The sequence below is a fragment of the Clostridium sp. AF27-2AA genome (genome assembly GCF_003478505.1).
Lineage (GTDB): Bacteria > Bacillota > Clostridia > Lachnospirales > Lachnospiraceae > Brotaphodocola.
Genome location: NZ_QUFI01000003.1, coordinates 1 through 57,671 on the forward strand (window position 1 = coordinate 1; position 57,671 = coordinate 57,671).

General features: G+C 48.4%; 51 protein-coding genes and 3 pseudogenes (1 of these 54 running past the window's edge). 45 read left to right on the forward strand and 9 right to left on the reverse strand.

Going from position 1 to position 57,671, the window contains the following annotated elements:
* The 8 genes from citF to tsf all read left to right on the forward strand — a co-directional run.
* Nucleotides 1-1,361: citrate lyase subunit alpha (gene citF, locus DWY84_RS02585; RefSeq protein ID WP_118530604.1), on the forward strand; the 1,361-nt coding region annotated here is incomplete at its 5' end.
* A gap of 105 nt (nucleotides 1,362-1,466) precedes the next feature.
* Complete coding sequence (locus DWY84_RS02590) at nucleotides 1,467-2,771, forward strand: 2-hydroxycarboxylate transporter family protein (RefSeq protein WP_118530606.1); 1,305 nt, start codon at nucleotides 1,467-1,469, stop codon at nucleotides 2,769-2,771.
* A 219-nt stretch (nucleotides 2,772-2,990) separates the two neighbouring features.
* Nucleotides 2,991-4,541, forward strand: a complete 1,551-nt coding sequence (locus tag DWY84_RS02595) for a YifB family Mg chelatase-like AAA ATPase (RefSeq protein WP_118530608.1) — start codon at nucleotides 2,991-2,993, stop codon at nucleotides 4,539-4,541.
* Nucleotides 4,525-5,682 (forward strand): DNA-processing protein DprA, encoded by a 1,158-nt coding sequence (gene dprA / locus DWY84_RS02600; RefSeq protein ID WP_118530610.1) that lies wholly within the window; start codon nucleotides 4,525-4,527, stop codon nucleotides 5,680-5,682. The genes DWY84_RS02595 and dprA overlap by 17 nt, the downstream gene beginning before the upstream one ends.
* Nucleotides 5,683-5,727: 45 nt before the next feature.
* Nucleotides 5,728-7,818 (forward strand): type I DNA topoisomerase, encoded by a 2,091-nt coding sequence (gene topA / locus DWY84_RS02605; RefSeq protein ID WP_118530612.1) that lies wholly within the window; start codon nucleotides 5,728-5,730, stop codon nucleotides 7,816-7,818.
* Nucleotides 7,819-7,930: 112 nt separating this feature from the next.
* Complete coding sequence (gene codY, locus DWY84_RS02610) at nucleotides 7,931-8,707, forward strand: GTP-sensing pleiotropic transcriptional regulator CodY (RefSeq protein ID WP_118530614.1); 777 nt, start codon at nucleotides 7,931-7,933, stop codon at nucleotides 8,705-8,707.
* A 224-nt stretch (nucleotides 8,708-8,931) separates the two neighbouring features.
* Nucleotides 8,932-9,660 carry a 30S ribosomal protein S2 gene (gene rpsB, locus DWY84_RS02615; protein WP_147522587.1) on the forward strand — a complete coding sequence of 243 codons (729 nt, stop codon included), beginning with the start codon at nucleotides 8,932-8,934 and terminating at the stop codon, nucleotides 9,658-9,660.
* Nucleotides 9,661-9,762: 102 nt separating this feature from the next.
* Nucleotides 9,763-10,701 (forward strand): translation elongation factor Ts, encoded by a 939-nt coding sequence (gene tsf, locus DWY84_RS02620; RefSeq protein WP_118530618.1) that lies wholly within the window; start codon nucleotides 9,763-9,765, stop codon nucleotides 10,699-10,701.
* 232 nt (nucleotides 10,702-10,933) lie between these two features.
* Here tsf and DWY84_RS02625 read toward each other — a convergent pair whose 3' ends face one another.
* Together DWY84_RS02625 and DWY84_RS02630 are read right to left on the reverse strand one after the other, a co-directional pair.
* Nucleotides 10,934-11,314, reverse strand: a complete 381-nt coding sequence (locus DWY84_RS02625; protein ID WP_118530620.1) for a VOC family protein — start codon at nucleotides 11,312-11,314, stop codon at nucleotides 10,934-10,936.
* Between the two features lie 247 nt (nucleotides 11,315-11,561).
* Nucleotides 11,562-12,542 carry a hypothetical protein gene (locus DWY84_RS02630; protein WP_118530622.1) on the reverse strand — a complete coding sequence of 327 codons (981 nt, stop codon included), beginning with the start codon at nucleotides 12,540-12,542 and terminating at the stop codon, nucleotides 11,562-11,564.
* Between the two features lie 177 nt (nucleotides 12,543-12,719).
* On the opposite strand from DWY84_RS02630, the gene DWY84_RS02635 reads away from it, so the two are divergent.
* The 10 genes and pseudogenes from DWY84_RS02635 to DWY84_RS17665 all read left to right on the forward strand — a co-directional run bounded on the left by DWY84_RS02635 (nucleotide 12,720) and on the right by DWY84_RS17665 (nucleotide 19,429).
* The gene (locus DWY84_RS02635) at nucleotides 12,720-13,982 is read left to right on the forward strand and encodes a DNA polymerase IV (protein ID WP_118530624.1); all 1,263 of its coding nucleotides are present in this window, start codon (nucleotides 12,720-12,722) and stop codon (nucleotides 13,980-13,982) included.
* 22 nt (nucleotides 13,983-14,004) lie between these two features.
* The gene (locus DWY84_RS02640; protein WP_118530801.1) at nucleotides 14,005-14,319 is read left to right on the forward strand and encodes a hypothetical protein; all 315 of its coding nucleotides are present in this window, start codon (nucleotides 14,005-14,007) and stop codon (nucleotides 14,317-14,319) included.
* Nucleotides 14,320-14,328: 9 nt separating this feature from the next.
* The gene (locus DWY84_RS02645; RefSeq protein WP_118530626.1) at nucleotides 14,329-14,913 is read left to right on the forward strand and encodes an SOS response-associated peptidase family protein; all 585 of its coding nucleotides are present in this window, start codon (nucleotides 14,329-14,331) and stop codon (nucleotides 14,911-14,913) included.
* Between the two features lie 445 nt (nucleotides 14,914-15,358).
* Nucleotides 15,359-15,892 (forward strand): hypothetical protein, encoded by a 534-nt coding sequence (locus tag DWY84_RS02650; protein ID WP_178716709.1) that lies wholly within the window; start codon nucleotides 15,359-15,361, stop codon nucleotides 15,890-15,892.
* A 29-nt stretch (nucleotides 15,893-15,921) separates the two neighbouring features.
* Nucleotides 15,922-16,446, forward strand: a complete 525-nt coding sequence (locus DWY84_RS02655) for a GNAT family N-acetyltransferase (protein ID WP_118530630.1) — start codon at nucleotides 15,922-15,924, stop codon at nucleotides 16,444-16,446.
* Between the two features lie 29 nt (nucleotides 16,447-16,475).
* The gene (locus DWY84_RS02660) at nucleotides 16,476-16,844 is read left to right on the forward strand and encodes a DUF4186 domain-containing protein (RefSeq protein ID WP_118530632.1); all 369 of its coding nucleotides are present in this window, start codon (nucleotides 16,476-16,478) and stop codon (nucleotides 16,842-16,844) included.
* Nucleotides 16,845-17,138: 294 nt separating this feature from the next.
* Complete coding sequence (locus tag DWY84_RS02665) at nucleotides 17,139-17,864, forward strand: hypothetical protein (RefSeq protein WP_118530634.1); 726 nt, start codon at nucleotides 17,139-17,141, stop codon at nucleotides 17,862-17,864.
* A 72-nt stretch (nucleotides 17,865-17,936) separates the two neighbouring features.
* Nucleotides 17,937-18,278, forward strand: a pseudogene (locus DWY84_RS17655) (type IIL restriction-modification enzyme MmeI); the annotation flags it as partial.
* A gap of 122 nt (nucleotides 18,279-18,400) precedes the next feature.
* Nucleotides 18,401-18,766: an MmcQ/YjbR family DNA-binding protein gene (locus tag DWY84_RS17660; RefSeq protein WP_243024718.1), complete on the forward strand. Its 366-nt coding sequence runs from the start codon at nucleotides 18,401-18,403 to the stop codon at nucleotides 18,764-18,766.
* Between the two features lie 108 nt (nucleotides 18,767-18,874).
* On the forward strand, nucleotides 18,875-19,429 hold the full coding sequence (locus tag DWY84_RS17665) for a PD-(D/E)XK nuclease domain-containing protein (protein ID WP_243024719.1): 555 nt from the start codon (nucleotides 18,875-18,877) through the stop codon (nucleotides 19,427-19,429).
* Between the two features lie 83 nt (nucleotides 19,430-19,512).
* Here the strand turns inward: DWY84_RS17665 and DWY84_RS02680 are convergent, their stop codons facing one another.
* Both DWY84_RS02680 and DWY84_RS02685 read right to left on the reverse strand, forming a co-directional pair.
* Nucleotides 19,513-19,734 (reverse strand): flavodoxin family protein, encoded by a 222-nt coding sequence (locus DWY84_RS02680; RefSeq protein WP_243024720.1) that lies wholly within the window; start codon nucleotides 19,732-19,734, stop codon nucleotides 19,513-19,515.
* 93 nt (nucleotides 19,735-19,827) lie between these two features.
* Nucleotides 19,828-20,235 (reverse strand): annotated as a pseudogene (locus DWY84_RS02685) (FKBP-type peptidyl-prolyl cis-trans isomerase); the annotation flags it as partial.
* 385 nt (nucleotides 20,236-20,620) lie between these two features.
* Here DWY84_RS02685 and DWY84_RS02695 point away from each other — a divergent pair.
* Nucleotides 20,621-23,488, forward strand: a complete 2,868-nt coding sequence (locus tag DWY84_RS02695) for a transporter substrate-binding domain-containing protein (protein WP_118530638.1) — start codon at nucleotides 20,621-20,623, stop codon at nucleotides 23,486-23,488.
* 50 nt (nucleotides 23,489-23,538) lie between these two features.
* Here the strand turns inward: DWY84_RS02695 and DWY84_RS02700 are convergent, their stop codons facing one another.
* Nucleotides 23,539-24,393 carry a YitT family protein gene (locus DWY84_RS02700; protein WP_118530640.1) on the reverse strand — a complete coding sequence of 285 codons (855 nt, stop codon included), beginning with the start codon at nucleotides 24,391-24,393 and terminating at the stop codon, nucleotides 23,539-23,541.
* A gap of 291 nt (nucleotides 24,394-24,684) precedes the next feature.
* Between DWY84_RS02700 and DWY84_RS02705 the strand changes: the two genes are divergently transcribed.
* The 20 genes from DWY84_RS02705 (at nucleotide 24,685) to DWY84_RS02800 (ending at nucleotide 48,213) form a co-directional block, all read left to right on the forward strand.
* Nucleotides 24,685-25,365 (forward strand): 4'-phosphopantetheinyl transferase superfamily protein, encoded by a 681-nt coding sequence (locus DWY84_RS02705; RefSeq protein ID WP_178716729.1) that lies wholly within the window; start codon nucleotides 24,685-24,687, stop codon nucleotides 25,363-25,365.
* Nucleotides 25,366-25,400: 35 nt separating this feature from the next.
* A complete protein-coding gene (gene pyrH, locus DWY84_RS02710) occupies nucleotides 25,401-26,105 on the forward strand; it encodes a UMP kinase (RefSeq protein WP_118530803.1) in 705 nt (234 codons plus the stop codon).
* 12 nt (nucleotides 26,106-26,117) lie between these two features.
* Nucleotides 26,118-26,672, forward strand: coding sequence for a ribosome recycling factor (gene frr / locus DWY84_RS02715; RefSeq protein ID WP_118530644.1), 555 nt, complete (start codon nucleotides 26,118-26,120; stop codon nucleotides 26,670-26,672).
* 154 nt (nucleotides 26,673-26,826) lie between these two features.
* Nucleotides 26,827-27,555: an isoprenyl transferase gene (locus tag DWY84_RS02720; RefSeq protein ID WP_118530646.1), complete on the forward strand. Its 729-nt coding sequence runs from the start codon at nucleotides 26,827-26,829 to the stop codon at nucleotides 27,553-27,555.
* Nucleotides 27,556-27,569: 14 nt separating this feature from the next.
* Nucleotides 27,570-28,370, forward strand: coding sequence for a phosphatidate cytidylyltransferase (locus DWY84_RS02725; RefSeq protein WP_118530648.1), 801 nt, complete (start codon nucleotides 27,570-27,572; stop codon nucleotides 28,368-28,370).
* Between the two features lie 20 nt (nucleotides 28,371-28,390).
* Nucleotides 28,391-29,533 carry a 1-deoxy-D-xylulose-5-phosphate reductoisomerase gene (locus tag DWY84_RS02730; RefSeq protein ID WP_118530650.1) on the forward strand — a complete coding sequence of 381 codons (1,143 nt, stop codon included), beginning with the start codon at nucleotides 28,391-28,393 and terminating at the stop codon, nucleotides 29,531-29,533.
* A gap of 1 nt (nucleotide 29,534) precedes the next feature.
* The gene (locus DWY84_RS02735; RefSeq protein ID WP_347560746.1) at nucleotides 29,535-30,602 is read left to right on the forward strand and encodes a site-2 protease family protein; all 1,068 of its coding nucleotides are present in this window, start codon (nucleotides 29,535-29,537) and stop codon (nucleotides 30,600-30,602) included.
* A gap of 57 nt (nucleotides 30,603-30,659) precedes the next feature.
* A complete protein-coding gene (gene ispG / locus DWY84_RS02740) occupies nucleotides 30,660-31,760 on the forward strand; it encodes a flavodoxin-dependent (E)-4-hydroxy-3-methylbut-2-enyl-diphosphate synthase (protein ID WP_279220299.1) in 1,101 nt (366 codons plus the stop codon).
* Nucleotides 31,761-31,763: 3 nt separating this feature from the next.
* The gene (locus DWY84_RS02745; RefSeq protein WP_118530654.1) at nucleotides 31,764-36,377 is read left to right on the forward strand and encodes a PolC-type DNA polymerase III; all 4,614 of its coding nucleotides are present in this window, start codon (nucleotides 31,764-31,766) and stop codon (nucleotides 36,375-36,377) included.
* 190 nt (nucleotides 36,378-36,567) lie between these two features.
* Nucleotides 36,568-37,497 carry a PfkB family carbohydrate kinase gene (locus DWY84_RS02750; RefSeq protein WP_118530656.1) on the forward strand — a complete coding sequence of 310 codons (930 nt, stop codon included), beginning with the start codon at nucleotides 36,568-36,570 and terminating at the stop codon, nucleotides 37,495-37,497.
* 62 nt (nucleotides 37,498-37,559) lie between these two features.
* Complete coding sequence (gene udk / locus DWY84_RS02755) at nucleotides 37,560-38,186, forward strand: uridine kinase (RefSeq protein WP_118530658.1); 627 nt, start codon at nucleotides 37,560-37,562, stop codon at nucleotides 38,184-38,186.
* A 129-nt stretch (nucleotides 38,187-38,315) separates the two neighbouring features.
* The gene (nhaC, locus tag DWY84_RS02760) at nucleotides 38,316-39,761 is read left to right on the forward strand and encodes a Na+/H+ antiporter NhaC (protein WP_118530659.1); all 1,446 of its coding nucleotides are present in this window, start codon (nucleotides 38,316-38,318) and stop codon (nucleotides 39,759-39,761) included.
* 82 nt (nucleotides 39,762-39,843) lie between these two features.
* A complete protein-coding gene (gene iadA / locus DWY84_RS02765; RefSeq protein ID WP_118530660.1) occupies nucleotides 39,844-41,004 on the forward strand; it encodes a beta-aspartyl-peptidase in 1,161 nt (386 codons plus the stop codon).
* Nucleotides 41,005-41,096: 92 nt separating this feature from the next.
* On the forward strand, nucleotides 41,097-42,191 hold the full coding sequence (locus DWY84_RS02770; protein WP_243024721.1) for a GGDEF domain-containing protein: 1,095 nt from the start codon (nucleotides 41,097-41,099) through the stop codon (nucleotides 42,189-42,191).
* A complete protein-coding gene (locus tag DWY84_RS02775; RefSeq protein WP_243024722.1) occupies nucleotides 42,188-42,442 on the forward strand; it encodes a Smr/MutS family protein in 255 nt (84 codons plus the stop codon). Before DWY84_RS02770 ends, DWY84_RS02775 begins: the two co-directional genes overlap by 4 nt.
* 645 nt (nucleotides 42,443-43,087) lie before the next feature.
* The gene (locus DWY84_RS02780; RefSeq protein ID WP_118530661.1) at nucleotides 43,088-44,224 is read left to right on the forward strand and encodes an acyl-CoA dehydrogenase family protein; all 1,137 of its coding nucleotides are present in this window, start codon (nucleotides 43,088-43,090) and stop codon (nucleotides 44,222-44,224) included.
* A gap of 73 nt (nucleotides 44,225-44,297) precedes the next feature.
* Nucleotides 44,298-45,083 (forward strand): electron transfer flavoprotein subunit beta/FixA family protein, encoded by a 786-nt coding sequence (locus DWY84_RS02785; protein ID WP_118530663.1) that lies wholly within the window; start codon nucleotides 44,298-44,300, stop codon nucleotides 45,081-45,083.
* Between the two features lie 14 nt (nucleotides 45,084-45,097).
* Nucleotides 45,098-46,030, forward strand: coding sequence for an electron transfer flavoprotein subunit alpha/FixB family protein (locus DWY84_RS02790; protein WP_118530664.1), 933 nt, complete (start codon nucleotides 45,098-45,100; stop codon nucleotides 46,028-46,030).
* Between the two features lie 47 nt (nucleotides 46,031-46,077).
* Nucleotides 46,078-47,496: an FAD-binding oxidoreductase gene (locus tag DWY84_RS02795; protein ID WP_118530665.1), complete on the forward strand. Its 1,419-nt coding sequence runs from the start codon at nucleotides 46,078-46,080 to the stop codon at nucleotides 47,494-47,496.
* 15 nt (nucleotides 47,497-47,511) lie between these two features.
* Nucleotides 47,512-48,213 (forward strand): FadR/GntR family transcriptional regulator, encoded by a 702-nt coding sequence (locus tag DWY84_RS02800; RefSeq protein ID WP_118530667.1) that lies wholly within the window; start codon nucleotides 47,512-47,514, stop codon nucleotides 48,211-48,213.
* Nucleotides 48,214-48,261: 48 nt separating this feature from the next.
* Here the strand turns inward: DWY84_RS02800 and DWY84_RS02805 are convergent, their stop codons facing one another.
* The 4 genes and pseudogenes from DWY84_RS02805 to DWY84_RS02820 all read right to left on the reverse strand — a co-directional run bounded on the left by DWY84_RS02805 (nucleotide 48,262) and on the right by DWY84_RS02820 (nucleotide 51,608).
* Nucleotides 48,262-48,594, reverse strand: coding sequence for a hypothetical protein (locus DWY84_RS02805; RefSeq protein WP_118530668.1), 333 nt, complete (start codon nucleotides 48,592-48,594; stop codon nucleotides 48,262-48,264).
* A 3-nt stretch (nucleotides 48,595-48,597) separates the two neighbouring features.
* Nucleotides 48,598-49,221 carry an SDR family NAD(P)-dependent oxidoreductase gene (locus DWY84_RS02810; protein WP_243024723.1) on the reverse strand — a complete coding sequence of 208 codons (624 nt, stop codon included), beginning with the start codon at nucleotides 49,219-49,221 and terminating at the stop codon, nucleotides 48,598-48,600.
* A 91-nt stretch (nucleotides 49,222-49,312) separates the two neighbouring features.
* Nucleotides 49,313-49,996 (reverse strand): annotated as a pseudogene (locus DWY84_RS02815) (iron-containing alcohol dehydrogenase); the annotation flags it as partial.
* Nucleotides 49,997-50,159: 163 nt separating this feature from the next.
* The gene (locus tag DWY84_RS02820; protein WP_118530670.1) at nucleotides 50,160-51,608 is read right to left on the reverse strand and encodes a PLP-dependent aminotransferase family protein; all 1,449 of its coding nucleotides are present in this window, start codon (nucleotides 51,606-51,608) and stop codon (nucleotides 50,160-50,162) included.
* A gap of 167 nt (nucleotides 51,609-51,775) precedes the next feature.
* Here DWY84_RS02820 and DWY84_RS02825 point away from each other — a divergent pair, with 167 nt between their 5' ends.
* From DWY84_RS02825 to DWY84_RS02850, 6 genes are all read left to right on the forward strand, one after another.
* Entirely contained in the window at nucleotides 51,776-52,816 is a 1,041-nt protein-coding gene (locus tag DWY84_RS02825; RefSeq protein WP_118530671.1) for a transglutaminase domain-containing protein, read from the forward strand.
* A gap of 2 nt (nucleotides 52,817-52,818) precedes the next feature.
* Nucleotides 52,819-53,808 (forward strand): DUF3878 family protein, encoded by a 990-nt coding sequence (locus DWY84_RS02830; protein WP_118530672.1) that lies wholly within the window; start codon nucleotides 52,819-52,821, stop codon nucleotides 53,806-53,808.
* A 476-nt stretch (nucleotides 53,809-54,284) separates the two neighbouring features.
* Nucleotides 54,285-55,130, forward strand: coding sequence for a MerR family transcriptional regulator (locus DWY84_RS02835; RefSeq protein WP_118530674.1), 846 nt, complete (start codon nucleotides 54,285-54,287; stop codon nucleotides 55,128-55,130).
* A gap of 171 nt (nucleotides 55,131-55,301) precedes the next feature.
* Nucleotides 55,302-56,333, forward strand: a complete 1,032-nt coding sequence (locus tag DWY84_RS02840) for a dihydrodipicolinate reductase (RefSeq protein WP_118530675.1) — start codon at nucleotides 55,302-55,304, stop codon at nucleotides 56,331-56,333.
* Between the two features lie 159 nt (nucleotides 56,334-56,492).
* Entirely contained in the window at nucleotides 56,493-57,125 is a 633-nt protein-coding gene (locus DWY84_RS02845) for a biotin transporter BioY (protein WP_118530677.1), read from the forward strand.
* Between the two features lie 88 nt (nucleotides 57,126-57,213).
* Nucleotides 57,214-57,671, forward strand: partial view of an oleate hydratase gene (locus tag DWY84_RS02850; RefSeq protein WP_118530678.1) — the beginning only. It continues 1,513 nt past the right edge of the window; 458 of the gene's 1,971 nt are visible here — the first part of the coding sequence; its start codon is at nucleotides 57,214-57,216; its stop codon lies beyond the right edge, outside the window.

The following is a 57,671-nucleotide window of genomic DNA, read 5'->3' on the forward strand; positions in this document are numbered from 1 at the left end:
TGACCATTTCCTTCCACCATCACTTCCGTGAGGGTGACTATGTAGTAAATATGGTTATGGACGAGATCCACAAGATGGGCATCAAGGGCATTACCATCTGCGCAAGCTCCCTTGGCAAGGCAAATGACCCGATCGTTCCGTACATCGAGGACGGCACCATCGTTGGCATCCAGTCTTCCGGTGTGCGCGGTAAGATCGGTGAGGCGATTTCCACTGGTAAATTAAGAGACATCGCGATCATGCGTTCCCACGGCGGCCGTGTAAGAGCCGTTGAGTCCGGTGAGGTTCATATCGACATCGCGTTCATCGGAGCACCGACCTGTGATGAGTACGGCAACATGAGAGCAAATGGCGGAAAGAGCGACTGCGGCGTATTATCCTATGCCATGGTAGACGCCCAGTACGCAGACAGAGTCGTAGCAATCACTGACTGCCTCGTACCGTTCCCGAACATCCCGGCAAGCATCTCCATGACCCAGGTGGATTTCGTCTGTGTCGTAGATGAGATCGGAAATCCGGCCAAGATTGCAACCGGCGCAGCAAAACCGACCACCGATGTCCGTAAGATCATGATGGCAGATTACTGCACCCAGTTCGTTATCAACACCCCGTACTTCAAGGATGGCTTCTCCTATCAGACCGGTGTCGGCGGTGCGTCCATCGCATCCACCATCTCTCTCGGAAAGATCATGGAGGAGCGCGGCATTAAGATGGGACTTGGCCTCGGTGGTATCACTACTCCGATGTGCAACCTGCTTGCGAAGGGTCTCATCGACAAGATCGTAGATACCCAGGATTTCGATATGGGTGCCATTGAGTCCATCAAGACCAATCCGAACCACATCGAGATCTCCGCATCCGAGTATGCAGATCCGTTCAACAAGGGTGCTTACGTCAACAAGCTTGACTTCGTGATCCTGGCATCCCTTGAGGTTGATGTAAACTTCAACTGTAATGTAGTCGTAGGTTCCGACGGCATGATCACCGGAGCCCAGGGCGGACATCCGGATACCGCAGCAGGAGCAAAGTGCACCATCGTCATTGCTCCGCTTCTGCAGGGAAGAATCCCGGCTATCTGTACCAATGTAACCACCGTAACCACTCCGGGTGAGACCGTAGATGTTGTCATCACCGATTACGGCATTGCGATCAACCCGCGCAGACAGGATCTGATCGAGTGTATGAAGGACGTTAAGCTTCCGTTCTGCACCATCGAGGAGCTGCGTGACAAGGCATATGCCATCGTAGGTGAGCCGGATCCGGTACAGTTTGGTGACCGCGTGGTTGGTATCATCGAGAGCCGTGACGGCACGGTGTTGGATGTTGTCCGTGAGATCAAGGACTACGAGTTCAAAGACTGATTATCAAATCAGGTATGGATTGTTATGATATGAACCCGGCGCCGGGAATCGCCGGGTTGATATAAAAGGGGAGACCCAATACACTTACATATGGAGGTATTTCAAATGGCTGAAAACAAAGGTTTTAGTCTGAAGACATTCGGTATGCCGTGGTGGCTTGCCGGAGCAATCGCTGTGATCGTAATCGCAGCAGCAGCAACCGGAGCTCTTTCTGCAGATCTTGCAGGATGCTTCGCATTAATGTTATCCATCGGTTTGATCTGTAATGAGGTTGGTGAGCGTATTCCGTTCTGGAACAGCTATATCGGCGGCGGTCTGGTAATGACCTTCCTGGTATCTGCATTCCTGTTCACCTACAACCTGATTCCGCAGAAGTATGCAGACGGCATGATCATGATCATGGATGATGCAGATTTCCTTTCCTTCTTCATTATCTTCCTGATCACCGGTTCCATCCTGGCACTGGACAGAAAGCTTCTGATCCGTTCCTTCGCAGGTTACATTCCGGCTATCTTCGGCGGTCTGTTCGGCGCAGCCATCTTAGGAATCGCAGCAGGTCTTGTATTTGGTATAAGCCCGGTTGATATTGTTCTGAAATATGTATGCCCGATTATGGGTGGTGGTAACGGCGCAGGTGCTGTTCCCTTAAGCCAGATTTATGAGACTGTAACAGGTGACGCAGCGGCAAACTATTATTCCTTTGCAATTACCATTCTGACCATTGCAAACATCTTCGCAATCCTCACCGCAGCAGTCTTAAAGAAGATTGGTGAGAAAAAGACCAGCTGGACGGGTGATGGCACCCAGCTGATCCGTAACGGCGGCGATTTCGCTACCGAGGATAAGGCCGTTAAAGTTAGCATGAAAGACCTTGGCGGCGCATTCTTCCTGGCAATCGGCTTCTACGCACTGGGCAGACTGTTTGCAAAGACCATCCTTCCGACCATCTTTGGTACCGCAATTCATCAGTTTGCTTACATGATTATCTTCGTTGCAGCAGTAGCAGCAGCTGGTATTGTTCCGGATAATGTTCGCGCAGCAGCAAAGAAACTGCAGTCCTTCTTCACCGCAAACCTGATCCTGATCATCATGGTAGGTGTAGGTGTAGATACCAACATCATCGAGCTGGCTAAGGCTATCACGCTTGGTAATGTAGTGATTGCTCTGGCTATCGTAATCGGTGCTATCATTGGTTCCGCCCTGGTTGGTTACCTGGTAGGCTTCTTCCCGATCGATTCCGCTATCACGGCAGGCCTTTGCATGGCTAACCGTGGTGGTTCCGGTGACCTGGCAGTACTTGGTGCCTGCGACAGAATGGGTCTGATCGCATACGCACAGTTATCTTCCCGTCTCGGCGGCGGTATCGTACTGATCATTGCAAGTATCCTGTTTGGCGCATTCCTGAAATAAGCGGCCCCATACAAAGGATAAAATAGAATATTGTATTCAGAGAGAGCAGGACTTTGGTTCTGCTCTTTCTGCTGTCTGATACGAAATGGTGTATGTTCCTGCATTGCCCTCGATTCTACCATTCCTGGCGAATTTTGCGGTAAAAAAATCTGGTTCTTTTCCTTTTCCATGGATATAGTGAAGTTACAAATACAGAAGAAAAGGAAGGAGCTTTTATTTTTGTTCAGCAAAGTATACAGTGGAGGACTGCGCGGCATTGACGGCTACGTAGTTCAGGTGGAGGCAGATGTCAGTGACGGCCTGCCTGGTTTTTATATGGTCGGTTCCCTGGCCTCCGAGGTAAGGGAGGCAGAGGAGCGGGTTCGCACAGCTATGCGGAATGCAGGATTTCATTTGTCTGCGAGGAAAATTACGGTAAATCTTTCGCCGGCCAATGTAAGAAAGGAGGGAACAGCCTGTGACCTTCCTGTGGCGATAGCGGTTCTGGCAGCATACGGTATTGTGATGCCTTCTGGTTTAAAGCAGACCGGCTTTCTCGGCGAACTTGGGCTGGACGGAAAAATCAAGCCTGTAAGAGGTGTTTTGTCCATGGTGCTTGCCATGGCGGAAAAGGGGCTGGAGCGTTGTTTTCTTCCAGAGGAAAATGTGGAAGAGGGAGTAGCCGCAGACTGTATGGAGATTGTAAAGATCCGAAACCTGCAGGAAGTTGTGGAGTTTTTAAATGAGCCGGATAGGATATGCTTTGAACGCGCATCGGACTTATCAGGCATACAGGCGGCTTACGGGGTGGATTTTTGTGAGGTGAATGGCCAGAAGCTTATGCGGCGTGCAACGGAGGTTGCGGTGGCAGGAGGCCATAATCTTCTTTATATTGGTCCTCCGGGAAGCGGAAAAAGCATGATGGCGAGGCGGATTCCTACGATCATGCCGGAACTGTCCCGGGAGGAACAGCTGGAGGTCTCTAAGGTGTACAGCATCTGCGGTATGCTGCCGGAGGGGCATGCACTGGTCGGAACAAGACCTTACCGGGCACCGCATCATACCATTAGTGCCCAGGCATTGACCGGCGGAGGCATATGGCCGAAGCCTGGAGAAATCTCGCTTGCGTCGAGAGGTGTCTTATTCCTGGATGAGCTGCCGGAGTTTGAGAAGAAGACCCTGGAAATATTACGCCAGCCTCTTGAGGAACATAGCGTTACTGTGGTACGGGTGAATGGAAGATTCACCTTTCCGGCGCATTTTATGCTGACAGCCGCTTTGAATCCGTGTCCCTGCGGTTACTATCCGGACCGGTCCAGGTGTAGCTGTACCAAACAGCAGGTACGCCGGTATCTGGGGCGCATTTCCAGACCACTGCTGGACCGGATTGATATCTGTGTGGAGGCGGCACCAGTCACCTACCGGGATATCCGGATAAACCAGAAAAACGAGTCCTCGGCAGCCATTCGTGCGCGAATTGAGCAGGCCCGTGCCATTCAGCGTGAGCGCTATGCGGGCAGCGGCATTTACACAAACAGTGAGATGGGAATCCGTGAAATCCGCCGTTTCTGCGGTCTGCAGGAGGAAGAAGAATGCTTCCTGCAGCAGATATTTGCCAGGCTGGGACTGAGCGCCAGAGGCTGTCACAAGATCTTGAAGGTGGCGCGAACGCTGGCAGATCTGGAGGGCAAGGAGCGGATTGAACGGACGCATCTGCAGGAGGCGGCCGGGTACCGGGACCTGCAGGAACGGTACTGGGGAAAGGAGGAAACGGATGGCGGTCAGGCATGAACAGAAAGCTGTGGAAGAGGGCCCATCGGCATCGGAAGCTGCAGCATTGGAGCAGGAGCGCCGAATGCTGTATTGTCTGAGTCAGGTTCCATCGCTTGGGGCGGTGTCCATTCAGGAACTGGGAGAGTTTTTCGGTGGATTTTCAAACCTATTTAATATAGAAGAAACAGCACTCAGAGAAAGCGGGATTTTGCGAGAAGGACAAATTCAGGCACTTTGTGGTGCAAAAAAGAATCTGACGAAGCATCTGGAGGATTATGAAAGACTGGCAGAGCGGGGAATCTGGTTCGTGACTCCGCTGGATAAAGAATATCCGGAGCGCCTCCGCCATATTCATGGATATCCGATGGGACTTTATGTGCGCGGGAAGCTTCCGGATCCGCACCTTCCGGCAGCAGCTGTCGTTGGGGCCCGCGGCTGTTCCGAATATGGGATCCAGCTTGCGGAAACCTTTGCGGAGCTTCTGGCGAAGGAGCAGGTGCAGATTATCAGCGGACTGGCGCTCGGAATTGACGGAGCAGCCCACCGCGGGGCATTAAGGGCCGGAGCAGATACCTACGGGGTTCTTGGCTGCGGTGTGAATATCTGTTATCCTTCGGCACATTATAAGCTGTACGGACAGATGCTCACCCGGGGTGGTATTATTTCTGAGTTCCCTCTGGATACGGGACCGCTTAAAATGAACTTCCCCATGCGCAATCGGATTATCAGCGGACTTTCCGATGCCATTCTGGTGGTAGAAGCCAAAGAAAAGAGTGGTTCCCTGATCACGGCCGAGCTGGGCCTGGATCAGGGAAAAGAGATTTTTGCCGTACCCGGGCGGATAACTGACCATCTGAGCGGGGGCTGCAACCGGTTAATCCAGCAGGGTGCCCATATGGCAATTTCACCAAATGATATCCTGGAATATCTTGGTGTAAAGTGCGGGAAAAGGTTAATTATTCATGAAAAAAATGTAAATGCACTTGCAAAGCCGGAAAAAATGGTGTATGCTTGCCTAGATTTCAAGGCGAAACATCTGGAAAAAATTTCAGACCAGTGCGGCATGAGCATCAGCGAATGTATGGGGATTTTGCTGGAGCTGGAGCTGCAGGGCTATGTGTTTCGTACAGCGAATCACTATTATGGAAAAAAGATCTGAAAGCTGCGAACAGGGCTTTCTGAGATCCGGTATTTAGGAGTAGTTATGGCAAATAATTTAGTGATTGTGGAGTCACCGGCTAAGGTTAAGACCATCAAGAAATTTCTTGGTTCGACTTATGAAGTGGATGCTTCCAACGGACATGTAAGAGATTTACCAAAGAGCAGCCTCGGATTTGATGCGGAGCATGATTATGAACCGAAGTATATTACAATCCGCGGAAAAGGAGATATCCTGGCAAAGCTTCGCAAAGAAGTGAAAAAAGCAGATAAGATCTATCTTGCAACGGACCCGGATCGTGAGGGAGAGGCTATTTCCTGGCATCTTATGAAAGCTCTGAAGCTGGATGAGGCGAAGGATAAAAAGGTTTACCGGATCAGCTTTAATGAGATTACGAAAAATGCGGTAAAGGCTTCCTTGAAGGCTCCGCGTGCTATCGATATGAACCTGGTGGATGCACAGCAGACCCGGCGTATGCTGGACCGTATGGTGGGTTACCGCATCAGCCCGCTGCTCTGGGCCAAGGTAAAGCGGGGCTTGAGCGCAGGACGTGTACAGTCCGTGGCACTTCGCATGATCTGTGACCGGGAAGAGGAGATTGAAGCATTTATTCCGGAGGAATACTGGAATCTGGAGGCGGATTTCTCCCAGAAGGGCAGCAAAAAGACCTTAAACGCGAAATTTTACGGTACCCGGGATGAAAAGATTGCCATTCATAAAAAAGAAGAGCTGGATCAGATCCTGGCTGCTCTGGAGGGCAAGGATTATGTAGTGGAAGATGTAAAGTACGGAGAACGCAGCAAGAAACCGCCGATTCCGTTTACCACCAGTACCCTGCAGCAGGAGGCTTCCAAGGTATTGAACTTTTCCACCCAGAAGACCATGCGTATCGCCCAGCAGCTTTATGAGGGCGTAGATGTCAAAGGGCATGGCACCATCGGTCTGATCACTTACCTGCGTACGGATTCTACCCGAATTGCGGACGAGGCCGATGCGGCAGCACGCGCATATGTGGAGCATACCTTTGGTACGGATTACGTGTTAAAGCAGGAACAGGCCAAGCACTCTGCAGGCAAGATCCAGGATGCGCATGAGGCCATCCGTCCGACTGATATCACCCTGACACCAACCATGGTGAAGGATTCCCTGCAGCGCGACCAGTTCCGTTTATACCAGCTTATCTGGAAACGGTTCACGGCAAGCCGTATGCAGCCGGCTGTCTACATGACCACTTCCGTGAAGGTGGCAGCAGGCAATTATCTCTTTACCCTGGCAGCGTCCAAACTGTCCTTCGATGGATTTATGTCTGTCTATGTGCAGGAGGATGACAAGGAGGCAGGAAACGCACTCCTTGGTAAGCTGGAGACCGGAGATGTGCTTCCTCTTTCTGAATTAAAGCAGAGCCAGCATTTTACCCAGCCGCCGGCTCATTACACAGAGGCATCCCTGGTCAAGGCCATGGAGGAGCAGGGTATTGGACGTCCGAGTACCTATGCGCCGACGATCACCACCATTCTGGCCAGACGTTACGTTACCAAAGAAAATAAGAACCTGTACATGACAGAGTTGGGCGAGGCAGTCAACGGCATTATGAAAAAGTGCTTCCCGAGTATCGTGGACTTAAGCTTTACCGCAAACATGGAGCTTCTTTTAGACAAGGTGGCAGACGGAACTGTAAAATGGAAAACGATCATCGAGAACTTCTATCCGGATTTGGATGAGGCGGTAGCCACTGCGGAGAAGACTCTGGAGTCTGTGAAAATCGCCGATGAAGTTTCTGGTGTGATCTGCGATGTCTGCGGACGCAACATGGTAGTCAAGTATGGCCCCCATGGCAAATTCCTTGCCTGCCCTGGATTCCCGGACTGCAAGAATACCAAGCCATATCTGGAAAAGACCGGAGTGGCCTGTCCGAAGTGCGGCAAGGATATTGTGATCAAAAAGACGAAAAAGGGCAGACGTTATTACGGCTGTGAGAATAATCCGGAATGTGATTTCATGTCCTGGCAGAAACCGTCCGCTGAGAAATGCCCGAAGTGCGGCAGCTATATGGTAGAGAAGGGCAGCAAGCTTCTCTGTTCCAATGAGCAGTGCGGTTACACTCAAAATATCAAAGAAAAACAGTCCAATGATTAAATAAATTGAAAATTTCAAAAAACTCTTGTTATTCGTTCAAAATCGTGCTAATATTTAGATATTAGAGAAGGTTATGAAAACGAATATCAATTAATTGAGGAGGTTTTTTGAAATGAGTGTACAGCTTCTTGATAAGACCAGAAAAATCAATAAGTTACTGCATAACAACAATTCCCATAAAGTGGTATTCAACGACATCTGTAAAGTTCTGAGCGAGATCCTGTTATCCAATATTTTGGTAATCAGTAAGAAGGGAAAGGTTCTTGGCGTAGGTCTTTGCCCTGGTGTGGATGAGATTGAGGAATTGATTGAGGATCAGGTAGGTGGTTTCGTGGACCGTATGCTGAATGAACGTCTGCTCAGCATCCTTTCCACAAAAGAAAACGTCAACCTTGCAACCCTCGGTTTTGCAGATGAAAACGTAAAGAAATATCAGGCGATCATCACCCCAATCGACATAGCAGGTGAGCGTCTTGGTACCTTGTTCATCTACAAGTGTGATGAGCAGTACGACATTGACGATATCATTTTAAGTGAGTACGGCACAACCGTAGTTGGTCTGGAAATGATGCGTTCCGTAAACGAAGAGAACGCGGAAGAAACCAGAAAAGTGCAGATTGTAAAATCAGCCATCAGTACCTTATCCTTCTCCGAACTGGAAGCTATTACCCACATCTTTGAGGAACTGGACGGCAACGAGGGTATTCTGGTAGCCAGCAAGATTGCAGACCGTGTTGGCATCACCCGGTCGGTCATCGTAAATGCACTGCGTAAGTTCGAGAGCGCAGGGGTTATTGAGTCAAGATCCTCCGGTATGAAGGGAACCTACATCAAGGTATTGAATGATGTGGTTTTTGATGAACTGAAAAACATCAAGGCATCCAAATAAAAAATCAAAACAATATAGAAAAGAAGAAGCAGGTGCGGAATCTGTTTCTTCTTTTTTCTGTTTTTTCTGTTTTGTGAAAAAAGACCTTGTCAAACCCTGGCAGTTATGGTATGCTAGGAAAGCTGACAAAAAACACGTCTGCTGATTCTGATGGTGGTGCCTTGTGGTCCCGGAGGAAGTACGAGACGCAGACGGAAGTAAAAAACCAAATGGAGGAAACAAACATGAGCGTTATTTCTATGAAGCAGCTGTTAGAAGCTGGTGTTCATTTCGGACATCAGACCAGAAGATGGAACCCGAAAATGGCTCCGTACATCTACACCGAGCGTAACGGTATCTACATCATCGACTTACAGAAATCTGTAGGTAAGGTAGACGAGGCTTACAACGCAGTATCTGATATCGCTGCAAACGGCGGCACCATCCTTTTCGTTGGTACCAAGAAGCAGGCACAGGATGCAATCAAGACTGAGGCTGAGCGTTGCGGTATGTTCTATGTAAACGAGAGATGGTTAGGTGGTATGCTGACCAACTTCAAAACCATTCAGAGCCGTATCGCAAGACTGAAAGCAATCGAGACCATGGCTGAGGACGGTACTTTCGATGTACTGCCGAAGAAGGAAGTTATCGAGATCAAGAAAGAATGGGAGAAGCTGGAGAAGAACCTTGGCGGTATCAAAGAAATGAAGAAACTGCCGGATGCTATCTTCATCGTAGATCCGAAGAAGGAGAGAATCTGCGTACAGGAGGCTCATACTCTGGGTATTCCGTTAATCGGTATCGCTGATACCAACTGTGATCCGGAAGAGCTTGACTATGTAATCCCGGGTAACGACGATGCAATCAGAGCCGTTAAATTAATCGTGGCTAAGATGGCAGATGCAGTAATCGAGGCAAACCAGGGTGAGGCTCAGGCTGACTTTGCTGAGGCAGAGGAGACCACCGAGGCTTAATCGAGAAATAAGGTGCTTCGACCTGCAGCTTATGCGGCAGGTTGGAGCATTTTTGTTTGTAAAAGAAAATAAAAACAAAATATAAAATGGAGGGAATTAACAATGGCAGTTACCGCAGCAATGGTAAAAGAGTTAAGAGAAATGACCGGTGCAGGTATGATGGATTGCAAGAAGGCTCTTGCAGCTACCGACGGTGATATGGACAAGGCAGTAGAGTTCTTAAGAGAGAAAGGACTTGCCGGCGCAGAGAAGAAGGCTGGCCGTATCGCAGCTGAGGGTATCGTAGCAACCGCTCTGACCGAGGACGAGAAGAAGGCAGTTGTTGTTGAGGTTAACGCTGAGACCGACTTCGTTGCAAAGAACGCTAAGTTCCAGGCTTACGTTGCACAGGTTGCAGCACAGGCTCTGACCACCACCGCAGCAGACATGGACGCTTTCATGGAAGAGAAGTGGGCAGCAGACGAGAGCCTGACTGTAAAAGAGGCTCTGTCTTCTCAGATCTCCATCATCGGTGAGAACATGAACATCCGTCGTTTCAAGCAGGTTGTAGAAGAGAACGGTGTTGTTGTTTCCTACATCCACGCTGGCGGCAGAATCGGTGTTCTGGTTGACGTTGAGACCAGCATTGTAAACGATGCTGTAAAAGAGATGGGCAAGAACATCGCTATGCAGATCGCAGCTCTGAATCCGAAATACACCAGCCGTGACGAGGTTAGCGCTGACTTCATCGAGCACGAGAAGAGCATCCTGATGGCTCAGATCCAGAACGATCCGAAGGAAGCTTCCAAACCGGAGAAGGTGATCCAGGGCATGATCCAGGGCCGTATCAACAAAGAGCTGAAAGAGATCTGCCTGTTAGACCAGACCTACGTAAAGGCAGAGGACGGAAAGCAGTCCGTAGCTCAGTACGTAGCTCAGGTCGCAAAAGAGACCGGTGCAAGCATCACTGTTAAGGGCTTCGTTCGTTTTGAGACCGGTGAGGGCCTTGAGAAGAAAGAAGAGAACTTTGCAGAGGAAGTTGCAAAGCAGATGGGTAACTAATGCGAATTTCGCATTTTCTTAACCTTTAAAATTGACAGCTTAGTAGAACTTGATAAGAAATGTTATAAGTCCGGGAATCCAGCATTTATGCGGGTTCCCGGGCTTTTTCTTTGTGAATTTCGCTGTGATAGATAGTATAGAATAGATGTCATAACTTAGTACGGAATCTTGCTCCAAACTGGAAATTATAAAATTACAGTCTAAAACAGGGCACATCTTTTACTGCAATACTTTATTCGTGAATTTCCAAGGGAAGATTGTCAGGATCATAAAAGAATGTCATTTTTTTGCCTGTGTAAATATCGAGTCTGATCGGCTCAGTTATGATGCCCCTTTTATTTAATTCTCTTACGGTATTATCGACCGAGTCTACAGCAAAGGCAAGATGCCGAAGACCGTAAGCCTCTGGATAACTGGGGCGTTTCGGACAATTTTTAATGATGAAAAGTTCTAATTCCATATCATCGAGTTGAAGGTCAATTTTGTAATCATCACGTTCTGGTCTGTAATTTTCTCGAACGATAGAAAAACCTAACAAATCCACATAAAAGTGCTTTGATTGCTCATAGTTGCTCCCAATAATGGCAATGTGATGAACCTTTTTTAAATTCATGGTGTGTTTACCTCTCTCCAACTTTCTGATTTGTTTCTCCCCAAATTATACCACAAAAACAATTTACTGGAAAGATGACGGAAAAGATGACATTACAACATTGTACAATGTTTCGGCAATGTCTGGCGTAATATGATGGCGGGTGAGATGATTAACGCCCGGAACGGGCAGCGACAGCAGAGCATCTGGTGAATATGGAATAAGGAGCCGAGGCAGATTGAAATTCCAACCTCGGCCTTTGTGATTTTTACAGATTAATATCAAAAGAGAGCGCCATAGTTTCTGTTTGTCCATCACATATACTATTAATCTGAAAATGAATCGTCAGCTTCTGACCGGTATAAGCGTTCGATATATCAACCGCCTCAAAACTTTCGCCGTTGATCATTTTTCCGGCTGCACTCGAAAATGCGTAGAAATCACCAATGAGGGATTTTACTTCCTCCTTGGGTTTTAGATGGTAATCAGTGCAATGGAGTTTAGAAAGAGTTGCCTGTTTTGTCATTCTCGCCTTTTGCCCTTCCAGAATGAAATCATTCCCAGATTGAGAAGAAAATTCAAAGGTAGCGTCTGTAGTGTTTTGGTTCAGCAATGAATATGCTACTTCCAGGCTGTATCCTTCTGGCTTGTATTCTCTATGAAGCGTTATGCTGTTTACAGTCAGCTGTATGCCATTAATTGTAAACATAGCATCATCAAAATAATATGTTTCATCTTCTATTAATTTGGAAGTGGTACTGTTATCTGTTTCTTCGTTTGCAGATTCAGTTTCAGGTAAAGATTCTGGAGCTGATGTATTTTCCTCATTTTTCATATCAGCAGATTCTGATAACGCTTCTGTCTGGTCATTTATGGTATCTATGGTCTTATTAGTATCGGTTTTGCTGGCATCTACCTTTTCCATAGCAAGTTTAAAATCTGGGCTGGTGGCGCTGTAGAACACTCCGAATGCAATGAATGAGACGATTACCAAAACTACCCAGAATATAATGTGCGGTCCGATATGATTACTCTTCACCAAAGGAATATTCTTTTTAGCATGGAAGACATCCAATTTAATGAGAAGACCAATCAGCCAAATCAAAAATAATGATGCGCCGCTCATTTTGTATAAGAATAGATCTATCCCAGAAGCATCAATACCAGACTTCATGAATAGTGATGTCAGCAAACACAATGCCAGTATTACAACAGCAATCCATAAAAAGACTTTCTTGCGCTTTTTCAATATGACAAGCCCCCTATCCCTGTAAATTCTTTCTTATGCTTTCATTCTATCATAAAATACAGGGCGTTGCACAAATACCATATAAAAACCGCATATTGCCTAAATTTCCCATCTTGACATCTGTAAGGTAAAAGCTTAGAATAAAACAGAACGGATGTTCGGCTGTGAGGAGCGGATATGAAGAGGGTCATTTTTCATGTAGATGTAAATTCAGCTTTTTTATCGTGGGAAGCCTGCTATCGGATTCATCATCTGGGCGGAAAACAGGATTTGAGAAAGATGGTAAGTGCTGTGGGCGGAGATCAGGAAAAACGGCACGGTATTATCCTTGCAAAATCCATCCCAGCAAAGAAATTTCACATCCAGACTGGAGAAACGGTTGTTTCTGCAAAAGAAAAATGTCCAGATTTAACATTGGTACCGCCAAATTATGATCTCTATAATAAATCCTCAAAAGCCCTCATAAAACTGCTCTCTGAATACACAGACAAGATTGAACAGTACAGCATTGATGAAGCGTTTCTGGACATGACCGGTTGCTGTGATGATTCGGAACGAACAGCTCATGAAATCAAGGACAGAGTGCACGCACAACTGGGTTTTACTGTTAACATCGGAGTTTCGGAGAATAAACTTTTGGCAAAGATGGCTTCTGATTTCATGAAACCAGATCGAGTTCATACACTTTGGAAATCAGAAATCCAAACGAAGATGTGGCCTCTTCCTGTGAGTGAATTGTTTTATGTTGGACATGCGTCGCTTAATAAACTTCGGAAGTTGGGAATCCATACAATAGGTGAATTAGCTGCAACAGATCCTGGCATTTTACAAGCTCACATGAAATCGCAAGGTCTGCTTATATGGCAGTATGCCAACGGAATAGATGAAACCGCAGTGATTGCTACACCACCGCCTGCCAAGGGCTATGGGAATTCCCTCACGACCCCGCAGGACATTACAGAGCCAGGCATCGCAAAGCAGTATCTCTTATCCCTCTCCGAAACCATTGCCGCCCGGCTGAGAGCAGACAGCGTAAAGATTTGCGTTGTTTCTATCAGTCTCCGAGACTGGGATTTGCGTTTTTATGGTCATCAGATTACACTCTCTGTGCCAACAGATCTTACCATGGAAATTTACCATGCCGCCTGTCAGTGCCTATCAGAACTATGGGACGGCACTCCTCTGCGGCACCTCGGAATCCACACCAGCAGCGTCACAACAGACCAATATCGTCAGATGCAGCTATTCGATACCGTGGACTATGAAAAAGCAAAAAGAATGGAAAAAACGGTGGATCGGATTAGGAAAAAGTATGGGATGGATAGCATAAAGAGGGCATGCTTTTTGCCGTCAGCAGGAAATATGGAAGTGGATCATATGGCTGGCGGTATCAGTAGAGAGAAACGAACGGTTGATTATACGAAGGAACGGATATTATAATAAAAGGAGGCAGTTGATGGGCATGCCTGGATTTGCAGATGCGACTAAATATGGAATTAAGGTGGACAGTGGGATACCACGGGGGACTATGTATCATATCGCCTGCTCAACCTGGTTCACAGCGACCGGTAAGGCCATGCCGCAGTATTTCAAATTTGAGGACGATAACGGAGACATCCAGACAGTTCGAGATATTCTGGTGAAGTATACAGAGGATAAGAATTATTCGGGAATTCCGAGCCGGGAGTACGGCTGCGAGGCTGTGATTGGCGGGCTGATCCGGGAATTCAAGCTGATTTTTTATTTAGAGGCCTGTAAGTGGGTGATGCTGGTGTGAGGTAATGATATGTGCGGAAGATATTTTGTAGACGATGAAATGTGGCGTGAAATCAAAAAGATTTGTAAGCAGATAGATGATTCCAAGCTGAAGGTGACGCGCGGCGATGTGCGCCCTACGGATATGGCGGTGGTACTGATGGGAATGAAGGAGGTGCGCACGGAACAGATGCAGTGGGGATTTACCCAGCAGTATCAGGAGGGGTTACTTATCAATGCAAGAGCAGAGACAGTTCTTTCTAAACCGTCTTTTCGGGATAGTATGCGGCATTGCAGATGCGTGATTCCTGCAGCAGGTTTTTACGAGTGGAACAAAGCGAAAGAGCAGGTCTCTTTTAGAATGCCCCAGTCAAAAATTCTCTACATGGCCGGGATCTGGCAGCCAACTGCGAAAGAAAAGCAGTTCACCATCCTGACAACATCTCCAAATGACTCTGTATCCCCTGTCCATGATCGGATGCCGTTGGTACTTACATCGGAAGAAATCATACCTTGGATTCAGAGTTTTGATGCAGCAGAAAAGCTTCTCACGAAAACACCTCCGTTTTTGGAGCACAAGCAGGAGTACGAGCAGTTGTCACTTTTTATCATATAGCGTTATTTGATCTGCAAAATAAATAGCCAATAAAATGCCATAATATCGGATGTTCTTCAATGACGGCAGCGTGGCAGATTTACTGCTTGGCTGCTTTGTAGAAGGCATGATCAAATAGATCATATGGAACTGAAAACGAATTCAGTATCTGGATAATTTTTTCCCCCTTTTCCATCCACATACAAAAATCCCAAAACGCATGCACAAAAAAGAATACCTTCTCTCACATACTTGCTACTGCCGGATGAATCTGTTATGATAAAGAACAGATGTTTGCGTGAACGGCCAACGCAAGGACCCATTTCCTTTTTCGTTTCTTTTATGGAATTTTTATGCTGACTTCGGGAAGATGGTTCTTTTGGGTTGGGATTTTATTTTGACAGCTGTTTCCCATATTCTTTTTGTAGAAAAGTGGAAAAGTTTAGAAGAAGAAGGAGCAGAGAATATGCAGAAAAAAGTGGGATTAAATGATATGCGGGTTTATTTTGACATGGACGGAACCAGTGCAAAATGGCGTGATGTTCCTGTTGAGGAAACCAGAAGGCCTGGATACTATGCAGATCTGGAACCAGAAGTGGAACTGCTTGATTTTATGCGTGATGCCATGAAGTGTGGAGAGAATATCTATATTCTGTCTTCATACTACACGGATACCAGAGCGCTGCTGGAAAAGAAAAAGTGGCTGGACAAGTATCTGCCGGAGATCGATTCCGCGCACTGCCTCTTTGTGCCATACGGAAAGAATAAGGCAGAGTTTATCGAGGCGATGCTGCATCGGAAACTTTGTGCTGCGGATATCCTGATTGATGACCATACGCCGAACCTGCACCGCTGGGAAGAGGCCGGCGGCATTGGTGTGAAATGGCTCAATGAGATCAATGGAAACAACGGCCGCTTTGAGGGTGCCCGGGTGGGCAGCGCAGCGGAGCTTAGAGCGGTGCTGGACAGTGCCGTGGAAAGAAAAGCAGTGGGGTTTTAGAGAATCATTAAGGAGCGTTAGATAAAGCTATGATTGAGATACGAAAGGCAAGAGACGGCGAGGAACACCAGGTTCTGGATTTTTACTATCAGCTGGTCGATACAATGAAAGGAACTCCTTATTGTCCAAAATGGGAAAAAGGCGTTTACCCGGTATTATCGGATATCGCTGGCGCAATAGGGGCAAACACTTTGTATGTTGCTACAGAAAATCATGAGATTATTGGGGCATTTATTTTAAATCATTCCCAGGGAAAAGGATATCAGTTTGTGAACTGGCAAACGAAGAATTCAGATGATAGAATTGCTGTGTTACATTTACTCGCAACAGCGCCTGCATGCCAGGGAAAAGGGGTAGGAAAAAAGCTGTTAGGGAAAGCAGTGGAAGTTTGTAAAAATCAGAAAGATATTGCAATCCGTCTGGACACATTACCATGGAATGTGCCAGGGAAAAGATTATATGAGAACTTTGGCTTCCAGTACAAAGGCGATGTAGAACTTAATTACCCGTCAACAGGAAAAATCGCTTTCAGTATGTATGAATATGTTTTATAAAAGCAATACCAAGAAAGATGGGAAGGCTAATGACAAAAGATGAATGGTATGCGCAACTGTTTGAACGGCTGGGAAATTCGAAGTTTCGCAGCAGCTTCCATCTAAAAGAAAAAGATAAAGAATATGTCCGGGAAAAAGGGCTGGAGACGATCCGGCAGCATGCTAGAGATTTTATTGCAAAGCGGGAAGCTCCGGCTGTGATTCCAAACGATGGGAAGCAGACTCCGATGCGGGGCCATCCTGTGTTTATTGCGCAGCATGCTACAGCAACCTGCTGTCGGGAATGTATCCGAAAGTGGCACAAGATGCAGCCGGGAAGAGAACTAAGCCAGATTCAGCAGGAGTATTTGGTGGATGTGATCATGACATGGATTCAGAAAGAGATGAATGAGCGGTAAGGAAAATCCTTGCCGCTTCTTTTGTCTTTCGGGAATGTGGTTTGTGTGATATGATAGAAGCCCATTCGTGACCTTGACTTGCTTACGATTGAGATAGTGAACGATATGTACGCAGAAAGCGGAAATGATGAGTATAAGGGATATTCGCAGATGGCCACGCAGAAGGATTTCGATAGGTTTTAATAACAAACACTTGCTTGATAGAGATTTGCGGTACATTGCTATTGACATGAGCTGAGTTAGGCTTTACAATTCCTATATAGAGATTTGCGGTACAAAAATGGAGGTGTTATTATGGCTAGACCAGGTTACATGTCAATCTATGCTGATGAGCGGACTCAAGGAATATTTGATGAATTTTGTAGAATCAAAGGAATAACGAAATCAACTGCACTAACAGAAATGCTAGATATTTATATGTTGAGCCAAGACGAAGAACTATATACGGAATTAAAAAAGAAGGCGCTTGGAATAGAATCGGCAAGACAGATGATTGCAGAAGCTTCTGATGTGAGGGAAGTTAATGATTATGTTTTCATGAAGTTGGCAACAGCCTATGATACAGAAGGAAATACACTTGATGGCAAAGAAACGATTGGAGTTTATATTAAGAATTGTGATAATAACGGTTTGGGATATACTTGGTTTTCTACACAATCGCTTCATTCTGGAATGCAGAAGAAAAAGGTTGAGTTTTATAATCGTATAATTAAAAAAGGTGAAATTGTAAAAATTCTTTTTGCAGTTAGTGGAGATGAGAATGATATAAAATACTCTGCAAGGATTCTTGAAATTGTTTCATCAAGAGATAATATTAGATGTCCAGGTGATAAAAAAGCTGTCCCAGAGGAGTTTGGAGAAAACGAGACCGGAAAGATATGGATAAAAATAACTGATATTAGTGAAGAAACAAAGTTAAGTGCTAATATGATGGTTGTTGGAAGTACGGGTAGTAATCTCAAGCAAGTTATAAGTAACTCACAGTTTCATTTTGGATATGTTAATATTCCAGAGGAGTGATTTAATGAAAAGCGAACAAGAAAAAGATAATGCAAGCTCAAAAAATGGGGTGGCTCCGTAGTCTCTTCTCAAAACCGCAGATATATTCCAATTAGTTTTCTCACGCCCGACGTAATTGCCAGCAATAAACTATATCTTATTCCAAACGCAACATTATATTTATTTGGTGTTTTAATGTCTAATGTTTATATGTCGTGGATGCGTGTGGTTTGTGGACGGTTAAAAAGTGACTATAGCTATTCTCCAGCTGTTTATAACAATTTCCCATGGCCAACGCCGACCGAACAGCAGAAGAAGAAAATTGAACAGACGGCTCACGGAATTTTAGATGCACGTTCTCTTTACCCTGACAGCAGCCTTGCGGATCTCTATGATGAACTGACAATGCTGCCAGAACTCCGCAAAGCGCATTAGCAGAATGATAAAGCAGTTATGCAGGCGTATGGTTTTGATATTCGGAGTACGACAGAGAGCAGCTGTGTTGCAGAGCTGATGAAAATGTATCAGGCATTAATGAAAAAGAAGGCATAAGAAAAATGACCAGGAAAGAAGTATTTGAGTACTGCCGTAAGCAGTATAAAACAGAGCCGGATTATCCGTGGCACGACTGGAATGCGGTGCTGCGTCATTCAGATAGTGGCAAATGGTATGGCCTTGTTATGGAAATTGACCGGAGTAAAATAGGTCTGCCAGGTGAGGGCGAAGTAGATATCCTGAACGTAAAGTGCGATCCAGTTTTTGCAAGCTATCTTCGCCAGCAACCAGGATTTTTCCCGGCCTATCATATGAACAAAACACAGTGGCTTTCGGCTTTGCTGGAAGAATCATTGAATGATGAGACGGTGAAGAGCCTTATAGACTGGAGCTTTCAAGCAACGGCGGTAAAGAAAAAAAGAGTATAACCGATCAGAAGGGACTCGTTATAATAAGAAACTGAAAACAGCAAGAAAGGCATAGAAAATCTTTGGAGCGTGCTCTTCACGACCGGATATTTGACGCAAGTCGGAAGAATGGGAGATGAATCTTACGGTCTGGTTATTCCGAATCGGGAGGTCCGTGAAGTTTTCCGGCTTCAAATAAACGAATGGTTTAAAAGGTCAATCTTCAGCAATGCAGAGCGGCTGACAACCTTCTGGAAAGCGCTTGAGGAAGGAAATGTCGAAAACATCGAACAGTATTTAAACCGAATCCTCAGTAATTCCATCAGTGTTTTTGATACAAAAAGGATAAATGGAGAAAAGGAAAACTCTTACCATAATCTCCTCGTTGGTATTCTCACTGGAAATGCAGAGTGGCTTGTGAAATCAAATATTGAGGCGGGAGAGGGCTTTGCGGATATCATTGTGGAAACGGATGATCCGGATGCTGGAATCGTTATCGAACTAAAGTATGTGAAAAGCTTTAACGAAATGGAGCAGGCGTGTCAGAAGGCACTTACCCAGATTCATGAGCGGCATTATCAGGAATATCTTTTAAATGATAACCGAAAAGATATTCGTTTATATGGCATCGCCTTCTGTAAAAAGCGCTGCAAGGCAATGACGGAAGTGTTGCCTGTCAAATAACTAGAATCACAAATATACGACGAACAATTTCATGGGAGCCATGCAATATGCGTGGCTCCATTTTTAGTATGCGCGCCATGGGCTCACATTTTGAGTATCTCAGCCATATCATCTTTTAAAACACAGGTGCCGCCATTTCTCATACAGCCATCGCAAGCTCTGCAAAACCCTATATTTTGCTCCATGATGCGGACGAGTTTCACCTGATGTCCCTTTTCTTCTGCTCCTTTTTTGAACTGCTCACACAAGAGTTGTGAATTCCCCTTTTTTCTTGGCGAGCTTGAAATAATCAATACATTTTTCATTGTTTTCCTTTCTCAACTTCCAATCTGTTTCTCTCCAAATTATATTACAAAAACAGCGGTGCATCTAAGCCCGCTGTTCTTGTATAGTTTCCGTTATTTTACTTCTACCAGCTCAATCTTGAAATTCAGTTCCTTTCCTGCCATTTCATGGTTGGCATCGAAGGTGATGGTGCTTTCAGTCTTAGCTGTAACCGTTACCGGGAAATGCTGGCCATTCTGATTCTGCAGGTAAATGTGCTGGCCCACCTGCAGCTCCTCAGAACCCGGAAGATCCGCAATTTCCACATCGAAGATAGCATCCGGGTTTGCCTGACCGTAAGCTTCCTCCGGCATCAGGTGGATTTCTTTTACCTCACCGACTTCCATGTCTGCCACGGCAGCATCAAAACCCTGGATCATCTGACCTGCGCCGCAGACAAACTCCAGCGGCTCGCCGCGGTCGTAAGAAGAGTCGAACTGGGTTCCGTCGTTAAAAGTTCCTTTGTAATGAGTGCGGCAGGTTTTGCCGACATTGCGTCCTGTAATAGCCATAATTGTGATATCCTCTCTTGTTTTTTGTGCAGCTTCCGTATCAGTATACTAAACTTTAGGAAAAAGGAAAAGGACTTTCTGGTAAAGCGGTGAGATGAGGTTTCCCTTGTGCAGAATGAAAGGTGGGAGTATAATAATATCATTATTTTTGCATAATTTAATAGGGTTGTCGACAAACTATTTGAAAAAATATTGCGAAAAATAGCGGGAGGTTATTGATAATTAATGAATGTAAAATTAAAATCTGCAAGCAAGCAAGCAAGCAAGCAAGCAAGCAAGCAAGCAAGCAAGCAAGCAAGCAAGCGAGCAAGCAAGCAGGCAGGCAGGTGACTGCAGCCTGGAGGATGGGAGAAAGATGAAGAAGTGCAAATTAGTACAGAATATAAGGAATTTCAAATGTTGTTACTTTATATTTTGCATAATGATATGTTTGATCCTTTTTCCTGTTTCCACATCTGCCAAAGAAAATTCTGATCATATTATCCGGGTAGGATCTTTTGAGGAAACTTATAATGTAGTCAATGAAAAGGGCGAAAGAAGCGGCTATGGTTATGAGTATCTTCAAGATATTGCAGGTTATGCAGGATGGACATATAAATACATAACAAGTGATTGGAAAAACTGCTTTACACAGTTGGAAAATGGAGAGATTGATATTCTTGGTGGCATTTCCTATACAGACGAACGTGCTGAAAATATGCTTTTTTCCGATATGCCTATGGGGGAAGAGAAATATTACATCTATACGGATGCATCAAATATGGATCTTACAGCAGGAAATCTGGATTCTTTTGAGGGAAAAAATATTGGTGTGTTGAAAGATCATATCCCGGAGGATATGCTTAACGAATGGGAGTTAAAGTATGGTCTGCATACGCAGCATGTCAATGCTTCTAATACCGCAGAAGTTATGGACAAACTGTCGAAACATGAAATTGACTGCTTCGTTTCAGTAGAAGAATCCCGTTGGGAAGAATCTGATATTTCGCCTGTTACAAGTATTGGAGAGACAGAAATCTATTTTGCCATAAATCCCAAACGTCCGGATATCAAAAAAGCACTGGATAGTGCTATGCGCAGAATCAAGGATGACAATCCATTTTACACTGATGATCTCTACAGGCGTTATCTTTCTGCACAGAGCAGCTCGTTTCTTTCAAAAGAAGAAAGGGAGTGGATCGGGCAGCATGGAGCAATCAGGATAGGGTATCTGAATCAGGATGGAGGTATCAGTAGTGTAGATCCATCAACAGGCAAATTGACAGGTGTTATCACAGATTATGTGGATCTTGCAGAAAATTGTCTGCAAGGTCAGACTCTGGAATTTGAATTAAATGGATATGATACAAGAAGTGAACTGCTTCAGGCATTGCAGGATGGAAAAATAGACCTGATTTTTCATGCAAACCAGAATCCATACTTTGCAGAAACAAATGGATTTGCTTTGTCGGATACGCTATTGACTCTCAATATGGCAGCAATTACGGCAAAGGATTCTTTTGATGAAAATAAAGAGAATCTAGTTGCCGTTGAAAAAGAATATTTTGCAATGAAAGCATATCTCTCATACAATTATCCTCAATGGAAGATCATGGAGTATGAAACATCAGATGCAGCAGAAGATGCAATGCAGAAGGGGGAGGTCGACTGTATTGTAAGAAATTCAAGCAGGGTTGCTGACTATTTGAAAAATAAGAAGCTTAGCAGTGTTTTCCTGACAAAAGAGGCAGATGTTTCATTTGCTGTTCAGCAGGGAGAACCGGTTCTGTTGTCTATTCTGAATAAAACACTGACATCTATGCCTACAACTCAATTTTCGGGTGCAGTAGTTTCGTATAATGCTTCCGCACGAAAAGTTACAGCGAAGGATTTTATTCAGGATAATTTACAGACAGTTTCACTTATAGTTGGAATTTCTTTTTTCGTTGTTCTGTGTATAATTCTTGATTCTTTGAAAAAATCAAAACGTGCGGAAGAAAGATCCAAGAAATCTGCTGAGCAGGCATTGAAGCTGAATCAGGAGCTTGAAGAAAAACAGCAGGAATTACAAAATGCACTTGTAGAAGCACAGAGTGCCAATAAGGCTAAGACTTCCTTTTTAAATAACATGTCTCATGACATCAGGACACCTATGAATGTTATTCTGGGCTATGCACAGCTTATGGAGGAGGAACTGAAAGAGAAGGAGCTACCGGAAACGAAGGAGCATCTGGAAAAACTGCAGCAGTCCGGAAAGCTCCTTCTGTCCATCATAAATAATGTACTTGATATGGCCAGGATCGAGAGCGGAAAAATGGAGCTTGATGAGAGCTATGGCCGGATTGAAGATTTCCGTCAGTCTGTGTTTGCCGTTTTTGACGCTGAAGCAAAGAAAAAGAAGATTGCATTTCAGTACACGATGAAGGTTGAGCATGAGCATGTGCTAACGGATGTTACCAAGGTAAAAGAGATATTTGTCAATATCCTGAGCAATGCCATGAAATATACTCCCTCCGGCGGTTCGGTTATGGTAAGCCTGGAGGAGCTGCCATGTGATGAGCCTGGATACATGATTGTGAGAACCAGGATAAGCGATACGGGAATCGGTATGAGTCAGGATTATCTGACAAGGATTTTTGAAGCCTTTACCCGTGAACAGAACACCACAAAGAGCAAAATCGCAGGAACCGGACTTGGAATGTCCATTGTAAAGAAATATGTGGATCTGCTTGGCGGAACGATACAGGTCGAGAGTGAGCTCGGAAAGGGCAGTACCTTTACCGTTACATTGAAACACAAAATAGCAGATGAAAGCTATTATGGGAAAGGGCAGATTGAAAATCCGGAAACAGGCACGGAAATCCTGAAAGGCAGGAATATCCTGATAGCAGAGGACAATGATCTGAATGCGGAGATTGCAGCGGCCATCCTGGAGCGTGCCGGTCTGAAAACAGAGCGTGTGGAGAATGGTGTTCAGTGTGTAAACCTGATAACAAAAATGCCGGCGGGCACCTATGATATGATCCTCATGGATATCCAGATGCCTGAAATGGACGGCTATGAAGCAGCACGGGTAATCCGGCAGCTGCCGGATCGGGATAAGGCATGTATCCCGATCATTGCAATGACGGCAAATGCATTTGAGGAAGATAGGAAAGATGCCATGGCAGCCGGAATGAACGGTCATATGGCAAAGCCGATTCAGGTGGATCAGCTGCTGTCGATGTTGGCGGAAATGATTTAGGTGGATCATTCCTTTTCTGTTTTTGCTGCTGCTTCCGTATCAAAAGAACGTTATCGCTTGGGCTGATAGCGCATGTCAGAGACATTGTAGATGGTGATGAAGGCCAGCGGGTCTTCCCGGCTGATGTAGTTCATCAGCTTCTGGTATTCGCTTTTGTCAACAATGGTGATGATTTCATTGTGTTTTTCCATATTATACGCGCCGATGGCCTCATAGATCGTGGCGCCGCTGTGCAGATCTTCCACAATAAAGCGGCGAAGCGCCTCTTCCTTTTTTGTGATGATGCAGACGCGTCGTTTTACATTATGGCTGAAGATGAAGTAATCCAGGATGATACCGTTAAAGTACGTGCCGAGAATGCTTAAAACGACCGTTTTTTTGTCGTAGACCAGGGCAGCGGAAAGAGCAACGCACATGCCGGAAAGTGACATGGCCCGGCCCAGATCCATGTGCAGGTATTTGTTCATGATCTTGGCAACGATATCCAGGCCGCCGGAAGAGGCATTGCGGTTAAACAGGATGCTTAAGCCGATGCTGACCACCAGAATATAGCAGAGCACATCCAGCTCCTGGCTGTCGGTCAGGGATCCGATATCCGGAAAGGTCTTTTCAAACAGGCCGAGAAACAGCGGCAGCATGACGCTGGTATATACGGTCTTTGCTCCGAATTCTCTGCCGCAGGTAAAAAATCCGATGATGAGGAGCACTACATTCAGGATCATGGTGATAGCGGAAAGCGGAAGAGGGATAAAGTTGGAAAGCACAATGCCGAGACCGGAAATGCTGCTGACAGAGGCATGGCTTGGCAGCAGGAAAAAATAGACGGCAGCGGCAATGATGGCAACTGCGGCGGTGAGGATGACGGTCTCTCGGATCAGGGAAGACCAGGAATGTTGTCTGTTCATAAGGAACCTCCGGAACGTTTCGAAATTTTCCTGCTCATTTTATCACAGGATGGGGCTGCTATCAATAGTCGGAATATCTTAATTAGACAGTTTGTACAAAAAAATATGACGAATTTTGTCAAGTTTATGCACACTTTTTGATTCGGGTATGATATTATAATGGACGTAAACCCCCCAATACATTATATAGTTTTTGCAACAAAACGAAATACCTTCTCCTGAAATGACCGGTTCCCCAACCGGTCATTTCGCATATATAGAAATATGGAACAGAAAGCGGCAGGGAATAACATGGAAGTATATGTATCTGTGATGCGGGTGGACGCAGCACTTACAGTAAAAGAAGAAACGGATCTAAAAGGACGTCTTTCCGCAGCAAGACAGGAAAAAATAGACAGGCTCCGCTATGCTGCGGACCGGCGGCTGTCCCTGGGGGCAGGGCTTCTTCTGGACCAGGGGCTGAAACGGTTTGGACTCCGGGAACGGACAGAAGCGTTCGCAACGGTGGAAAATGGAAAACCGTGTCTTTTGCATCACCCGGAAATCCAGTTCAATCTTTCCCATTCCGGTTCTATGGTCATGGCTGCATTTTCTTCCTGCCCGGTCGGCTGTGATGTGGAAAAAAAGCAGAAGGCACGCATGGACGTGGCAAAACGGTTCTTTGCGCCGGCTGAGCAGAGAACCCTTCTTGCGGCACGAACAGAGGAAGAACGGGATATCCTGTTCAGCCGTCTGTGGACCTTAAAGGAGAGCTATCTGAAAGTGGGAGGCCAGGGCATGGCTATGGCGCTTGGCAGCTTTGCGATCACACTTGGCGGGCAGCCGGTCCTGGATGGAACGAAAGAAAGCCAGTATTGTTTTCGGGAGTTTTCTCTACCGGGCTACTGCGCCTCCGTATGCGTGCAGCGCAGGGAAGCAGGGAAGGGGGAGACGTTTTTTTTCTCTTTTCAAAACCTGGAAGATATGGTATGATACCGATAGAGTTTAAAAAGGAGACGTATGACCATATGGACATGAAACGAGTGTTTTTGAAGTTAAGCGGTGAAGCACTTGCCGGACCGAAAAAAACCGGTTTTGACGAAGATACAGTCAAAGAGGTTGCTAGACAGGTGAAGATTTCCGTTGATGCAGGTGTACAGGTCGGCATCGTCATCGGAGGAGGCAACTTCTGGAGAGGACGCACCAGTGACGCGATCGAGCGTACCAAGGCCGACCAGATCGGTATGCTGGCTACCATCATGAACTGCATTTACGTTTCGGAGATTTTCCGCAACGCAGGCATGAAGACCGAGATCTTGACCCCGTTTGTATGCGGCGCGGTAACGGAGCTTTTCTCTAAAGATAAGGCCAACCGCTATTTTGAGGAAGGCAAGGTAGTCTTCTTTGCAGGCGGCACCGGACATCCGTATTTTTCTACCGATACCGGCATTACCCTGCGTGCGGTCGAGATGGACGCAGACTGTATCCTGCTTGCAAAATCCATCGACGGTGTCTACGACAGCGACCCGGCCAAGAATCCGGATGCAAAGCGTTACGATACCATCAGCATTCAGGAGGTCATCGACAGGAAACTTGCGGTAGTAGACCTGACGGCATCCATCATGTGCCTGGAGCACAAGATGCCAATGGCAGTATTTGATTTAAACGAAAAAGACAGCATTGCAAACGCAATGCAGGGAAAAATAAACGGCACGATCGTGACCGTTGACTAACAGGAGGAAACTATGCAGGAACACTTAAAGTTATACGAGGACAAAATGGAGAAATCCCTGGACGTGCTGCTTGACGAGTACGCATCCATCCGCGCAGGCCGTGCCAACCCGCATGTACTGGACCGCTTACGCATTGACTATTACGGAACCCCGACCCCGATCCAGCAGGTCGGCAACGTAACTGTTCCGGAAGCACGCATGATCGTGATCCAGCCGTGGGAGAAGAGCCTGTTAAAAGAGATTGAGAAAGCAATCCTGGTTTCCGATCTGGGCATCAACCCGACCAACGACGGCAACGTGATCCGCCTGGTATTCCCGGAGCTGACCGAGGAACGCCGTAAAGATCTTGCCAAGGATGTTAAGAAAAAAGGTGAGGGCGCTAAGGTTGCGATCCGCAACATCCGCCGCGATGCGATGGACAGCATCAAGAAAATGGAAAAAGCAGGAGACATCTCTGAGGACGATTTAAAGCAGGGTGAAGAGAAAATCCAGAAAATCACCGACAAGATGATCGAAAAAGTGGACAAGGCCATTGAGACAAAGACCAAGGAGATCATGACTGTCTAGTCCCTGGGATTGAATGAGTGTAAGGAGGGGAAGAGCGATCTTCCCCCTTTTCATTGTTTTACAGGAAACCGCGTCCCGTGAAACTTCTTTGCTATGCACATCGAACAGGCACCGGAGGCGCGCCTGACGATTCTGGAGATATGGAGGAATAGAAATGTCTGAACAATTAGATGGAATGGTCATCCCGAAGCATGTGGCCATGATTCTGGACGGCAACGGCCGCTGGGCAAAAAAACGCGGCCTGCCGCGTTCCATGGGCCATAGGGAGGGCTGCGTAACGGTAGAGAAGACCGTTGAAATTGCTGCCCGCCTGGGAATTGAATACTTAACCGTATATGGTTTTTCTACCGAGAACTGGAAGCGTTCCGCAGAAGAGGTGGGTGCGCTGATGCAGCTGTTCCGCTTCTATATGGTCCGTCTGCTGAAGGTGGCTTCCGCAAACAATGTCCGCGTGAAAATGATCGGAGACCGCACCCGCTTTGACCAGGATATCATTGACGGTATTAACCGTCTGGAATCTGAGACAAAAGACAATACCGGCCTGACCTTTGTCATTGCCGTAAACTACGGCGGCCGGGACGAGATTACCCGCGCCATGAAAAAACTGGCTGCGGACTGTGCGGCCGGAAAGCAGGATCCGGAGGAGATTACCGAGCAGGTTGTGGCCTCCTATCTTGATACTGCCGGTATGCCGGATCCGGATCTTCTGATCCGTACCAGCGGCGAGATCCGCCTGTCCAACTATCTCTTGTGGCAGCTTGCCTACACAGAAATTTATGTGACCGACTGCCTGTGGCCGGATTTTGATCAGGAAGAGCTGGAGAAGGCGATCATGGCCTACAACCGGCGTGACCGCCGCTATGGCGGAGTGAAGCAGGCATAAAAGGAGGGGACCGGATGTTTACAAAACGGCTGGTAAGCGGTATTATTCTCGTTATTCTTGCTATTATAATAGTGGGAAAGGGCGGAGCCCTGCTGTATGGTGTTACAGCGCTGATCTCCCTGATCGGCCTGTTTGAGCTGTACCGGGTGCTGAAAATCGAAAAAAACGCGATGGGTGTGGTGGGATATCTCACGGCGCTTTCCTATTATGGGCTGGTCTGGTTTGACGGCCATCACTATGTAACCCTGATGGCGATTGCGGCTCTCATGGTTATGATGGCAATCTATGTCTTTACCTTTCCGAAGTACCGGACAGAAGAGGTGGCAGAGTCCTTTTTTGGCGTGTTTTATGTGGCGGTGATGCTGTCCTATCTGTATCAGGTCCGCGCCATGGGCGACGGAAGGTATCTGGTATGGCTGATCTTCTTAAGCTCCTGGGGCTGCGACACCAGTGCCTACTGTGTTGGCATGCTGCTCGGGAAGCATAAGCTTGCGCCCGTATTAAGTCCGAAGAAATCCGTGGAAGGTGCTGTGGGAGGCGTAGCCGGTGCGGCGCTTCTGGGCTTTTTATTTGCAACGGTATTTGGCGGAAAGATGACGGAGCTTATGTATCCGCGTCTGGCCTGCACCCTGGCCTGTGCCATTGCGGCTGTCATCTCCCAGATCGGCGACCTGGCGGCATCCGCGATCAAGCGCAACCACGACATCAAGGATTACGGCAACCTGATCCCGGGACACGGAGGAATCCTGGACCGTTTCGACAGCATGCTGTTTACGGCTCCGGCAATCTTTTTTGCCCTGCTGTTTCTGCCGTAGTATAAACAAGGAGAGTACAAATGAAACGTATTGCGATTTTAGGTTCTACCGGCTCCATCGGCACGCAGACCCTGGAGGTTGTAGAAAATAATCAGGATATTCAGGTAACAGCCCTGGCAGCCGGAAGCAATATCAGACTGCTGGAAGAGCAGATCCGCAAATTCCATCCGGCCCTGGCCTGTGTCTGGGATGAAAAGAAGGCTGCGGAGCTGAGAACAAACATCGCGGATCTTTCCGTAAAGGTAGTGAGCGGCATGGACGGCCTGTTAGAGGTGGCTGTACAGCCGGAGGCAGAGATCCTGGTCACTGCCATTGTCGGCATGATCGGCATCCGTCCGACCATCGCGGCTATGAAGGCTGGAAAGAACATTGCATTGGCAAACAAGGAGACTCTGGTCACTGCCGGACACATCATCATGCCACTGGCAAAAGAGGTGGGGGTGAAGATCCTTCCGGTGGACAGTGAGCACAGTGCTATTTTCCAGAGCTTAAACGGTGAGGATAAAAGAACCATCGACAAGATCCTGTTAACGGCCTCCGGCGGTCCGTTCCGCGGCTGGACAAAAGAGCAGCTGGCCGGTGTGCGGCCGGAGGATGCGTTAAAGCATCCGAACTGGACAATGGGACGCAAGATCACCATCGATTCCTCCACCATGGTCAACAAGGGACTGGAGGTCATGGAAGCCCGCTGGCTCTTCGGTGTGGAGATGGATCAGATACAGGTTGTGGTACAGCCGCAGAGCGTGATCCATTCCATGGTGCAGTTTGCGGACGGCGCAGTCATTGCGCAGCTTGGCACTCCGGATATGAAGCTGCCGATCCAGTATGCGCTTTATTACCCGGAACGAAGATTTTTGCCGGGAGAGCGTCTGGATTTCGCGAAACTGGGAAGCATTACCTTTGAAGACCCGGATATGGAAGTATTCCGCGGCTTAAAGCTGGCTTACCGGGCCGGAAAGCGCGGAGGCTCCCTGCCGACAGTCTACAACGCGGCCAATGAGTACGCGGTAGGAAAGTTCTTAAACCGTGAGATTTCCTATCTGACCATCATCGATATGATCGAGGGTGCCATGGAGCATCACAAGGTTGTAGAAAACCCGAATGTAGACGAAATCCTTGCAGCTGAGCGGGGAACCTATGAATATATAGAAAGCAGGTGGTAGTGTGCTGAATATTCTTGCAGCAGTGCTGCTGTTTGGATTTATTGTACTGGTGCACGAATTCGGTCATTTTCTGCTGGCGAAATGCAGCGGAATCGGAGTTGTGGAATTTTCTGTGGGCATGGGTCCGCGCATTTTCAGCGTGGAAAAGGGTGAGACCCGCTACTCCATCAAGGCACTGCCTTTTGGCGGTTCCTGTATGATGGTGGGAGAAGATGCGGAAAACCCGGATCCGAAGGCCTTTAACAATAAGCCGGTGTTATCCCGCATTGCGGTCATTGCGGCAGGACCTGTATTCAACTTTATCCTGGCATTTCTGTTTGCCATGCTCATTGTGGCGCAGATCGGCCACGACGCGCCGGTACTGACCGGTGTCATGGAGAAAAGCCCGGCCGAGGAGGCAGGACTTCAGGCAGGAGACTGCATCACAAAAATCAACGGACGCCATATCACGGCATACCGGGATATCATGCTGTATACCTTTTCCCATCCGGGACAGGAGATGAAGGTGCAGTTTACGAGACCGGCGAAAGAGGGTACGGCAGAAAGCGATGGCGCGACCAGCGGATTTGTTACGCTGACCCCGCGCTTCAGTGAGGAATACCAGTCCTATATGATGGGCGTGCAGTTTGGCGGATACCAGAAGATTCATGGAATTGGGCAGCTGATTCATTATAGTGCCTATGAGGTGAAATACTGTGTCACTTCTACCATCGACAGCCTGGGCATGCTGTTCCGGCGCCAGATTCGTGCGGATGAGGCTGTGACCGGCCCGGTCGGCATCGTCAATATGGTTGGCGAGACCGTCCAGGAAAGCCGCCAGATCAGTGCCCGCGCGGTTGTGCTTACGCTGGCCAACTGGGTACTTCTCTTAAGCTCCAGCCTTGGCATCATGAATCTGCTGCCGATTCCGGCACTGGACGGCGGACGCCTGGTATTTCTGCTCATCGAGCTGGTGCGGGGAAAGCCGGTGGACCCGGAAAAAGAGGGCATGGTGCATATGGCCGGCATGGCGGTGCTGATGGCACTGATGGTACTGGTATTATTTAACGACATCCGCAATCTGATGTAAAACAGGAGCGGACTGGAAGGCTGCGGAATGTGTCGGTGACACGTTTCAGGCGGCAATATTGCTGATAAAAGAAGGGAAGAGCATATGGAACGGAGAATGACAAAGAAAATCCGGATCGGAAACCGCAAGATCGGCGGGGGAAACCCGATTCTCATTCAGTCGATGTGCAACACGAAAACCGAGGATGCGGCAGCAACTGTGGCCCAGATCTTAAAGCTGGAGCAGGCGGGCTGTGACATCATCCGGGTGGCGGTGCCGACCATGGAAGCGGCAGAAAGCCTGAAGGCGATCAAACGCCAGATCCACATTCCGCTGGTGGCAGATATTCATTTTGATTACCGACTGGCTATCGCGGCCATGGAATGCGGCGCAGACAAAATCCGCATTAACCCGGGCAACATTGGAAGCGCAGAGCGGGTGCAGGCTGTGGTGGACAAAGCAAAGAAATATGGTGTGCCGATCCGTGTTGGTGTCAACAGCGGCTCCCTGGAAAAGCCGCTCATTGAGAAGTACGGCGGCGTGACCGCAGAGGGCATTGTGGAGAGCGCACTGGAAAAGGTAAGCATGATCGAGCAGATGGGCTATGACAATCTGGTGATCAGCATCAAGTCCTCCGACGTTCTCATGTGTGTGAAAGCCCATGAACTTATCAGCAAAAAGACCGATTATCCGCTTCATGTGGGTATTACCGAGTCCGGAACCTTAACCTCCGGCAATATCAAATCGGCTGTAGGTCTGGGCATCATTCTGCATGAGGGCATCGGTGATACGATCCGGGTATCCTTGACCGGTGACCCGGTAGAGGAGATCAAGTCCGCAAAGCTGATCTTAAAGACTCTGGGGCTCAGAAGGGGCGGTGTGGAAGTGGTTTCCTGCCCGACCTGCGGAAGAACGAAGATCGATCTCATCGGCCTGGCAAACCAGGTCGAAAATATGGTAACAGAATTTGACCAGCTGGATGTGAAGGTAGCTGTGATGGGCTGTGTGGTCAACGGACCGGGTGAGGCAAAAGAAGCAGATCTTGGCATCGCGGGCGGCTGCGGAGAAGGCCTTCTGATCCGGAAGGGCGAGGTTATCCGCAAACTGCCGGAGGATGAGCTCCTTTCAGCCCTTCACGCAGAGCTTGTGGCACTTGCGAAGGAACAGGGGAAGTTGTAATACATGAAAGCATTTTTGGAAGTATTTCCGGGATTACATATGACAGACCAGATGCAGGAGCTTTTAACCCTGGTAAGCGTGGACCGTGTGTCCATGACCAGGGATAGAAGCTCTCTTCGTGTTTATATCATAAGTCCCCGTCTGATAGATAAACGCAACATCTGGTCGCTGGAAAAGGGAATCAGAGAGCAGCTATTTCCGGGAAAGCAGATCCAGATCCATATTTTTGAGAAATATACGCTGTCTGAGCAGTATACACCGGAAAAACTGCTGACTGCCTACCGGGACAGCTTACAGGCAGAATTAAAGGAATACAGCATTGTAGAGTATTCCATTTTCCGAAAAGGAACATGCACCTTTCCGAAGCCGGATCTTCTGCATATGACGGTGGAGGATACCATGGTGAACCGGGACAAGGCCGGGGAGTTAAAACGCGTGCTGGAGAAGGTTTTCCATGAGCGCTGCGGACTGCCGGTGGAGGTGGAGTATGAATATGTACCTCCGGTCCGTGCCAAAGCGTCCATTCAGAGAGAATTACAGGCACAGCAGGAAGCAGAGCGCATGACGGCGAGGGTGGCGGCAGTGCTGGGACTGAGCGAGGCCACCGGAACGGATGGTGCCTTCTCGGATGCCGGAGATGGAACTGGCTCGCAAAGCGGCGCTGATTTTGGCAATAAGCAAAATGACGTTCATGGCGGTGGTGCCGGGGCAGCTGCTTTGGCAGGCGGCCAGAAGAAGGGAAGTGGAAAGTCTGGCGGTGCCGAAAAAGCCGGTACTGCTGCGAAAACAGGCGGAAATGCTCAGAGTGGATTTACCGGCGGCGAGGCCAAACCTGGGCAGCTGCGTTCCGGAGGCAAAAAGGAGTTTAAGAAGAATGACTGGAGCTCCGGCGGCTACCGTAAGAAATCCGACAATCCGGATGTGCTGTTCGGACGTGACTTTGAGGATGACTTTACCACCATTGAAAAAATTGAAGGTGAGATGGGTGAGGTAACGGTACGCGGTAAAATTCTGGATAAAGACAGCCGGGAACTGCGCAGTGGAAAGACCATCATCATCTTCCATATTACTGATTTTACTGATACGATCACGGTCAAGGTCTTTGCGAATGAAGACACACTGGAGGACTTAAATGCTGCTATTAAGCCTGGAACCTTCATCCGGCTCTGCGGTATGACTACCATTGACCGGTTTGACGGTGAACTGACTATCGGTTCGGTGCGCGGCATCAAAAAGGCGGAGGATTTCACCAGCAAGCGTATGGATCACAGCCCGGTAAAGCGCGTGGAGCTCCACTGTCATACCAAGATGAGCGATATGGATGGCGTTTCTGATGTGGCGAGCATCATCAAGAAGGCTAAGGAATGGGGCATGGAGGCTCTGGCTGTCACGGATCATGGCTGTGTGCAGGCCTTCACGGAGGCAAGCCATGCTCTGGATAAGAATGATCCGTTCAAGATGCTCTATGGCGTGGAGGGATACCTGGTGGATGACATGAAGGATCTGGTAGAGAACCCGAAGGGCCAGACCTTCGCGGATTCCTTTGTGGTCTTTGATATTGAGACCACCGGTTTCAGTCCGGAAAAGAACAAGATCATTGAGATCGGTGCGGTCAAGGTGGAGAAGGGGGTCATTACTGACAAATTCAGTACCTTTGTCAACCCCGATGTACCGATTCCCTTTGAGATTGAGCAGCTGACGGGCATCAACGACAACATGGTGCTTCCGGCACCGAAGATTGACGTGATCCTGCCGCAGTTTCTTGAATTCTGTGAGGGCTGCAGCCTGGTGGCCCACAACGCCTCCTTTGACGTAAGCTTTATTTCTCAGAATGCGGCGCTTTTAGGGCTTCCCTTTGATCCAACGGTTCTGGATACGGTGGCACTGGCAAGACATCTGCTTCCGAACCTAAACCGTTTTAAGCTGGATACGGTGGCAAAGGCTCTGAATATTTCGCTGGAGAACCATCACCGGGCGGTGGATGACGCGGGCTGTACGGCAGAGATTTTTGTAAAATTCATTGAGATGTTAAAGGAGCGCGGCGTGGAAGATCTGGCGCAGCTCAACAGCATGAGTACGCTGAGCGCGGACATGATCAAAAAGCTGCCGACGAACCATATCATCATCATTGCAAAGAATGAGGTGGGGCGCATCAACCTGTACCGTCTGGTATCCTGGTCCCACATCAATTATTTTGCAAAGCGCCCGCGCATCCCGAAGAGCGTGTTAAACCAGTACCGGGAGGGATTGCTGATTGGTTCGGCCTGTGAGGCGGGGGAACTGTACCAGGCGCTGCTTCGGGGCCTGCCGGAGGCAGATATCATCAAGATTGCGAATTTCTATGATTTCCTGGAGATTCAGCCGCTGGGGAATAACGCATTCATGCTGCGGGATGAAAAGAGTCCGGTGAAAACGGAAGAAGATCTGAAGGATTTAAACCGCCGCATCGTGAAGCTGGGTGAGACACTGAATAAACCAGTCTGCGGAACCTGCGATGTACATTTTTTAAATCCGGAGGATGAGGTATACCGTCGTATCCTGATGGCTGGTCAGGGCTTCTCCGACGCGGACCAGCAGGCACCGCTGTACCTGCGTACCACGGAAGAAATGCTAAAAGAGTTTGACTATCTTGGCCCGGACAAGGCAGAGGAGGTTGTTATCACCAACACCCGCATGATCGCGGATATGTGCGAGAAAATCTCGCCGGTACGTCCGGATAAGTGTCCGCCGGTCATTGAAAATTCCGATGAGACTCTGCGTAAGATCTGTTACGATCAGGCCCATGAGATGTACGGTGAGGACCTGCCTGGAATCGTTTCTGCGCGTCTGGAGAAGGAGTTAAACTCCATTATTTCCAACGGATTCGCTGTAATGTATATCATTGCCCAGAAGCTGGTCTGGAAGTCCAATGAGGACGGTTACCTGGTAGGCTCCCGAGGTTCGGTAGGTTCCTCCTTCGTGGCCAATATGGCGGGTATTACGGAGGTAAACTCCTTAAGCCCGCATTATCTGTGCCCGAAATGCCACTACTCGGATTTTGATTCTGAAGACGTAAAGAAATTCTCCGGTATGGCGGGCTGCGATATGCCGGATCTGCGTTGCCCAAAGTGCGGCGCCATGATGACGAAGCAGGGATTTGATATCCCGTTTGAGACCTTCCTGGGATTTAAAGGAGATAAGGAGCCGGATATCGACTTAAACTTCTCTGGCGAGTACCAGAGCAAGGCCCACGATTACACGGAGGTTATCTTCGGAAAGGGGCAAACATTCCGTGCGGGAACCATTGGTACTCTGGCGGATAAAACCGCGTTTGGTTTTGTAAAGCGTTACTATGAGGAACGCGGCATTCACAAGAGAAACTGTGAGATTGACCGTATTGTGCAGGGCTGTGTAGGCGTGCGCCGTACCACCGGACAGCATCCGGGCGGTATTGTAGTGCTGCCGATCGGAGAGGAAATCTACTCCTTTACCCCGGTGCAGCGTCCGGCAAATGATATGACGACCTCCACGGTAACGACGCATTTCGATTACCACTCCATTGACCATAACCTGTTAAAGCTGGATATCCTGGGACATCAGGACCCGACCATGATCCGCATGCTGCAGGATCTGACCGGTCTGGATCCGGTAAAGGACATTCCGCTGGATTCACCGGAGGTGATGTCCCTGTTCCAGAACACCTCCGCCCTTGGCATTACGCCGGATGACATTGGCGGCTGCAAGCTGGGAGCCCTTGGCATTCCGGAGTTCGGTACCGATTTCGCGATGCAGATGTTAATTGACGCCCAGCCAAAATACTTTTCTGACCTGGTCCGCATTGCCGGACTGGCGCATGGTACGGATGTATGGCTTGGCAACGCAAAAGACCTCATCTTAAGCGGGCAGGCTACCATTCAGACCGCCATCTGCTGTCGAGACGATATCATGGTATATCTGATCCAGATGGGACTGGAGGAAGGCCTTTCCTTCACCATCATGGAGAGTGTGCGAAAGGGCAAGGGCTTAAAGCCGGACTGGATCGAGGAAATGAAGAAGCACGATGTGCCCCAGTGGTACATTGATTCCTGCTTAAAGATCAAGTACATGTTCCCGAAGGCCCACGCGGCAGCCTACGTTATGATGGCATGGCGTGTGGCGTACTGCAAGGTGTTCTATCCGCTGGCCTATTATGCGGCCTTCTTCAGTATCCGCGCCAACGGCTTTTCCTATGAACTGATGTGCCTGGGCCGGGACAAGCTGGAGTATCATCTGGCGGACTTTAAGAAACGTTCGGACTCCCTGTCCAAGGCAGAGCAGGATACCCTGCGCGATATGCGTATCGTACAGGAGATGTATGCCCGGGGCTATGATTTCATGCCAATTGATATTTACCGGGCCCAGGCAGACCGCTTCCAGGTAATTGACGGCAAGCTGATGCCGTCCTTAAGCAGTATTGCCGGACTGGGTCTGAACGCGGCAGAGGGCGTGGTATACGCGGCCAAGGACGGCCCATTCCTTTCCAGGGAAGACTTCCGTGCCCGCACTAAGGTCAGCAAGACCATCTGCGACCTGATGAGTGACCTGGGGCTTCTGGGGGATCTTCCAGAGAGCAACCAGCTGTCACTGTTTGATTTCTAAAGGATTGCCGGTCCTCTTTCAGGTACAGGTGTCTTGGATCCGGCAACATTTTTCGACAGAATACGCAAAAAGGATTTACAACGAGAGGACTCTCTGGTTATAATAAATCAGTTAATGTTTTGTGAGAATCAGAATTAAGAGGGATGTTTAGGTCCCGGAATATGAATAAAGGGAAAGTGAGAAACAAAAGATGGGAATTGCAGTGATCGGTGCTGTATTTATGGATTTGAAGGGATATTCCACATCCCCGTACATCCCCTCCGGGCGTAATGCCGGAATTATCGTACAGAATCACGGCGGAGTGTCCAGAAATGTAGCGGAGGATATCGCGAATGTGGAACTGAAGCCGACCTTTGTAAGTCTGGTAGATGACAACTCCATGGGCGAGGACATTATCCGTAAACTGGACCGCCATAAAGTCAATACGAAGTACATCCGCAGACTGCCGGATGGCATGGGTACCTGGCTGGCCGTATTTGATCATAAGGGTGATGTGGTGGCATCGGTATCCAAACGCCCGGATCTGGCACCTATCGGTGATATTTTGGACCAGCAGGGCGATGAAATCTTCAAGGATGCGGACAGCATTGCGGTGGAGATCGACATCGACAAGGAAATCATCAAAAAGATTTTCTACTATGCAGAGAAATACCAGAAAGATGTATATGCCCTGGTGTCCAATATGACCATTGCGGTGGAGCGCAGGGATTTCTTGAGAAAGACCTCCTGCTTTGTCTGCAATCAGCAGGAGGCAGGCATTCTGTTCTCCGAGGACTATGAAAACAAGACCCCGAAGGAGATGGCAGATATTCTGGCAGACCGCATCAAATCCGCGCGAATTTCCCGTATGGTGGTGACCATGGGTGAACACGGCGCGGTTTACGCGGATAGCGAAGGAAACTGCGGAGTGGTTCCGGCTCTGAAGGTCGATGTGGTGGACACCACCGGAGCAGGAGACGCTTTCTTTGCGGGAGTCTGCATGGGACTGACCTATGGAAAAACCATGGAGGAGGCCTGCAAGATCGGAACTCGTCTGTCCTCTACGGTTATTACAACGTCAGAGAACATCTGCCCACGGTTTATGCCGGAAGAGTTTGGACTGAAACCGGTTCAGGATTAAGCGAGAAAATTTACGCAGTGGAAGAGCATTCCACCGCAAAATGATACGGAAGGGAAAAGAACATGGAGAGCATCATAATCGGAATTGCCGGCGGATCCGGCTCAGGTAAGTCTACCTTTACAAACAGAATCAAAGCTTATTTTGGGGGTGACGTGGCGGTTTTATACCATGACAATTACTATCGCTGTCAGGATGGTGTCCCGTTCGAGCAAAGAGTGACGGTAAACTACGATCATCCGGATTCTCTGGAGACCGACCTTCTGATCGAGCATTTGAAGGAACTGAAAGCGGGAAGATCCATTGACAGTCCGGTCTATGACTACAGCCAGCACAATCGTTCCCACGAAACAGTCCGGATCGACCCGAAGCCGATCATCATTGTAGAGGGAATCCTGCTTCTGGCCGATGAACGCCTGCGCAGCCTGCTGGATATCAAGGTTTATGTGGAAGCAGACGCGGATGAACGAATTTTGCGCCGTATCTCCAGAGATGTATCGGAGCGCGGACGTGATCTGAATGGCATCATCGAACAGTATCTGACCACGGTAAAGCCGATGCATTATCTCTATGTAGAACCGACCCGTTCCAAGGCAGATGTGGTCATCAACAGTGGTAAGAATGATGTGGCGTTTGATCTGTTTGTGTCAAAAATCAGCCAGCTTCTGGAAGAACGAGAGAAAGAAAATTAAAAAATTAAAAAAGTATAAACTTTTAGTTGTGGCCCGTCTCCTTTTTTGATATAATAAGTCCGAATTTTAAGCTCCTGCCGTGATAAAATGTGAAACTGTCGCGAATGAGGATAAAAGGAGGAATTACAAATGAAAGAAAAGAAAGAACGGGCCAAACGTCTGCCTACCTTTGCGGAATCGATCACACCGATCATCGCAATGCTCCTGATCCTTACCATTGGAAAGGGCGTGTTCGGCTACAGCACGGAGCCGCTCCTGATCATGGTAGCAGCAATCGCGGCATTTATCGCGTTCCGTGTGGGTGTTACCTGGGATGAGATGATGGATGAGATCTGTACCAAGATCGCAAAAGGCATGCCGGCAATTCTGATTCTGGTATGCGTTGGCGCTATGGTTGGTACCTGGATGGCAGCTGGTACCATTCCGATGATGATTTACTATGGTGTTCAGATTGTAAACCCGAAATTCATGCTGGTTACCGCATTTCTGATCGAGGCTGTTGTATCGGTTGTTACCGGTACTTCCTGGGGTTCTGTCGCAACTATGGGTGTTGCCCTGATGGGAATTGCAAGTGCTCTGGGCGTGTCTCTTCCGGCTACCGCAGGTGCATGTATCGCCGGTTCCTACTTCGGTGATAAGATGTCTCCGCTGTCTGATACCACGAACCTGGCTCCGATCGCGGCAGGCAGCACACTGTATGAGCATATCGGACATATGTTTTACACTACCGTTCCGGCAACCATCGTTTCTCTGGTGGTATATGCCATTGTTGGTATGAACGCAGATGTAAGTGCAGATATTACCTCTGATACCGTTACTACCTTATTGAGCCAGCTTTCTTCCATGTACAGCTGGAACCTGCTGATCATCATTCCGGTGCTAATCGTGCTGGGAGGGTCCCTGCTTCAGAAGCCAACCATTCCGGTTATGCTTCTTTCCACCTTCGTAGCTGGCATAGAGGCTGTTTTCATTCAGCATGTAGCATTGGGTGATGTGTTAAAGGCAACGGTAAACGGCTTTAGTGTATCTATGATCCATCGCGCAGGCTTCGACACTGAGACCTGTTCCGAGGCGGTTACCAAGCTGTTAAACCGTGGTGGTATGAACGGCATTATGAGTACCACACTTCTGGTATTCTGCGCATTCTGTTTTGCAGGCATCATGAGCCGGGCAGGCTGTCTGGATGTTGTACTTCAGAAGATTTTAAGCGTGGCAAAGAGTACCGGCGCACTGATTACCGCAACGGTGGCAGCCTGCATTACCATGGCACTGACTACCGGTAACTCTTATCTTTCCATTCTGATTCCTGGAGAGATGTTCCGTGACGCTTATAAAGAGCGCGGACTTGCGGCAAAGAACCTGTCCAGAACCCTTGAGGATGCCGGTACTGTAGTGGTGCCGCTGATTCCGTGGTCCGCAGCAGGTGCCTATATGGCATCTACCCTTGGTGTAGAGACTCTGGATTACCTTCCGTGGGCAATCCTGTGCTACACTGGCTGGATCTTTGCAATCATCTGGGGCTTTACCGGATTCGGTATCGCAAAGCTTGCTGATGAGAAGAAAAAGGAGAACTAAATACGAAAGTTTTGTTCCACCGGGATTCCTGATTCCGGTGGAATTTTTGAAAAATAAAGAAAAAGGCAGGAGAAAAGACATTATGATCAAGTTACTGAAAAACGCGAATGTTTACGCACCAGAGAAATTGGGAAAGAAAGATATCCTCATTGAGGGAGAGAAAATCCTTCTGATGCAGGATTCTATCGAAGGCTATGAGGGACTCCCGGGGGTGGAGACTTATGACCTGGAGGGAAAAATCGTTGTTCCGGCTTACATTGACATGCATGTGCATATCACCGGAGGCGGTGGAGAGCAGGGACCGGCATCCCGTGTGCCGGAGTCTCAGCTCAGCGAATTCTTTAAAAATGGTATTACCACCGTGGTTGGCCTTCTGGGTACAGATGGCGTAACCCGCAGTGTAGAGAATCTGGTAGCAAAGGCCCGTGCCCTGACCGAGGAAGGCATGACTGTGTACACCCTGACCAGCTCCTATGGCTACCCGCCGACAACCCTGACCGGAAGCGTAGAGCGCGATATCATTCTGGTTCCGCCGATGATCGGTGTGAAGGTGGCTGTATCTGACCACAGAAGCTCCAATCCGGGCGGGGAAGAGCTGATCGCCCTGGCTACCGCAGCCCGCAGAGCCGGTCTGCTCAGCAACACGCCGGGGCTGGTGACCATGCATATGGGTGACGGAGAGGGAAGACTGGATCCGGTATTCTATGTTCTGGATCATTCCGATGTTCCGGCCAAGAACCTGCTGCCGACCCATATTTTACGTAATCCGGGACTGATTGATGCCGGTGCGGATCTGGTACGCCGTGGTGGTTACATTGACTGCACAGCCGGTGCTGATGATGTAGAAGTAGAATCTGATGCCATGAAGCTTTACGAGCTCCTACACCGCGAAGGCGTGAAACTGGATCATGTCACCATATCCAGTGACGCATTCGGAAGCCAGCCACGCTTCAATGAGGAGGGCGAGTGCATCGGCCTGACCTACGCATCTCCGAAGTATCTGCACCGCACCATTCAGATCCTGGTAAGAGAAGGCATGCCGCTGGAGGATGCCTTACAGCTTCTGACCAGCACTCCGGCAGTGCTCCTTGGTCAGGAAGGAGTCAAGGGCTGTGTAGCAGAGGGCGCAGACGCAGATCTTCTGGTACTGGATGAGAATCTCGAAATCAACAGCCTGTTTGCCCGTGGCCAGGTAGCTGTATGGGAGCAGGAAGTGAAGATGAAAGGCAGATTTGAGCAGTAATGTTTTTATGATATGAATGGAAAGATACAATAGAGCACATCAACCAAAATGCGATTGCATAAGACAAAAACAGAGAATACTGGAGAAGTGACATGACGGACTTATACTTTTTTATTCTGACGGCCATCAATCTTTTTGTTCTGCTTTTTATGTGCGTTCTGATTCATTTGAGCGAAAACCTGAAACCCAGACAGGCAAGGGGATTCCAGATTACGTTTATTCTGATTGGATGTATCTCGATTCTGGAGATGATTTCGGTATTGGTGAATGATGGTCCGGTCTGGCTGCGCTGGCTGAATATTCTTTCGAATTATCTTGGATTTGGCCTGACACCTGCAGTTCCAGTCTGCCTTATTTATACATTGCAATCTTCTGACCGCATTTCGGCAGGCTTGAAAGTTGCTGCAGTGATGGAAATTTTGTATTTTCTGCTCTTGACAGTATCCATATTTACCGGAGGCCTGGTATTTGCAGTAGATGAAGCAAATCATTATTCCAGGCAGAATGGATTTCAGATTTACATGGTTATGTACTATGCTGGAATCGCCTATTTGATGTTCTGTTCGCTGGAAATGGCTCGAAACTTTCAGAATCGTGGAAGAGAACTGATTTATGGGCTTGCCGGATTTCTCGCAGCAGGAACACTGGTTCAGATTTTGATTCCAGAGATACATATTACCTGGCTTTGCGTAACATTGATTGCAGTTCTGTATTTTCTGTACTGCAATGAGATGTGGAACCAGCTGGATGGACTGACAGGACTTCTCAGTCAAAAAAGCTATATCAACCGTACCTTGAATCTTCGCCCGGAGGATCGTATGCTGATCGTGCTGGATCTGGATGATTTTAAATACGTCAATGATACTTATGGTCATTTGGCAGGGGATCGGTGTCTGAAAGAGATTGCCAGATGTCTGAAGCAGGCATACAGCAGTTATGGAAACTGTTACCGCATTGGAGGTGACGAATTCTGTGTGCTTTTGCAGGAATTGGAAAAGGAAGAACTCTGTAAGGAAAAGCTTTTATGGCTGATGGAAAAACGCAGAAAAGTAGTGTCGATTCTGCCGTTTGTCTCTTATGGAAGCGCCGAACTTATGGAAAATGAATGCATTCGTGACACGAAGATCCGGGCTGACCAGAAAATGTACGAGGATAAAAAGGAACACAAGGAGAGAAAATGCAGATGATGAACAGCCCCATTATTGAGTTTGATGTGCATGGAATGCGCACAGAGGAGGCAGTTGCGGCTATCCAGAAACAAGTGGATCAGGCCGGCTCTGCGGTGTATAAGATTCGAGTCATTCACGGCTATAATGGTGGCACCCGTATTCGCTCGGCTATCCGGGAAGAGTTCAGTTATGGCCGGGAGCCGAAGGTAAGGCGCATCACAATGGGCGCAAATGAAGGAATTACGGAACTGATTTTGCGGGAATTATAAAAATAGAATAAGAGCGGTGGTTGTGGAATGAAATTCATTTCGCGGCCGCCGCTTTTTTCATTTTCGTCATTTTTACCTATAAAAATGGGGCAGAAGTGAGCGGAGAAAATTCGTACAAAAACCTTGTGCACTTGTCGACAAGTGTACAAGGGACGTAGAGAAAAATGGTTGGCATGAAGCAGTTGTCAAAATAATAACGAAATAAAAGATAATTGGGGAGGTAGAATCCGAGTTTTAACAGACATAAAAATATGTTTATATTGACATGTTTACACTGCAGTGATGTAATTTGCGCATTTTTCTGATTTTCTGTCAGTATCTTTTCGTTATTTTGAAATGAATCAACCAATTGCACTTTGTTAAGAAAATTACGCCCAAAAACAGTGCGATTTTCTTGTAAAAGTTACATATTGAACAAAATTGACAGTCTAAATATAATCTGATTATCGAAAATGACCGCTGAGGCATCAAAAACGTAACGAAATTTCAATCTCAGATTTACGGAATGGTTTGGCAAATGATGATATTGGTTTAGTAAATTTGGGAGGTGTTTCTATGTTTTCATGTTTCTGCTGGATCTGATCCCTCAGCGCAGCTTTATCAAAATCAACAAGGCAACAATTTCTGAAAGGGAGGAATTAGAATATGAGTTACATTATTTCTGAGGATGGCAAGGAGCTTTTAAAGGATGTCCGTGATTTCTGTGTAAACGAAGTAAAAGAGCAGGTAAAAGAGTATGATATTTCCGGTGAGTGGCCAAAGGAGATTTACGACCAGGCCATCGAGATGCAGCTTCATATGATGGATGTGCCGGAAGAGTACGGCGGACTGGGACTGGATCATATGGATCAGGCAGCCATCGTAGAGCAGATCGCCTGGGCAGATGCCGGTGTGGCAGTTACCTTAAACGGCAACGGACTGGCATTAAAGCCGGTGCTTCTGGCAGGCAATGAAGAACAGAAAAAGAAATGCTGCGATATCATCATCAATGGCGGTTTTGGTTCTTTCGCGCTGACTGAGCCGAATGCCGGATGTGACGCAGGCGCTGGAAAGACCACTGCAGTCCGTGAGGGTGATGAGTATGTATTAAACGGAAGAAAATGCTTTATCACCAATGCCAGCGTGGCAGATTTCTTTGTAGTGACCGCCATGACCGCAAAGGATCAGGGAACCAAAGGCATTTCCGCTTTCCTGGTATACAAGGGAACCCCGGGCTTAAGCGTTGGCAATCATGAGAATAAAATGGGTATCCGCTGCTCCACCACCAGTGATGTGATCCTGGAGGATGTGAGAATTCCGGCAGAGAACCGTCTGGGTGAGGAAGGAACCGGATTCATTACTGCCATGAAAACCCTGGATCTGGCACGTACCTGGTGTGCAGTCATCGGTGTCGGCGTAGCCCAGAGATGTATTGATGAGGCCGTAGCTTACTCCAAACAGCGTGTGCAGTTCGGCAAGCCGATCTGCAAGAATCAGGCAATCCAGTTTAAGATCGCTGATATGGAGATCCGTACCGAGGCATCCAGACAGCTGATCGCGCATTCCATCCGTCTGGCAGATATGGGACTTCCGTTCAGCAAAGAATCCGCAGCAGCAAAATGCTTTACCGGTGATTCTGTCATGCAGACTGCAATCGACGCGGTACAGATTCTGGGCGGCTACGGTTACAGCCGTGAGTATCCGGTAGAGAAGCTGATGCGTGACGCGAAGATCTTCCAGATCTTTGAGGGAACCAATGAGATCCAGCGTATGGTAGTCGGCAGAGCCGTAATCGGAAAGTAAGATAGAAAAAACGTTTCCTACACAGGTCGGTCGGACCGGCCCGGAGGAAAGACATAGTAGGAGGATATAGAATATGGATATTCTGGTATTTGTAAAACAGGTTCCGGATGACAGCGTAGAGATCCATCTGGACGGGGCTGGCGTACCGGCAGTAAAGGATATAGAAAAGGTAACCAATGCGTTTGATACTTACGCACTGGAGCTTGCAGCACGCTATACTGAGGCAAATGGCGGTGAGGTTACCGTGGCAGCCATTGGCACTGAGGACTGCACCAGCATGATGAAAAACCTGCTGGCAGTAGGTGCAAAGAAAGCATACTTATTCAAAGACGATGTATTTGCAGGTGCTGACGAGGGTGCTACTGCAGCATATCTGGCAAAGGTAGTGAAGAAATGTGAGGCAGAGAACGGTCAGCCTTACGGCATGATCCTCTGTGGCAAGGAATCCACCGATGAGATCAGCGGCCAGGTAGGTGCCCGTCTCGCAGAGATCCTGGGAATCGGCTTCGTATCCAGCGTGATCGAGGTAGAACCCCAGGATGAGAGCCTTGTGGCAAAGCAGGAGACCGAGGAAGGCTACATCCGCTACAGCGTGGCACAGCCGGCAGTCTTCACCATCGCAAAACCGTCCTACGATCCGCGTTATCCAAATATCAAGGCAAAGCTGGCAGCCAGAAAAGCTGTTGTTCCGGTATTCTCCGCAGCAGACGCAGAGGTTTCCGCAGCAGAAGCGAAAGTATCCTTAAAGGGTTACAGTGAGCCGCCGAAGAGAACCGCAGGCGTTCGCATCAAGGAAAAAGAAGCAGCGGAAGCTGTCCGCAAGGCAATGGAAAAAATGCTTCAGGATAAGGCATTGTAAGGAGGAGACCGCAGATGAAAGTACTGGTATATGTTGAGACAAAAGAAGGAACCCCGGTACAGGGAAGCCTGGAGCTTCTGACTGGCGCAAAGGAGCTGGGAGAGACCTATGCTGTTGCGGTAGAAGATAAAGACGCAGCAGAGAAGGCAGCAGCTCTTGGCGCAAAAGTTATCGTATTAAAGACCGGAGACGCATCTGAGGACGCGCAGACTGCAGCTCTGGAGAGTTATATCAAAGAAGTTCAGCCGGAGTTGGTTCTGTTTTCCGGCACTCAGCTTGGAAAAGACCTGGCACCGCGTCTGGCACAGCGTTTCGGCGCAGGATGCGTAACCGATGTGACCGTCATTGAGCAGGGTGAGAATGGACTGGAATTTGTACGCCCGGCCTACGGCGGAACCGTTCTGGAGCGCCTGGCAGTATCCGGCCCGGTACAGTTCGCAACTGTCCGCAGCGGAAGCTTCACAAAGCCGGAGGCTGCAGAGGGCAGCGTAGAAGAGAAAGAGGCACCGGTGGATGCCGATGCCCTGAAAGCAAAAGTTGTTGACGCAGCGAAAGAGATCGCTGAAGCTGTTGACCTGGAAGGTGCCGATGTCATCGTAACCGGCGGCCGCGGCATGGGCGACGCAGAAAACTTTAAGTTGGTAGAAGAACTGGCAGCACTGCTCGGTGGTGTCGTTGGCGCTTCCCGTCCGGCCATCGAGGAAGGCTGGGCATCCCGTGCCCACCAGGTAGGACAGTCTGGCAAGATTGTTGCGCCGAAGCTGTACATCGCCTGTGGTGTATCCGGAGCCATGCAGCATGTATCCGGTATCATGGGATCCAAATATATCGTAGCCATCAACAAAGATGAGGCTGCTTCCATTTTCGATATTGCGGATGTAGGCATTGTGGGAGATGTCAAAGAAATTCTTCCGCTGCTGATTGAGGAAATCAAAGCACGGAAATAAACTTGATGATTGGTGCGCTTACCCTTATAATATGAGGAGGAATTACAATGGAAAAATATAATCAGCTGACTTCGGAAATCATTGCCCAGATTCAGGCAGTATCTGAGCATGTTCTCGTTGGAGACGATATCAATGTGGATTTCGCAAGAGACGAGATGCCAATCTACGGCACCCATATGCCAGACCTGGTCGTGCAGCCGACTTCCACAGAGGAAGTCGCCGCAGTCATGAAGATCTGCTATGAAAACACCATCCCGGTAACCCCGAGAGGCGCAGGTACCGGTCTTGCAGGCGGCGCGGTTCCGTTACTGGGCGGCGTCCTCATCGATACCTCCAAAATGAACCGGATCTTAAACTATGATCTGGAGAACTTTGTAGTAGAGATTGAGAGCGGCGTGCTCTTAAACGATCTGGCCAATGACTGCTTAAGCAAGGGCATGATGTATCCGCCGGATCCGGGTGAAAAGTTTGCCTGTGTAGGCGGCAACGTATCCACCAACGCAGGCGGTATGAGAGCTGTAAAATATGGCGCAACCCGTGATTATGTGCGTGCCATGACCGTGGTTCTGCCGACCGGCGAGATCACCCACCTGGGAGCTACCGTATCCAAGACTTCTTCCGGATATTCCCTGTTAAACTTAATGATTGGTTCCGAGGGAACTCTGGGTATCATTACCGAGCTGACCTTAAAGATTATTCCGGCACCGAAGGTTGTGGCATCCCTTATCATTCCGTTTGAGGACTTAAATACCGCGCTTTCCTCCGTGCCGAAGATTAAAATGTCCGGCTTAAATCCGCAGGCAATCGAGTTCATGGAGCGTGAGATTGTATTAAGCTCTGAACGTTATATTGGCCGCAGCGTATTCCCGCAGGAGCTTGAGGGACAGCAGATTGGCGCTTACCTTCTGGTAACCCTGGATGCAGCCAGCCAGGATGATCTGGACACTATGCTGGAGCAGATGGCAGAGCTGGTTCTGGACGCAGGCGCTATGGATGTCCTGGTTGCAGATACCCCGGCCAAGATCAAGGACGCCTGGGCAGCACGTTCTTCCTTCCTGGAAGCAATCATGCATGAGACAAAGCTGCTTGATGAGTGCGACGTTGTAGTTCCGGTCAATAAGATTGCAGATTACCTGGATTTTGTCAATAAGACCGGTGAAGAATGCGGACTTGTGATTAAGTCCTTCGGCCACGCAGGTGATGGAAACCTTCACATCTACCAGTGCTCTAACGATCTGGAGGAGGAAGAGTTTAAGTCCCGTGTCGACAAATTCTTTGAGATTATTTATAAGGAAGCTGCCAGCTGTGGCGGCCTGGTATCCGGTGAGCACGGAATCGGTTCCGGCAAGATTAAATATCTGGTAGATTCTGTCGGTGAGACCAACATGGCTCTCATGGAAGGCATCAAGCGTGTGTTTGATCCGAAGATGATCTTAAATCCTGGAAAGGTCTGCTATCGTCTGTAGGAGGATGGAATTTACTTGGAAGAGAAAAACAGCCAGAAAGCATACGAACGGGTATTTGATTATTTTACGGCGGAGATTACCTCAGGCAATCTCCGCCTGAATGATAAGGTCCCGACGGAGCGTGCCCTGTCGGAAACCTTAAAGGTCAGCCGCAATTCAGCGAGAGAAGCGCTTCATGTTCTCGAGATGATGGGGCTGATCGAGTGCATTCAGGGAAGCGGAAATTATGTCCGCTGTAACACTAGGGAATACATGACCAGGCTGATGTCCCTGACTATGGTGCTGCAGCATATCAATCATACGGAAGTATTTGAGATGCGCTGCGGATTTGAGCAGACAGCCCTTGCGGCGGCTATGGAAGGCGCAAAGCCGGAAGAACTGGCTCGGATGAAAGAAGTACTGGAAAAGATGGACCAGCCCATGAGTGCTCAGGACAGCGCGGCTCTGGATGTGGAATTTCACAAAATTTTAATGGAGATGTCCCACAACCAGCTGATGATCTTCTATGTAGATCAGATGGAAGATCTGTTAAAGCTGTTTGTGAAGGATTTAAGAACGTCGATCCTTTCCGACCGGCGGCGTGCCGCGGTGCTCAGGAAAGCGCACTGGGACATTTATGAAGCGCTGGCGGCCCGGGATGAGGCAGCGGGCGCGAAAGCGTTAAAGAAGCATTTTACCGTGGTGCGCAAGCACCTGGAGAAGCTGATCGAATCCTGATCATATAAGAACTTGCGGGGGAGCTGCTTTGCGGCAGTTCCTCCGTTTCTATTTGGGGCGTACGGTTAATCGCCGGATATGTCCGTCTGCAGATAACTGCTGCAGTGTCCCGATCGCCATCACATGGTAACCTCCGAAACACGCAATGAACTCTGCCTGGGAGAGGCTTAGCACCGTCGGTTCCAGAATGGAATACTGGCGGCAGAGAAATTTGTTCCGGAAAAACATGGAGATGGCTTCTTTTCCATATAGATGGTAGTCATGCTGGGGTGTGCCGTTGGCACAGTAGTCGCAGTAGTGGCCGTCTTTGGTAAAAAGGTTTCCCAGTCCTTCATAATCTTTATTTTCAATCGCATCGATATATTTTTCAATTGGCAGCATCTGTCAGAATCCCCCTTTTAGTAAACTTTTTCCGTATTTAAGAGCGCATCCGTACCGCCGTCCACAAACATCACGATGCCGTTGATGCCGCAGGCTTTTTCGGAAGCCAGAAAAACAATGGCAAGAGCAATCTCTTTCGGATCCATGAAGGTTTCCTGCCCGTACCGGGTCGGGATCGGCAGGGCGTTTAAGGAAGCTTTGGCACTGTGGGACATGGTGGCCGTCATCTCCACAGTTATTTAAGAGGTCTGCAATGTCCATGCGGGCAATGCCCTGGGAGATGACGTTGGAGGAGACAGCAACACAGCTTCCGTGCTTTTTCTCCAGAAGGTCATAGGTGCCCTTGATCACAGAGACTGCGCCGAAATAATTTAAGGAAATGATCTTGGTGAGACTTCCGCAGGCACCGGACACGGCAGCACTTAAGATGAGGCCGTCCAGCCCCTCTGGATGCATGGCGTGCAGCTCGTCGATGACCTTCTGGCGTCCCTCCAGGGTCACCAGATCTGCGGTGATGTCCCCTTTTAACAGATCGATGTTGATGACCTCATGACCTTCTTTTTTCAGTAATTCTACAGTTTTGGCTCCGATTCCGTGAGAGCCGCCGATAACAGCGTATACGCCCATGGGTGATACTTTTGTTACAACATCGCAAAGCCCGGCTGGAGGCCAGGCTTGCGAATGTTGAGGATTGGAAATGATATTTAGCAAAAATGTCTTAGTAAGCAGCTTTGAAGATGCCGATTACCTGCTCTTTGGTTGCTTTTCTCGGGTTGGTGAGCTGGCAGACATCCTTCATGGCGTTTTCTGCCATGATGCCGAAGTCTTCTTCCTTGACACCAAGCTCGCGCAGATTCTTCGGGATGCCAACCTGTTCGGAAATCTGACGGATGGCAGCAATGGCTTTTCTTGCAGCGTCCATGGTGGAGAGACCGTCAATGTTCTCGCCCGTGGCCTTTGCGATATCGCGGAAGCGGTTTGCGTTGCCGATCAGGTTGAATTCCTCTACATGGGGCAGCAGGATCGCGTTGCAGACGCCGTGAGGCAGGTTGTAGAAGCCGCCTAACTGGTGAGCCATGGCATGTACATAACCAAGGGAAGCGTTGTTGAATGCGATACCTGCCAGGTACTGGCCGTAAGCCATCTTGTCACGGGCCTTTATGTAGGTGCCGTTTGCGACAGCCTTTGGCAGATACTGGGTGATCATGGTGATAGCCATGAGAGCAGCGGCATCGGTCAGCGGATTCGCGTCGGTGGAAACATATGCCTCAATGGCATGAGTTAAAGCATCCATACCGGTTGCGGCGGTCAGTGACGGAGGCATGCCCACCATTAACTTCGGATCATTGATCGCGATCTGCGGAGTGACGCGCCAGTCAACGATGGCCATTTTGACATGGCGGCTGACTGTTTGGGTGGGGGCCCTTATGCCGTTCCTGTGTGTCTGACATGGCAACATCATAGCAATGATTTGGTACTAACAAAACGACCAGAACAAAAAAATATTCAGATACCAGATAACAGTGCCGTGAGGCTGGATTTCCGGCTCGGCAAACTGCCGGTGCCTACCACTGGATAAAGATATTGCCCAGTCTCCGCACGGTCTCTGCCAGCGTCCTCTCATCCAGATCGCAGTAGTTTAAGACCAGTACATGCTCGTATTCCGGATGGATTTCTGTACAGAACTCTGAGAGACAGGCAAGGTTGATGCCTTTGCTTCTGGCTGCCCAGCGGGTCTCCACATCCGTCAGTGAGGTATCCAGGTATACCAGAAGATGGGTACCGCAGCTTCCTCCGGTGATACAGGAGGCAGGAATGAGGCTGCTCTGCTTGATGATGCGCAAAAGCCTCTCGCCCTCCAGACGGTAGTACTTTTTCAGGCGGCTCAGATGCCGCTCGAAGGAGCCGTTTTCAATAAACCGCGCCAGGGCATACTGCTCGCAGCTGGATGCGGAATTCGAGTAAAAGTTGGCACGCGCGATATAGTGCTCCATCAGCTTCCTTGGAAGCACCATATAGCTGATGCGGATAGCCGGGGCCAGGCTCTTGCTGAAGGTGTTCATGTAGATGACCCGGTGGCTTAGATCCATGCTCTGCAGGGCAGGAATGCTTTTGGTGGAGTAGCGGAACTCGCAGTCATAATCGTCCTCGATGATGTAGCGGTCTGCGGCCTCTGCCGCCCAGGAGAGCAGCTCCTGGCGCCGCCCGGCGGTCGTGACAGTCCCAAGCGGATAGTGGTGCTCCGGGGAAACATGGACGATATTTGCGCCGCTTTCCCGCAGGCTGTCCATGCTGATGCCGGATTCATCCATTTCAATGCTTTTCCATGGAAGCCCGAATTCCTCATAAATGCGCGGAATCTTCCGGTATCCGGGATTTTCCGCACCATAGACGGAGCGCTCCGGCAAAAGCTTGATGAGCTTTTCATAGAGATATTCGATGCTGGCGCCGATGACAATGCATTCCGGTGAAACACTCATCCCGCGGGAGCGGTAGAGATAATCCGCAATAGCCTTTCGCAGCGGCGGCACACCGAGGAAATGTGCCCGCTGTACCAGCTCCAGCTCGTATTCGCTCAAAACCTCCCGCATGGTCTTGCGCCAGAGGGAGAAGGGAAATTTCTCATAGATGGTATTATTGGAGGTAAAGTCCGCATACCAGGTATCTTCTTTGTAAAGCGGTTCAAGGTCTTCGGAAGCAAAGGTGCGGGCGGCGGTCCGGTCCGGCGTAGATACGGAGCAGGCGGAAAAAGAGGAGCGTTCCGGTGCGGTTTCCAGCTTGGCGGCAAAGTAACAGCGTTTCTCCTCAGCGGTGATATAGCCCTCCGTCAGGAGCTGGTCATAGGCGTTCATGACCGTGCGCACACTGATCTGGTTGTCTGCTGCCAGCTCCCGTTTGGATGGCAGCTTAGTACCTGCCGGAATACGCCCGCTTAAGATGTCTTCCTTCAGGCAGTGATAAAGATATTCGTAGAGGGGATGTCCCACCCGCCTGGAAAAGTCATAAATCAACATAATCTGGTACCCTCGCTTAACTGTAATCTGATATCGTTTTATCTCCAATTATAACACGTTTTACCGATTTGTCAGTATTTACAGATATGTTTTTGAAATTCGGTGCGGAAAGCAGAAAATAATGATATAATGTTTCCTGATAAGAAAATGAAGGAAGTGGAGACAACATGGCTGTAGCGTATTACTATGATCACATGACAAAACCGAAACAGGCGGCTTACCGCAGCATGCTTGCCGGTCTCACAGAGCTTACCGACAGCATTCAGCTGCCGCTCTTAGACGCAAAGGAACTTTCTGAGGTATTTTTGCTGCTGAGACTGGATCATCCGAAGCTGTTCTGGGCATCGGGATTTCATTTCCTCCACTACCAGGATTCTCCCAATCTCATTATGAAGCCGGAATATCTGTTTGATAAAAGCAAGGTCCGGGAACATCAGAAGGCCATGGCATCCCGGGTGGAAAAACTGGCACGGCCTGCCAAAACGCTTTCCGAGTGGGAGAAAGAAAAATACATTCATGATTTTATCTGTGAGAATGTCCGCTATGATAAATTAAAGAAGGCCTATTCCCACGAGATTATTGGCCCGTTAGGGCAGGGCGTGGGAGTTTGTGAAGGCATTGCCAAAGCGGTGAAGGTGCTGTGCGATGCTCTTGGAATCTGGTGCATGATTGCCATCTGCGGCAATAATCCGGAGAAGGGTATCAAATACCGGCATACCTGGAACATTGTCCGCATTGACGGCCAGTTTTATCATCTGGATGCCACCTTTGACAACAGTCTTGGAAAATGCAGCGTGACCGGTGCGGAAATCCGCTATGACTACTTTAATCTGGATGACAAAAATATTTTTCGGGATCACGAGCCACTCATTGCCCCGGCACCGTCCTGTGCCAATGGCGATCACTTCTATTATAAAGAAAAGAAGCTGTCCTTTACAAAGCAGGAGGATGTAAAGAAACGGGCGCTGCAGGCTGCGAAGAAAGGAAAGCTGCTTACGTTTCACTGGCGGGGCGGTTATCTGACGAAGCAGGTTCTGGAAGAACTGTTGGAGCAGATCGCGGAAGCAGGAAAGGAGCGGGGCAAAACACCCCACGTAAGTTTGAACTGGTCTCAGGCGGTCCTGCGGGTTCGCTATACGGAAGAACCGGCACCGGCTCTGGAACCGGATGTAAATATGGAAGAAGCCAACGAGGGAGAACAGGAATAGTTATGAATGTATATCGAATGCTGGAAATACTGGGAGAGCAGAATCAGTTTGAGCTTCTGGAGAGTGAAAACGGGTTTCACACGCCTCAGGACATCCGCCTGGTGTATCTGATGAATGATGCCGTGGAATGTTTTCTGACCTTTCGGAATGCGCGGATTACGGGAGAGTATCTGCCGGATTACAGTGGAGAACTGGGGACACGCCTGGACCGGAGCGAGAAGCGCTCGTCCCTGGTGGTGCATCAGGGACACAATGTCTTTACAATCTTTTTTGAAACACTGGAAGTGGAATATGAACTTTATAATTATGGTGAGATTGGTCATTTCTGGGTAAAGGGTTATGAATACTTAAGGCAGCTGGAGTACCGTATTGCCATTTTATGGGATAAGTTTGAATATATGGGAGAGGACTACTGCGGAGAACTGGAGCAAAAGCTTGCGTGGCTCGCGAAGTTCCCACCGCTTAATTTTACCAGTTACCCTTCCGTGCCATCACAGTATCTGCCTGACCGGGATGATGGATGGGATCTGGCACCGGAGGCTCTGGAGGTTATGATCGATCTGGCAAAAGAAGCCGGAGATATCTCCTTGCTTCGTGCGTTGGAGTTTTACGAAAAACATTCCGGCCGGTGGATGACAAAGTATATCGCGGCGCTTCTGCACCGGAAGAAACATGCAAAGACTGTGGATCTGCTGACAGAGAAACTGAAGCAGGCTGCATCCGTCCATCCGTGCCGGAGCTTTGGGCCGGAGCGGGATGCCAGGTATGCCCTGATTATGAAAGCAGCAAAAGCAGGCCAGCAGGCACTTGCGGAAAAAGGAATCCAGTCGGTGGTCCTTCGGGAGGAGCCTTTCGTTCATGCCAGTGATACGCTGGATTTTAAAGCTCATCTGATGATCTGGATGCCGGGATTCTTAAACCGGAAAACAGAAATCAGGACTTTTACTTATGAAAAAATGAAACATAAGGACAGTGCGTCGACATGTCTCTAATTAACTGTGAAATCTGGCAGGAGCCGGGACTTTTAACAGAGTCCCGGCTCTTCTTCTATCAGATCTATCGTGGCTTTATCTGAAAACACCCGAAAATTATGAAAAATGGATTTGGCCTGTTGGAACAGCTGGATTTTGGCGCTGGAGCATATTACTATGCGGATATCCGGGATTTGCGTCTCTGGTGAATGGAAGCCATTATCAGAGTCCGGTATCCATGCCGGTACTGATCATCCTGTTCTTGATCTGGGGATTTCTAATGTACCGTCTGTGGACCTGGATGGAGTCCGGGACCAAAAAGGAATCCGTCCGTTCTTGATTATTGTTTCCGGCTGAGTTATAATTTTAGAAAGATTTGTGTGAAAACTCTCATCTTAGATGAGAGTTTTTGCTGTATGGAAAAGAGAATCTTCACTGTTGGAAAAAGGTTTTAAAAGCTGCTTATTGATAGAAAATGTCAGATCAGGAGGATGGATATGGACTACAAATACCTAAGCATCGGCCAGATGGCCAGGATCAACAACATTTCTGTTCCAACTTTAAGGTTTTATGACTCAATTGGAATCCTGCAGCCCTGTTACACGGATCCGCAGACCCGTTACCGCTATTACGATGTGCGCCAGAATGCACGGCTGGACATGATTCAGTATATGAAGGAACTGGGAATGGAACTGAAAGAAATTGAGGAAGTACTGGCTTCGGAGGATCTGCGCAAGATTGAAGCGGTACTGATCCGCAAACGGGAGCAGACTATCCATCAGATCGAGCAGATGAAGATTCAGTGGGATGCCATTGACCGGGCCATAGACAGCATTGAGCGTTACAGCAAATCCCCACGGCGGGGTACCTTTACTCTGGAGTATATTCCAAATCGGAAAATTTACGGCATCGATACAGACATCAACTTTTATGATCACGATATTGATACCTATGAGCTGATCCTGAAACAGCTGAAAATGCGCCTGACAGAGCATGGGGTTCCGCCGGTTTATTACTGCAATGCCGGGACCGTGTTGAAAAAAGAGAATTTATTGCAAAGGAGCTTTGTCTCCCATAAGATTTTTGTGTTTGTGGATGAGCATTTTCCGCTGAAGCAGGAACTGGAAACCATAGAAAGCGGTATGTATGCCTGTGTGTATCTGGATGATTTTAACGAAGAAAAGGACTATGCTGTCAAACTTTTATCATATTGTGAAGAGCAGAAGTATGAGATTGCCGGAGACTATATCTGTGAGACCCTGACGGAATTCAACGTATTTGATACCCGGAAACGTTCTATGTTTCTGCGACTGCAGGTGCCAGTGCGCTTCTCGGATGTATAAAAACGGGAATGAAAAGTGTACAAATTGCTATTGCAAAATTGGTCATTCTGCTTACTTGACCCTCAAGTTACATCATCCTTTATACTGAAACCATGATAAATAAATAACAAACGGAAGGCCCGACAGGAAACAAAAACAGGCGGCCGGACCCATCAAGAAGGAGGCTTTTCTATGGAAAAAATTAAAGTGGTTCAGTACGGATGTGGTAAAATGAGCAAATATATTCTTCGTTATCTTTATGAAACCGGATGCCAAATCGTAGGCGCAATTGACACCAATCCGGCAATCCTGGGCATGGATGTAGGTGATTACGCAGGACTTGGTGTAAAAACCGGCATTCTTATCAGCAACGACGCAGACAAGGTTCTGGACGAGTGTGATGCCGATATTGCAGTGGTAACCCTGTTCAGCCTGGTAAGCGACTGCTTTGATCATTATATGAAGTGCCTGGAACGCGGTATCAGTGTCATCACCACCTGTGAGGAGGCAACCTACTGTTGGACGACCGATGCCGTACGTGCCAACATTCTGGATGTAACAGCGAAAGAGAACGGCTGTACCTTTGTGGGAAGCGGTATGGAAGATATTTTCTGGGTAAATATGGTTGGTATGGTAGCAGGCGGCTGTCATAAGATCACCAAGATTGAGGGCGCAGTCAGTTATAACGTAGAAGATTATGGACTGGCGCTGGCAAAGGCCCATGGTGTTGGCCTGACACCGGAAGAGTTTGAAAAGCAGATCGCACATCCGGAAGAAATTGAGCCGTCCTATGTATGGAACTCCAATGAGGCACTGGCTTCCAAGATGGGCTGGACCATCAAGAGCCAGACCCAGAAATGTGTTCCATATTTCCACGACAGTGACCTGTATTCCTCCACCATGGGTGACACCATCCCGAAGGGCAACTGCATTGGCATGGCAGCAGTTGTAACTACCGAAACCTTCCAGGGACCGGTCATTGAGACCCAGTGTATCGGTAAGGTATACGGACCGGACGATGGAGATATGTGTGACTGGAAGATTACTGGCGAGCCGGATACCGAGTTCCACGTTGTAAAACCGGCAACCGTAGAACATACCTGCGCTACCATTGTAAACCGTATTCCGGCAGTGCTTCGCGCACCGGCAGGACTGGTTACAATGGATCAGTTAGAGGAAATTGCATACCCGACCTATCCGATGGAGTTTTATTTAAATAAGTAAGCATTGCCACGGAACCGGACAGACAGATTCCCGTCCTATAAGATAATATAAGAAGGCTGGAGCGTTCATATATTTGAACGTTCCGGCTTTTTTCTTGTCTAATCCGCAGAAAACAGTTATAATGGTTCGTGAATATTTACAAAAGGAATGAAAACGCAAATGAAACATAAAATTTTACTGTTACGCCGCCAGCCGTCAGAGCCCGATACGGCCCGCGGCGCGTCCCGGAGTATCACACAGGACGTGGCGGTCTGTGGCTTATTTGCGGCATTGACTGCGGTGGGAGCTTTTATGAAGATTGTGATCCCGGTGGGAGCGGATACCATGAATTTTACCCTGCAGTGGCTGTTTGTGCTGTTGGCAGGGCTGCTTCTTGGATCCCGCCGGGCATTCCGGAGCGTTGCCGTTTACCTGATCACCGGCCTGATCGGTTTCCCGGTTTTTGCCCGGGGAGGCGGTCCGGCTTATCTGCTGCGGCCAACCTTTGGATTTCTGCTGGGCTTTGCCCTGGCGGCATGGGCTATTGGTTTTTTATGTGAAAAGCTCCGGCCGACGAAATCCGTTACCTGGTTTTTTACCACGCTGGCTGGATTTGTGATCTACTACGGAATGGGAATTCTCTATTTTTATATGATCACACATCTGCTGGCATCCCAGACACCGGTGGGAATTGGCGTGATCTTTGGTGTCTACTGTCTGCCGACCATGCTGCCGGACCTGATGCTCTGCGCATTGGCGGTTATGCTGGCGGGACGGTTAAGACCGGCGGTTTCGGCGGCGCTCAAGGCCTGAATAAGGCCAGAAACGTCCGGGAATACTATACAGAAAACCATACATTTCTATAGGTTTATGTTTTGCAGGAAAGAAGGAGAAGAATATCATGAACAAAAAACTGGCAAAACTTGGAGCGGCAACGCTTCTTGTCGCAGGTGCCGGAAGCATGCTGATGAAAAAGAGCGGCATGAAATCCGGAAATCCGGAAACAAAAGCACAGCGTGAGAAGGAACTGAAAGAGTTCCGCAACACCGAACGCGGCAGGCAGGCCAAAAACAGCAAGGGCATTTACTATTCCAACGGCAACTACGAGGCATTCGCGCGTCCGGAGAAGCCGGAGGGTGTAGATGAGAAATCCGCCTATATCGTGGGAAGCGGCCTGGCGGCTCTGGCAGCGGCCTGCTTTTTAGTACGCGACGGCCAGATGAAGGGTGAGCATATCCATATTCTGGAGGCTATGGATATTGCAGGTGGTGCCTGCGACGGTATTGAGGATCCGCTTCGCGGCTATGTAATGCGCGGCGGCCGTGAGATGGAAGACCATTTTGAGTGCCTGTGGGATCT

Bases quoted from the DNA above. Each gene is read 5' to 3' on its own strand.
- nhaC (WP_118530659.1), top strand. From the start codon at position 38,316: ATGAAAGAAAAGAAAGAACGGGCCAAACGTCTGCCTACCTTTGCGGAA.
- DWY84_RS02810 (WP_243024723.1), bottom strand. From the start codon at position 49,221: ATGGGCGTATACGCTGTTATCGGCGGCTCTCACGGAATCGGAGCCAAA.
- DWY84_RS02805 (WP_118530668.1), bottom strand. From the start codon at position 48,594: ATGCTGCCAATTGAAAAATATATCGATGCGATTGAAAATAAAGATTAT.
- DWY84_RS02635 (WP_118530624.1), top strand. From the start codon at position 12,720: ATGAAGAGGGTCATTTTTCATGTAGATGTAAATTCAGCTTTTTTATCG.
- DWY84_RS02660 (WP_118530632.1), top strand. From the start codon at position 16,476: ATGACAAAAGATGAATGGTATGCGCAACTGTTTGAACGGCTGGGAAAT.
- DWY84_RS02590 (WP_118530606.1), top strand. From the start codon at position 1,467: ATGGCTGAAAACAAAGGTTTTAGTCTGAAGACATTCGGTATGCCGTGG.
- DWY84_RS02725 (WP_118530648.1), top strand. From the start codon at position 27,570: ATGTTTACAAAACGGCTGGTAAGCGGTATTATTCTCGTTATTCTTGCT.
- DWY84_RS02835 (WP_118530674.1), top strand. From the start codon at position 54,285: ATGGACTACAAATACCTAAGCATCGGCCAGATGGCCAGGATCAACAAC.
- frr (WP_118530644.1), top strand. From the start codon at position 26,118: ATGCAGGAACACTTAAAGTTATACGAGGACAAAATGGAGAAATCCCTG.
- DWY84_RS02730 (WP_118530650.1), top strand. From the start codon at position 28,391: ATGAAACGTATTGCGATTTTAGGTTCTACCGGCTCCATCGGCACGCAG.
- DWY84_RS02695 (WP_118530638.1), top strand. From the start codon at position 20,621: ATGAAGAAGTGCAAATTAGTACAGAATATAAGGAATTTCAAATGTTGT.
- DWY84_RS02780 (WP_118530661.1), top strand. From the start codon at position 43,088: ATGAGTTACATTATTTCTGAGGATGGCAAGGAGCTTTTAAAGGATGTC.
- topA (WP_118530612.1), top strand. From the start codon at position 5,728: ATGGCAAATAATTTAGTGATTGTGGAGTCACCGGCTAAGGTTAAGACC.
- codY (WP_118530614.1), top strand. From the start codon at position 7,931: ATGAGTGTACAGCTTCTTGATAAGACCAGAAAAATCAATAAGTTACTG.
- DWY84_RS02700 (WP_118530640.1), bottom strand. From the start codon at position 24,393: ATGAACAGACAACATTCCTGGTCTTCCCTGATCCGAGAGACCGTCATC.
- DWY84_RS02640 (WP_118530801.1), top strand. From the start codon at position 14,005: ATGCCTGGATTTGCAGATGCGACTAAATATGGAATTAAGGTGGACAGT.
- DWY84_RS02680 (WP_243024720.1), bottom strand. From the start codon at position 19,734: ATGAAAAATGTATTGATTATTTCAAGCTCGCCAAGAAAAAAGGGGAAT.
- DWY84_RS02845 (WP_118530677.1), top strand. From the start codon at position 56,493: ATGAAACATAAAATTTTACTGTTACGCCGCCAGCCGTCAGAGCCCGAT.
- DWY84_RS02720 (WP_118530646.1), top strand. From the start codon at position 26,827: ATGTCTGAACAATTAGATGGAATGGTCATCCCGAAGCATGTGGCCATG.
- DWY84_RS02655 (WP_118530630.1), top strand. From the start codon at position 15,922: ATGATTGAGATACGAAAGGCAAGAGACGGCGAGGAACACCAGGTTCTG.
- DWY84_RS02705 (WP_178716729.1), top strand. From the start codon at position 24,685: ATGGAAGTATATGTATCTGTGATGCGGGTGGACGCAGCACTTACAGTA.
- DWY84_RS02645 (WP_118530626.1), top strand. From the start codon at position 14,329: ATGTGCGGAAGATATTTTGTAGACGATGAAATGTGGCGTGAAATCAAA.
- DWY84_RS17665 (WP_243024719.1), top strand. From the start codon at position 18,875: ATGGGAGATGAATCTTACGGTCTGGTTATTCCGAATCGGGAGGTCCGT.
- DWY84_RS02830 (WP_118530672.1), top strand. From the start codon at position 52,819: ATGAATGTATATCGAATGCTGGAAATACTGGGAGAGCAGAATCAGTTT.
- pyrH (WP_118530803.1), top strand. From the start codon at position 25,401: ATGGACATGAAACGAGTGTTTTTGAAGTTAAGCGGTGAAGCACTTGCC.
- DWY84_RS02825 (WP_118530671.1), top strand. From the start codon at position 51,776: ATGGCTGTAGCGTATTACTATGATCACATGACAAAACCGAAACAGGCG.
- rpsB (WP_147522587.1), top strand. From the start codon at position 8,932: ATGAGCGTTATTTCTATGAAGCAGCTGTTAGAAGCTGGTGTTCATTTC.
- tsf (WP_118530618.1), top strand. From the start codon at position 9,763: ATGGCAGTTACCGCAGCAATGGTAAAAGAGTTAAGAGAAATGACCGGT.
- DWY84_RS02750 (WP_118530656.1), top strand. From the start codon at position 36,568: ATGGGAATTGCAGTGATCGGTGCTGTATTTATGGATTTGAAGGGATAT.
- DWY84_RS02665 (WP_118530634.1), top strand. From the start codon at position 17,139: ATGGCTAGACCAGGTTACATGTCAATCTATGCTGATGAGCGGACTCAA.
- DWY84_RS02775 (WP_243024722.1), top strand. From the start codon at position 42,188: ATGATGAACAGCCCCATTATTGAGTTTGATGTGCATGGAATGCGCACA.
- DWY84_RS02625 (WP_118530620.1), bottom strand. From the start codon at position 11,314: ATGAATTTAAAAAAGGTTCATCACATTGCCATTATTGGGAGCAACTAT.
- iadA (WP_118530660.1), top strand. From the start codon at position 39,844: ATGATCAAGTTACTGAAAAACGCGAATGTTTACGCACCAGAGAAATTG.
- DWY84_RS02820 (WP_118530670.1), bottom strand. From the start codon at position 51,608: ATGTTGATTTATGACTTTTCCAGGCGGGTGGGACATCCCCTCTACGAA.
- udk (WP_118530658.1), top strand. From the start codon at position 37,560: ATGGAGAGCATCATAATCGGAATTGCCGGCGGATCCGGCTCAGGTAAG.
- DWY84_RS02785 (WP_118530663.1), top strand. From the start codon at position 44,298: ATGGATATTCTGGTATTTGTAAAACAGGTTCCGGATGACAGCGTAGAG.
- dprA (WP_118530610.1), top strand. From the start codon at position 4,525: ATGGCGGTCAGGCATGAACAGAAAGCTGTGGAAGAGGGCCCATCGGCA.
- DWY84_RS02795 (WP_118530665.1), top strand. From the start codon at position 46,078: ATGGAAAAATATAATCAGCTGACTTCGGAAATCATTGCCCAGATTCAG.
- DWY84_RS02840 (WP_118530675.1), top strand. From the start codon at position 55,302: ATGGAAAAAATTAAAGTGGTTCAGTACGGATGTGGTAAAATGAGCAAA.
- DWY84_RS02790 (WP_118530664.1), top strand. From the start codon at position 45,098: ATGAAAGTACTGGTATATGTTGAGACAAAAGAAGGAACCCCGGTACAG.
- DWY84_RS17660 (WP_243024718.1), top strand. From the start codon at position 18,401: ATGACCAGGAAAGAAGTATTTGAGTACTGCCGTAAGCAGTATAAAACA.
- DWY84_RS02770 (WP_243024721.1), top strand. From the start codon at position 41,097: ATGACGGACTTATACTTTTTTATTCTGACGGCCATCAATCTTTTTGTT.
- DWY84_RS02650 (WP_178716709.1), top strand. From the start codon at position 15,359: ATGCAGAAAAAAGTGGGATTAAATGATATGCGGGTTTATTTTGACATG.
- DWY84_RS02745 (WP_118530654.1), top strand. From the start codon at position 31,764: ATGAAAGCATTTTTGGAAGTATTTCCGGGATTACATATGACAGACCAG.